Origin of the sequence: Ruoffia sp. FAM 20857 (assembly GCF_045528645.1) — a bacterium.
GTDB classification, from domain to species: domain Bacteria; phylum Bacillota; class Bacilli; order Lactobacillales; family Aerococcaceae; genus Ruoffia; species Ruoffia halotolerans.
Genome location: NZ_JBGQRB010000017.1, coordinates 1 through 42859, shown reverse-complemented (window position 1 = coordinate 42859; position 42859 = coordinate 1). Strand labels below are relative to the sequence as shown.

37 protein-coding genes and 3 pseudogenes are annotated in these 42859 nt (G+C 36.0%); 10 read left to right on the top strand and 30 right to left on the bottom strand.

The genetic code is table 11. From position 1 onward, the window contains the following. Window positions 1–159: 159 nt before the first annotated feature. The 4 genes from glgA to glgB form a co-directional block, all read right to left on the bottom strand. Entirely contained in the window at window positions 160–1596 is a 1437-nt protein-coding gene (gene glgA / locus ACEN4N_RS05580; RefSeq protein ID WP_407093840.1) for a glycogen synthase GlgA, read from the bottom strand. A gap of 10 nt (window positions 1597–1606) precedes the next feature. Further along, window positions 1607–2755, bottom strand: coding sequence for a glucose-1-phosphate adenylyltransferase subunit GlgD (gene glgD / locus ACEN4N_RS05575; RefSeq protein WP_407089876.1), 1149 nt, complete (start codon window positions 2753–2755; stop codon window positions 1607–1609). Beyond that, window positions 2739–3890, bottom strand: a complete 1152-nt coding sequence (locus tag ACEN4N_RS05570) for a glucose-1-phosphate adenylyltransferase (RefSeq protein ID WP_138403977.1) — start codon at window positions 3888–3890, stop codon at window positions 2739–2741. The genes glgD and ACEN4N_RS05570 overlap by 17 nt, the downstream gene beginning before the upstream one ends. Before the next feature lie 71 nt (window positions 3891–3961). Next, window positions 3962–5869, bottom strand: a complete 1908-nt coding sequence (gene glgB, locus ACEN4N_RS05565; RefSeq protein WP_407093839.1) for a 1,4-alpha-glucan branching protein GlgB — start codon at window positions 5867–5869, stop codon at window positions 3962–3964. 1040 nt (window positions 5870–6909) lie between these two features. Between glgB and ACEN4N_RS05560 the strand changes: the two genes are divergently transcribed. Continuing rightward, window positions 6910–8070: an ABC transporter substrate-binding protein gene (locus ACEN4N_RS05560; RefSeq protein WP_407089877.1), complete on the top strand. Its 1161-nt coding sequence runs from the start codon at window positions 6910–6912 to the stop codon at window positions 8068–8070. Window positions 8071–8137: 67 nt separating this feature from the next. Here the strand turns inward: ACEN4N_RS05560 and ACEN4N_RS05555 are convergent, their stop codons facing one another. The 3 genes from ACEN4N_RS05555 to ACEN4N_RS05545 all read right to left on the bottom strand — a co-directional run bounded on the left by ACEN4N_RS05555 (window position 8138) and on the right by ACEN4N_RS05545 (window position 9385). Next, the gene (locus tag ACEN4N_RS05555) at window positions 8138–8518 is read right to left on the bottom strand and encodes a VOC family protein (RefSeq protein WP_407089878.1); all 381 of its coding nucleotides are present in this window, start codon (window positions 8516–8518) and stop codon (window positions 8138–8140) included. A 67-nt stretch (window positions 8519–8585) separates the two neighbouring features. Continuing rightward, complete coding sequence (gene cdd, locus ACEN4N_RS05550; protein ID WP_407089879.1) at window positions 8586–8993, bottom strand: cytidine deaminase; 408 nt, start codon at window positions 8991–8993, stop codon at window positions 8586–8588. Window positions 8994–9118: 125 nt separating this feature from the next. Next, window positions 9119–9385 (bottom strand): glutaredoxin, encoded by a 267-nt coding sequence (locus ACEN4N_RS05545; protein WP_407089880.1) that lies wholly within the window; start codon window positions 9383–9385, stop codon window positions 9119–9121. A gap of 175 nt (window positions 9386–9560) precedes the next feature. Here ACEN4N_RS05545 and ACEN4N_RS05540 point away from each other — a divergent pair, with 175 nt between their 5' ends. Further along, a complete protein-coding gene (locus ACEN4N_RS05540) occupies window positions 9561–10406 on the top strand; it encodes a DUF368 domain-containing protein (protein ID WP_407089881.1) in 846 nt (281 codons plus the stop codon). 71 nt (window positions 10407–10477) lie between these two features. Here ACEN4N_RS05540 and ACEN4N_RS05535 read toward each other — a convergent pair whose 3' ends face one another. After that, a complete protein-coding gene (locus tag ACEN4N_RS05535) occupies window positions 10478–11476 on the bottom strand; it encodes a LacI family DNA-binding transcriptional regulator (RefSeq protein ID WP_407089883.1) in 999 nt (332 codons plus the stop codon). 245 nt (window positions 11477–11721) lie between these two features. Here ACEN4N_RS05535 and malQ point away from each other — a divergent pair, with 245 nt between their 5' ends. Both malQ and ACEN4N_RS05525 read left to right on the top strand, forming a co-directional pair. Continuing rightward, complete coding sequence (gene malQ / locus ACEN4N_RS05530) at window positions 11722–13365, top strand: 4-alpha-glucanotransferase (RefSeq protein WP_407093841.1); 1644 nt, start codon at window positions 11722–11724, stop codon at window positions 13363–13365. 87 nt (window positions 13366–13452) lie between these two features. Continuing rightward, complete coding sequence (locus ACEN4N_RS05525; protein ID WP_407093838.1) at window positions 13453–15738, top strand: glycogen/starch/alpha-glucan phosphorylase; 2286 nt, start codon at window positions 13453–13455, stop codon at window positions 15736–15738. Window positions 15739–15802: 64 nt separating this feature from the next. Here the strand turns inward: ACEN4N_RS05525 and ACEN4N_RS05520 are convergent, their stop codons facing one another. Together ACEN4N_RS05520 and ACEN4N_RS05515 are read right to left on the bottom strand one after the other, a co-directional pair. Then, window positions 15803–16267 (bottom strand): S-ribosylhomocysteine lyase, encoded by a 465-nt coding sequence (locus ACEN4N_RS05520; protein ID WP_407093837.1) that lies wholly within the window; start codon window positions 16265–16267, stop codon window positions 15803–15805. Window positions 16268–16435: 168 nt separating this feature from the next. Next, window positions 16436–17506 (bottom strand): annotated as a pseudogene (locus ACEN4N_RS05515) (glycoside hydrolase family 3 N-terminal domain-containing protein); the annotation flags it as partial. A gap of 7 nt (window positions 17507–17513) precedes the next feature. Here ACEN4N_RS05515 and ACEN4N_RS05510 point away from each other — a divergent pair. Next, window positions 17514–17699 (top strand): annotated as a pseudogene (locus ACEN4N_RS05510) (IS3 family transposase); the annotation flags it as partial. Between the two features lie 83 nt (window positions 17700–17782). Here the strand turns inward: ACEN4N_RS05510 and ACEN4N_RS05505 are convergent. The 17 genes from ACEN4N_RS05505 to dhaK form a co-directional block, all read right to left on the bottom strand. Next, window positions 17783–18487: a FadR/GntR family transcriptional regulator gene (locus tag ACEN4N_RS05505; protein ID WP_407093836.1), complete on the bottom strand. Its 705-nt coding sequence runs from the start codon at window positions 18485–18487 to the stop codon at window positions 17783–17785. Between the two features lie 95 nt (window positions 18488–18582). After that, complete coding sequence (locus ACEN4N_RS05500; RefSeq protein ID WP_407093835.1) at window positions 18583–19404, bottom strand: metallophosphoesterase; 822 nt, start codon at window positions 19402–19404, stop codon at window positions 18583–18585. 123 nt (window positions 19405–19527) lie between these two features. After that, window positions 19528–20028 carry a PTS glucose transporter subunit IIA gene (locus ACEN4N_RS05495; RefSeq protein WP_407093834.1) on the bottom strand — a complete coding sequence of 167 codons (501 nt, stop codon included), beginning with the start codon at window positions 20026–20028 and terminating at the stop codon, window positions 19528–19530. Window positions 20029–20098: 70 nt separating this feature from the next. Beyond that, window positions 20099–21016, bottom strand: a complete 918-nt coding sequence (locus ACEN4N_RS05490; RefSeq protein WP_407093833.1) for an aldo/keto reductase family oxidoreductase — start codon at window positions 21014–21016, stop codon at window positions 20099–20101. An 18-nt stretch (window positions 21017–21034) separates the two neighbouring features. Next, window positions 21035–22183 (bottom strand): N-acetylglucosamine-6-phosphate deacetylase, encoded by a 1149-nt coding sequence (nagA, locus tag ACEN4N_RS05485; RefSeq protein ID WP_138405113.1) that lies wholly within the window; start codon window positions 22181–22183, stop codon window positions 21035–21037. Between the two features lie 165 nt (window positions 22184–22348). Beyond that, window positions 22349–23455, bottom strand: a complete 1107-nt coding sequence (locus tag ACEN4N_RS05480; protein ID WP_138405112.1) for an ABC transporter ATP-binding protein — start codon at window positions 23453–23455, stop codon at window positions 22349–22351. Window positions 23456–23504: 49 nt separating this feature from the next. Beyond that, on the bottom strand, window positions 23505–24332 hold the full coding sequence (locus tag ACEN4N_RS05475; protein WP_407093832.1) for a hypothetical protein: 828 nt from the start codon (window positions 24330–24332) through the stop codon (window positions 23505–23507). Between the two features lie 16 nt (window positions 24333–24348). Beyond that, window positions 24349–25197: a sugar ABC transporter permease gene (locus ACEN4N_RS05470; protein WP_138405110.1), complete on the bottom strand. Its 849-nt coding sequence runs from the start codon at window positions 25195–25197 to the stop codon at window positions 24349–24351. A 2-nt stretch (window positions 25198–25199) separates the two neighbouring features. Next, window positions 25200–26507, bottom strand: coding sequence for a carbohydrate ABC transporter permease (locus tag ACEN4N_RS05465; RefSeq protein WP_407089912.1), 1308 nt, complete (start codon window positions 26505–26507; stop codon window positions 25200–25202). A gap of 88 nt (window positions 26508–26595) precedes the next feature. Next, window positions 26596–27843 carry an extracellular solute-binding protein gene (locus tag ACEN4N_RS05460; RefSeq protein ID WP_138405108.1) on the bottom strand — a complete coding sequence of 416 codons (1248 nt, stop codon included), beginning with the start codon at window positions 27841–27843 and terminating at the stop codon, window positions 26596–26598. A 116-nt stretch (window positions 27844–27959) separates the two neighbouring features. Further along, the gene (locus tag ACEN4N_RS05455; protein ID WP_407089893.1) at window positions 27960–29255 is read right to left on the bottom strand and encodes an alpha-amylase family glycosyl hydrolase; all 1296 of its coding nucleotides are present in this window, start codon (window positions 29253–29255) and stop codon (window positions 27960–27962) included. Between the two features lie 135 nt (window positions 29256–29390). After that, entirely contained in the window at window positions 29391–31226 is a 1836-nt protein-coding gene (gene glpO / locus ACEN4N_RS05450) for a type 1 glycerol-3-phosphate oxidase (RefSeq protein ID WP_138405106.1), read from the bottom strand. After that, the gene (gene glpK / locus ACEN4N_RS05445; protein WP_407089894.1) at window positions 31226–32743 is read right to left on the bottom strand and encodes a glycerol kinase GlpK; all 1518 of its coding nucleotides are present in this window, start codon (window positions 32741–32743) and stop codon (window positions 31226–31228) included. The genes glpO and glpK overlap by 1 nt, the downstream gene beginning before the upstream one ends. 41 nt (window positions 32744–32784) lie before the next feature. Next, window positions 32785–33498 (bottom strand): MIP/aquaporin family protein, encoded by a 714-nt coding sequence (locus ACEN4N_RS05440; RefSeq protein WP_138405104.1) that lies wholly within the window; start codon window positions 33496–33498, stop codon window positions 32785–32787. A gap of 17 nt (window positions 33499–33515) precedes the next feature. Continuing rightward, window positions 33516–33890 carry a dihydroxyacetone kinase phosphoryl donor subunit DhaM gene (dhaM, locus tag ACEN4N_RS05435; RefSeq protein WP_138405103.1) on the bottom strand — a complete coding sequence of 125 codons (375 nt, stop codon included), beginning with the start codon at window positions 33888–33890 and terminating at the stop codon, window positions 33516–33518. Then, a complete protein-coding gene (gene dhaL, locus ACEN4N_RS05430) occupies window positions 33890–34471 on the bottom strand; it encodes a dihydroxyacetone kinase subunit DhaL (protein WP_407093831.1) in 582 nt (193 codons plus the stop codon). The genes dhaM and dhaL overlap by 1 nt, the downstream gene beginning before the upstream one ends. Window positions 34472–34483: 12 nt before the next feature. After that, window positions 34484–35476: a dihydroxyacetone kinase subunit DhaK gene (dhaK, locus tag ACEN4N_RS05425; protein ID WP_138405101.1), complete on the bottom strand. Its 993-nt coding sequence runs from the start codon at window positions 35474–35476 to the stop codon at window positions 34484–34486. Between the two features lie 196 nt (window positions 35477–35672). Here dhaK and ACEN4N_RS05420 point away from each other — a divergent pair, with 196 nt between their 5' ends. Next, window positions 35673–36431, top strand: coding sequence for an NADPH-dependent oxidoreductase (locus tag ACEN4N_RS05420; protein WP_138405100.1), 759 nt, complete (start codon window positions 35673–35675; stop codon window positions 36429–36431). Window positions 36432–36592: 161 nt separating this feature from the next. Here ACEN4N_RS05420 and ACEN4N_RS05415 read toward each other — a convergent pair whose 3' ends face one another. After that, window positions 36593–37135: a GyrI-like domain-containing protein gene (locus ACEN4N_RS05415; protein ID WP_407093830.1), complete on the bottom strand. Its 543-nt coding sequence runs from the start codon at window positions 37133–37135 to the stop codon at window positions 36593–36595. 167 nt (window positions 37136–37302) lie between these two features. Continuing rightward, window positions 37303–37503 carry a cold-shock protein gene (locus ACEN4N_RS05410; RefSeq protein WP_138405099.1) on the bottom strand — a complete coding sequence of 67 codons (201 nt, stop codon included), beginning with the start codon at window positions 37501–37503 and terminating at the stop codon, window positions 37303–37305. Between the two features lie 343 nt (window positions 37504–37846). Between ACEN4N_RS05410 and ACEN4N_RS05405 the strand changes: the two genes are divergently transcribed. The 4 genes from ACEN4N_RS05405 (at window position 37847) to ACEN4N_RS05390 (ending at window position 42270) form a co-directional block, all read left to right on the top strand. Then, window positions 37847–39487, top strand: coding sequence for a phosphoenolpyruvate carboxykinase (ATP) (locus ACEN4N_RS05405; RefSeq protein WP_407089903.1), 1641 nt, complete (start codon window positions 37847–37849; stop codon window positions 39485–39487). 619 nt (window positions 39488–40106) lie between these two features. Then, window positions 40107–41534: a LysM peptidoglycan-binding domain-containing protein gene (locus ACEN4N_RS05400; protein WP_407093829.1), complete on the top strand. Its 1428-nt coding sequence runs from the start codon at window positions 40107–40109 to the stop codon at window positions 41532–41534. A 337-nt stretch (window positions 41535–41871) separates the two neighbouring features. Beyond that, complete coding sequence (locus ACEN4N_RS05395; protein ID WP_138405471.1) at window positions 41872–42060, top strand: hypothetical protein; 189 nt, start codon at window positions 41872–41874, stop codon at window positions 42058–42060. Between the two features lie 21 nt (window positions 42061–42081). Then, a complete protein-coding gene (locus ACEN4N_RS05390) occupies window positions 42082–42270 on the top strand; it encodes a nitroreductase family protein (RefSeq protein WP_138405470.1) in 189 nt (62 codons plus the stop codon). A gap of 84 nt (window positions 42271–42354) precedes the next feature. On the opposite strand, the pseudogene ACEN4N_RS05385 reads toward ACEN4N_RS05390, so the two are convergent. Continuing rightward, window positions 42355–42720: pseudogene (locus tag ACEN4N_RS05385) on the bottom strand (VOC family protein); the annotation flags it as partial. Window positions 42721–42859 lie beyond the last annotated feature (139 nt).

Here is a 42859-nt window from a genome sequence, read left to right as displayed (position 1 = left end):
TTAAAGATGAGAACACAACACAAACTATCGTTGCATAGAGAGACACTTAAACATAGGAATAAAAAAAGAGCCAAGGTGACTGCGTCACCTGGCTCCTCGGTCCACCAACATCAAAAATTCATGAACCCACATAAGCTATCCAGTAGTTTTATTAATTAATTATTCATTGAGTAACTCTTCGTATAAATTAATATAGTCTTGAGCTGGGCCTTTCCAACTAAAGTCACTCTTCATTGCTTGCTCTACTAGCTGGTTCCAAGTTTCTTGATCATTGCGGTAGATATGTAGGGCTAAATTAATTACATCCATCATCGTTTGAGCATTAAATGGCGAGAAGCTGAACCCAGTCCCTTCACCAGTGAATTGATTATATGCCTGAACAGTATCTACAAGGCCACCAGTTTCGTGAACGATTGGTAAAGTCCCATATCTCATGGCCATCATCTGTGATAAACCACAAGGTTCAAACGCACTTGGCATTAAGAACATATCCGAACTCGCATAAATCATTTGAGCTAGCTCGACATCAAACATAATGCAAGAACGCATCTTATCGCGGTAAACTTCTTCAAAATATCTAAACGAGTTTTCAAATTGCTCTTCACCCGTACCGAGTAAGACGACTTGAACATCTTGTTGAAGCAAGTCATTTAATTTTTCTTCAATTAACTGAAAGCCTTTTTGGTCTGTTAAACGACTTACCATTCCAATGATTGGCACATCCGGGTTCTCTGGTAAACCTAAGCGTCGTTGAAGTTCAAGTTTATTCTTAGCTTTCCCTGACAAGTCTTCAATTGAAAAATGATGTGGAATAAGTGGATCAGTTTCTGGATTATTTGAATCATAGTCGATACCATTAATAATCCCACGTAATTTCCAGCGATTATGACGAATGACATCGTCTAATCCTTCACCAAATTCAGGTGTCGTAATTTCATTCGCATAAGTTGGGCTAACTGTCGTTACACGGTCAGAGAAATTAATCCCACCTTTTAAGTAATTTACTAAATCATGGTATTTAACACCGTCATCCGTAAAAGTATTAAAACTTGTCCCAAAGACATTCGTTAGTATATTTGGTTCATAAATTCCTTGGAAGCGAATATTATGAATCGTCAGCACTTTACGAATTGACTTCAAGGTATCCTTCCAATGATATCTATCCACTAGCATGGCTGGTATCATAGCGGTTTGCCAATCATTACAGTGAATAATATCTGGAATGAAGTCTACTACTTCCATCATTTCTATAATAGCAGTTGAGAAGTAAGCAAAGCGCTCGCCATCATCCCACTCACCGTATAAATCGGGTCGATCAAAATAACTTAAATTATCTATAAAGTAGTACATGACATTATCATGTTTCAATGTTTTGATTCCACAGTATACGTTTTTGTTTCCTAATTGAAAACGGAAATGAGAATGCTCCTCTAATTGGCTTTTGTATTTTTCTGGCATCTTTGTGTAATTCGGTAATACAACTCGAATATCAACGCCTTGTTTAACTAATTCCTTAGGTAATGCCGAAGCAACATCCCCTAGTCCTCCAGACTTAAAGAATGGTGCTGATTCAGCTGAAGCAAATAAAACCTTCATTTTTACCCTCCTAGTCTGCTAATACGTGTGAATTTTTACCAATAACTTTTATATCATCGGGTGCTCCAATAATTTTAGCACCTGGTTCCACAACCGTATTCTTATCGATGATTGCATAGTCAATTTGAGCACCTTCACCGACTTTTGTTCCCTGTAAAAGGATACTATTAAGTACAGTAGCATCTTTTTCTACAACCACACGACGGTTTAAAACTGAACGTTTAACTGTTCCTGAAATAAATGTATCACTCCCAACAAATGACTCACTTACTTTTGATTCAGGAGCATAGTAAGTGGGTGATCCGTGTTTTGATTTTGTTAAAATTGGAATGCTCGTTTGGAATAATGAAGAAAAAGTTGGGAAACTTAATAAATCCATATTCGCTTTGTAGTATTTATCAATTGTATCAATATTTGAAGCATAACCAGTATATTCAAATCCGTTTAATGAACAAGCTGTCGCATAATGTTGTAATAATTCATTAAGTTCTAGATAAACTTCGTCTTCAGTGGCTTGATCTAAGATACTTAGCATCTTATCAACACTTAAGAAGTACATATTTAAACCAAGATTTACTTTCCCTGTTTGACTTGGTACAACATAGTTTGTGAATTTCTCAATCTCATCGCCATTAAAGACAATACCATGTGCTAACATTTCATCGTCTGAAACTTGGTTCTCATCGAAGTGTTTGTAAACAACAGTTACACCTTTATCGTTTTGGATATGTTGTTGTCTAACTGCAAGAATATCAACGTTAGCAATAATTTTACTTCCGGCAACAAAGACATAATCTGCATTTGATCTCTCTAAAAATAAGCGGTGGTTATAATAAAAATCTTCATGTTCATGAGATTTTGGATGGTTTTTCTTCCAATCTTGGTGTGAGAAAGTAAATATACCTCCACTGACTTCAGATTGTAAATCCCAAGCAGCTCCTGAACGAACGTGGTCATAAATAGAACGACCAGATTCACCAATGAATAATCCGACAGATTCAATCTTAGCATACGCTAAGTCTGAAAGCATAAAGTCAATAATACGGTAACGTCCTGCGAATGGTAATCCAGCGATAGGACGATTGTTTGTTAAGGGTTTTAGTTGAGTTGTATCTTCTGTTAAATTTATAATTGCACAAATATTATTTTTCGCCATCATTCTTTGGGCCTCCTACCTTATCATAAAATCCAACTACAGCAATTTCATCTCTTGTTCCGACAACTTTCGCTCCGTCTGCGATCACTGCACCTTCACCAATGATTGCGTAATCTATCTCACAGTTTTCTCCAATGACAGCGTCAGACATAATGACTGAATTTGATACTGTAGTACCATGAGAAACGGTTACGTCTTGTGAAATAATTGAATCTGACACTTTACCAGCTACATAACTTCCGTCTACAATTAAAACATTCGAAATTTCTGCATCTTCAGTTAAGAACTGAGCACCCGTTACTTTATTTGATGTGTAGACTCTCCAAGAATTTCGCGTTTCATTTAATGGATGATCAGGGTTTAAATATCCCATATTCGCTTCCCATAGACTTTCAATCGTTCCTACATCTTTCCAGTAACCTTCGAATGAATAAGCAAAACAGTTCTCAGCGTTATCTAAATATGTTGGGATAACATCATGACCAAAGTCTTCTAATACACGGTCTTTAGCTGAATCTTTCACTAAATATCTACGAAGTGTTGGCCAGTCAAAGATATAAATTCCCATTGAAGCTAAGTTGCTCTTTGGCTCTGCTGGTTTTTCTTCGAATTCAATAATGCGGTTACTGTGATCTGTATTCATAATTCCGAAACGTGATGCTTCGCTCATATCAACTGGGATAACCCCAACTGTTAAACTTGCATTATTCTCAACGTGGAAATTATACATTTCACTGTAATCCATCTTGTAAATATGGTCTCCTGATAAAATTAAGACGTTGTCAGGATTTAAAGAGTCTATATAACTTATGTTTTGATAAATAGCGTTCGCAGTTCCTTTAAACCACTTTTCGCCATCTGTACTTGAGTAAGGTTGTAGTATGGTTGCTCCACCATCACGACTATTTAAGCCCCAAGAAGCACCTTTTCCAATATGTTCATTTAACTCTAATGGTTGGTATTGCGTAACAACCCCAACGTTTTTAACTCCAGAGTTAGCACAATTACTTAAAGCAAAATCAATAATTCGATACTTTCCACCAAAAGGTACGGCTGGTTTAGCGATATTCTTCGTCAGGACTCCTAATCGAGTTCCTTGTCCACCAGCTAAAATCATTGCTATCATTTCATGTTTCATTTTACAGTTAGAATATTGTTGATCGTTGGCGAGACGGTTTAACTATGTTAACCAATATTCTATCTCCTTTCCTATTTCTTTACGCCTGAAATACGTTTGGGACGGATGTAAAGGACTGAAGTAGCAGGAATAATCGTCTTAATCGAAAACGGTTGGTCATTTGTGTCGATTGCTTCGGTTTTTAAATCTGCTATCGGGTCAACCCACGCACCACCGAATTCTTTCATTTCTGAATTTAATAAAACTTCATAAGTACCCTCGAATGGAACGCCAATGCAAACATCTTCTCTTTGTACAGGAACGAAGTTACAAATAATTATTAAAAAATCATTTGTTTTTTTACTATGTCTAATAAAGGTTAAAACACCTTCGTCATAATTATCTGCATCTAATACCGTCAACCCATCTACGGAATGATCCAATTCATGCAGTGATTTTTCTTTAAGACCTAAATGGTTTAAAGTACTCATGTAGTGTTGATATTCACTATTGTATTCTCTTTCCAAATCAATCCATTCTAATTCGTTATAGTATCGCCACTCTAAATATTGACCAATTTCATTCCCCATGAAATGCAGTACTTTACCAGGTTGAGCCATCATATAACCATGAATTAGTCTCAATGTTGCGAATTGATTGTAGCGGTCTCCTTGAATTTTACCTAACATAGAATTCTTACCATGTACGACTTCATCATGTGAGTATGGTAGGATATAGTTTTCATTTAACTGATACATGAAAACAAAGGTAATCAATGTTAAATTTTTTGGCCGATAGAGTGGATCCATCTCAAAGAATTTCAACGTATCATTCATCCAACCCATGTTCCATTTGAAGTCAAAACCAAGGCCACCTTCCTCGACACTCTTTGTGATGCCGTTCCAATTAGTACTTTCCTCAGCCATCATGATTGCTTGGGGCCATTCTTCATGAACAACGGTGTTTAATTTCTGTAAGAAATCAATACCTTCAAGCTTAATGTTCGTTCCTTCTTCATTTGGAGTCCACGGCCCTTCATCAAAATCTAAGTAAAGCATATTAGATACGGCATCCACTCGAATGCCATCTATGTGAAACTCTTTTAACCAGAATAATGCGTTGGACATTAAGAAGCTTTGAACTTGAGTTCTCCCTAAGTCAAAATTAAGTGTTCCCCAGCCAACATTATTCGCTTTATTCAAATCTTGGTATTCAAACGTTGGTGTACCATCAAAATATGCTAACCCATTTGAATTTCGTGAATAATGTCCTGGAACCCAATCTATAAGAACGCCGATGCCGTTTTGATGAGCGTAATCGACGAATTCTTTTAATTCATCAATCGTTCCATATCGTCCACACACTGCATAAAATCCAGTGATTTGATAACCCCAAGAGGCGTCTAAGGGGTGATCCATTAATGGCATAAACTCGATATGCGTGTAACCCATCTTCTTCACATAAGGTACTAATGTTTCAGCAAGTTCTTGGAAACTATAACTTCTTCCATCTGTATGTTGACGCCAAGAACTAAAATGCACCTCATAAATTTGTAAAGGTTCTTCTAGTATGTTCTTCTCACGCTGTTTTTTAATCCAACTTGAGTCATTCCACTCATAGTCGGGTAAATCCCAAACAATTGACGCATCTTTCGGTGCCGTCTCGTGTCGGTAGGCAAAGGGATCCATCTTATATTCAATATGTCCGACACCGTTATCAATACCATATTTATAATGTTGCCCCTTTAAATCTTCATTAAAGTATATTGACCAAATGCCGCCATCAATATATTCTAATTCCTTCAAATTCCAATTTGTAAAGTCACCTTGAATAAATACTTGTTTCGCGTATGGTGCCCAAACATTAAATCGGTAACCAATCTTATTGCCGTCTTCAACCCGCTGACTTCCTAAAAATTTATAGGCTTGTCTATGGGTTCCTTGATTGAAAAAATAAATATCCTTTTCAAAATTCGAAGCTTTGGCAAGTTCACTATTCATTTAATCCCCTCCTTATTAGCATCTAGTACTATAGTTTTATTATAACATGAAAGCGCTTTTTTCTGTATCATTCTGTTAACTCCCGTAACAATATTTTGTAATAAAATATATTTAACAATGTTCATATTTTCATTATAACCTATATCTCATTTTTATTTAATCAAAAAATGAAAATTTACATTTTCTTAACAATTAAATTCGTTTATGGCACAAAAAAACCACGAAGAATTAATTCTTCGTGGTTTTATTCGAACGGCGAAATTAATATAATTAATCGAAGTCTCTGTTCACAGCAGAGAGCTTGCTATACTCGTCTTCCCGACGTTGATGTTAGTCAGTAGTATATCACCTTGCAATCTACCTGATCGCTTTTCGACTCATCGCATAATACTATTATATAGCATTATCATTTTTTAGCAATTACTTTTTTAACGAATTTAATTAGATTATGATTAAATCAATTTCTTTTTTTTATTTGTACTCATTAATTTAATTTTATCTTGAGTTTTATTTAATTTATATAGTTAAAGTTTTCATAAAAGATTTTAATTCAGCGATGAAATCTGTTTCATAAATACTTTTTTAATTAATTAATTTTCCCTTTATGAAGATAGGAAACTATATCTACCATTCTTTGGCGGTGATGTGCCAGGTTTATTAGATTAAGATTAAAATAAGTGTTGATTTTTAATTTTAATTATTATACACTTACTTTATCAACAAAAAGGAGGCAAAGTATTATGCAAAAATCTAACCCAAATATTCAATCTAACATTCAGCGATGCTTTGCTATCCAAAATATAGCTTTATTATTAGACATGCCTTAGGATTTTAATCATTAATGATTAGAGTCCTATTCTTCGTGAATACGGGCTCATGTCACATGACGAGCCTGAATAACTCAGGCTCGTTTTTTTGTTGACTATTACTAAATAAATGAGGTGGTAAACGTGGATAGCTTATCAGACTTATCAGATTTATCGGACTTATATATGACTTTAAAATACACAATTTACCAAATTAAACTAGGAGGAACTTAAATGTTCAATTCAATTAGAAAAAAACTTACAAAAATTATTGCTACTGCTACCATTGCTACTAGTGCATTCACACCTACCTTTACAGCTTTTGCCCAGGACGAAGATCCAATTAATCTAGGTGTTATTTATGAATTATCCGGTGCCGTAGCAGCATACGGAATTACACAATCCAACGCGATTAAGATGGCGGTTGAAGAAATTAATGAAGATGGCGGAGTGATGGGTCGTCCTTTTAATATCGTTGAGTACGACACTAAATCAGATGATACAGAAGCTGCCATGATTGCGACTCGTTTAGCAACCCAAGATGATGTTGTTGCAATGATTGGTCCTGCGACAACAAGTCAAATGCAAGCAGCAATCCCAGCAGCAAATGAATATCAAATCCCATTAATTTCTCCATCAGTGACTAATAATGATATTACCTTTGATGACGATGGAAATGTTCAGCCCTTCGTATACCGTTCATCATGGCCAAATTCATTCCAGGGTTCTGGGATTGCTAAATTTGGATACGAAAATATGGAAGCAGAAAAGATGGTCGTTCTATATGATAACTCAAGTGATTATGGTTCTGGGCTATATGATAATTTTGTTGAAGGTTATGAAGGAGAGATTGTCCATACTGAAACTTTCACACCGGAGATGAATGACTTTAGTGCGATTATCTCAAACATTGCTGCTCAAGATTTTGATGCAATTACTATACTAGCCTTTTATCAAACTGCTGGTCCAATTGTTAAACAAGCTCGCGAGTTTGGTATCGATGCTCCAATATTAGGTTCTAATGGATTCGGTAATGATATTATTTATGAATTGGCTGGCGCTGAGAATATGAATAACGTCTACTACGCTTCACTTTACCCTATTCAAGATGAAGACGAATTTGTTGAAAAATACCGTGATCAATTTGACTCAGATCCAGATATGTTTGCTGCTCTAGCTTACGACACAATTTATATGCTTAAGAGTGCCATTGAACAAGCAGGTAGTGATGACCCAGTTGCAGTCAATGAAGCGCTTGAAAATCTTGAAGAATTCTCTGGAATTACCGGCGACTTTATCTTTGATGAAAACCATAACCCGACAAAAAATGTTGTAAATATGATTGAAATTCAAAATGCTGAAGAAACTGCAGTTCATGAAGTGGTCTTTGACTAAAAATAGAAGTACCCAAAAAACCGCTACAAGCTTGAATTCAAGCTTGTAGCGGTTTTTTGGTGTCTTGTTATTTGTTAGACATTACTTCTAAACGGTATCCATCTGGATCTGTAATAAAGAAGTATGTAGTTGAATTATCTGATAAAGATTTCATTTCGGTCATTTCATAGCCAGATGCTTTTGCTTTTTCGAAAGTTTCTTCTAAGTTATCAACACCTAAAGCTAAATGACTGAATCCATTACCGATTGTATAAGTTTCTGAATCGTAATTGTAAGTAAGCTCTAATTCAAAATCACTTCCAGGAACCGTTAAGTATGATAAAGTAAATTTATCTTCCGGAAAATCTTTCTCGCGACTCACTTCAAAATCAAATACACCCATATAGAATTCTTTTGATGCTTTTAAATCTTGTACACGAATACAAGCATGTAGTAATGTTTGTGCCATTCCCTCACTCCTCATTTATAATAAATTAAATATATCAGACAAACGAATGACAAACAAATTATTGGCCTTACATATCCATCGTTGAGAATGCAAATGGTACTAAACCTTCCACACTAGTTTCTAAGACTTTACCATCTTTACGCGTTAAGTATACTGGTGTCTCAGGTTCACAAAATTCGACCATCACTTGACGACAAATACTGCAAGGTGGTAGAAATTCATCTGTATCGCCTGAAACCGCAATCGCTTTAATTGTTTTAGGTTGATAGCCTTGACTGATTGCTGTGAAAATTGCGCTACGTTCTGCGCAATTAGTTGCACCAAAGGAAACGTTTTCAATATTTACCCCGGTAAATAATTCTCCATCATTCATTTCGATGGCTGCACCGACTCTAAAATTTGAATAAGGGGAGTACGAATTAGGCTTAATATTTATTGCTTCTTCGACTAATTTATCTATCTTTTCTTGCTTCATACTAACACCATCCTTTTATTTGTAACTATATTATAGCTTATAATCAGCTAAAATAATTATTTTTTTGTAAAAAAAAGTCTTTTAAGTGAGGATGTTACGCCTCACTTAAAAAACTTTATATATGACTAATTTTCAAATTTATTTCTTAATTGGTCCCCATCAAAAAGGTAATCTTTATCTTCTGTTACTAATACTGGGATACCTACTTGATTCGTTTCTTTTTTATCATTAAAGACAGCTTCATTATCCCGAACTGCCAAGAATTCTTTTAGGTTGGAAATCGATTCAGTGATATTCACACTTTTGAAACGAACCTCTAAACGGTTCAACTCATTTAGAAACGATTTGGTGTCTGGACATACATCACTATAATATAAAATATTGTTTTCCATTTTTTCACTCCTATTTGTTACCTAATTTATTTATACGTTACATTCCTCATAATTTCAACTATTTTGATTTGCTCATCATTCAACTTTTAAGTATAATTGGACAGTGAGTGATAAAATTCGATAGAAAAAACTTGAATTCTATTTAATATTTATTGTCATATTAATGGAGGTAACAATGGAAAAAAATGAAAAAAACGATAACCAAAGTTGGTTGCTTCGTTTCGTAAAAGGTATGTTTGTTGGATCAGGCTTTATTGTTCCTGGTGTCAGCGGGGGTGCACTCGCAGCAATCTTCGGTATCTATGAAAGAATCATTAATTTTTTAGCTAATATTACTAAAAACTTTAAAGAAAATGTTCGCTTCTTTTTACCGGTTGGTATTGGGGCGTTGGTAGGTATTGCCATTCTTTCTTGGGGAATCAGTTATTTACTTGGTTCTTTCGAAGTCATTATTACTTGGTTCTTTATTGGTGCTATTGTTGGAACCGCTCCGGCTCTTTGGGCTGAAGCTGGAAAAGAAGGGCGTGATAGAAAAGATTATATAATTATGATCATCGCTTTTGTTTTCGGTATTATTCTACTTGGTTTTGGGAATCAGCTATTCAATGGTGCGGTTCAACCAAGTTTTATTGCTTGGATGGTCTGTGGTGCTTTAATTGCTTTGGGAATCTTAATCCCCGGAATGAGCCCATCAAACTTTATTCTATATATGGGATTATATCAAGCAATGGCAGACGGATTTAAAACTTTTGATTTGGTTATCATTATTCCAATCGGAATTGGTGGTTTAATCACTATTTTATTACTTGCTAGAGTGATTGAGAAGATTTTCAGTACAAATTATAGTGAATTCTTCCACTTTATCGTTGGAATTGTGTTGGCATCAACTTTAATGATTGTACCTCTTGGTTCAAAATACGCTGTCTTTAGCTTTTTAGAATTCTTGATGTGTTTTGTATTATTCACTCTGGGTGCTCTTTTAGGCTGGTGGATGTCACAACTTGAAAATCGTTATAAGTAAACTAATATTTAATAAAGCTCCTCATTTAATCCTGATATTGGGTTAAATGAGGAGCTTTTTGGTACAGCTGATTATAAGACTAGTTCTGCTTCGACAATTTCTTGGATATATCTTTGTGTATTATTCTCTGCATGCTTAAATGTAATTATGTCTAAAAGCATCGACAGTGCGCTATTCCCTAATTTTTGAGCATTAATATCCACGAATAACTCGTACTTTTCACAAGATTTATAAGACTCATATGCTTTAAAAGTTGCCATTGGAATAGGCTCTTTTCCAGCTGTTTCCCAGCCAGAACGAATCCCCCGAGCAACCAGCTGGTCAGCTATAACCACCCCATCTAATTCGGGCAATTCTAATAATTTTTCAACTAACTGATATCCTACGTTTGATAGGAATTGAAACTCATTGAATACAAGCGACTGATCCACTTCTATTCCATGCTCTTCAAGCGCTTTACGATACCCTTCATATCTTAATTCGATAAAGTTTAACGACTTCTCTCCCCCAACAAAAGCAATCTTTTTCCTGCCTTGCTTAATAATTTGAGAAGTTATTTCATATGACATGCCTTCATTGTCATTATCCACTGAGTTCACCGCCTTAATTGTTGGCGTTCCAATAACAACAAATGGAAAATTAATTTCTTTTAAGAAGTGAATAATTTTATCATTTATTTTTGAATAAAGAAAAATCAATCCATCGACTTGTTTACCAAATACCATAGTCTTAATTCGATCAAGTCTCTCATCTTCCGTATTTCCTGAACTTAAAAGTAATGTATACTTTTCTTCATTCGCCACTTCATTCATACCACGTAATACAGTTGGAAAGAATGGATTTTGATAGAATGTATCTGTATTATCTGGCAATACTAAGCCAATAATACGTGAGGTACTATTAACAAGACTTCTTGCGTTCATATTTGGATAATACTTTAATTCATCCATAATTGTTCTAACTTTTGTCTTTGTCTTTTCACTGATTGATGGGCTATTTGATATAACCCTAGAAACAGTAGAGGGAGAAACTCCTGCTACTCTAGCAACATCTTTTATTGTTACTGACATTTTTACACCTCAATCTGATAATTCGTCCCTTTTACGCAAACGATTGCGTTTTTTTAATTATACTAAAACATTGTCCTTAAAGCAATCACAGTCTGTAATAAAATATTTTAATCGCTTTCATTACGAAAACGTTTGTTTTTTATTTGTTTCTCTCTTATAATGGAATTGTATTAATTATTACATCTCCTTTTCGTTATGTAAGAGTTTTCAGTTATCTTAGCGAAAGCTTTTGCATAACGGAAAGGATACAAGAAAATTATTTTAGTAGGAGGTTATACAATTTGACACGTACAAGTGGTGTATTAATGCACATATCATCATTGCCAGGCCCTTTTGGCATTGGAACATTTGGACAATCTGCTTATGATTTTGTTGATTTTCTAAAAGAGACGAAACAAACTCATTGGCAAATTCTTCCGTTAACAACAACCAGTTACGGTGACTCGCCTTATCAGTCCTTTTCAGCTTTTGCGGGTAATACGTATTTTATAGACTATACTCTTTTGGAAGAAGATGGTTTATTAGAGAAAAATGATTATGAATCGGTCAACTTTGGAGATGATCCCGAAAAAGTGGATTATAGTTTAATTTACAAAGTTAAACGCCCTATCTTAGAAAAAGCTGTGAAACGGTTTATTGAACTGGGTGACTTTGACGATTACTACCGCTTTGAAGAAGCAAATAAGGATTGGCTCATTGATTTTAGTGAATTTATGAGTATTAAAGAAAGTTTCAATGAAGAACCTTGGTATAACTGGGACGAAGCGAGTATTAATCGAGAACCTGAAACAATGAAGGAATATCGTGAGACACTCAGTGATCAAATTAATTATCATAAAGTGACTCAATATTTATTCTTTAAACAATATAATCAATTAAAGAAATATGCGAATGATAATCACATTCAAATTGTTGGGGACATCCCTATCTACGTATCTAGAGATAGTGTAGAAATGTGGGCAACACCTCAATACTTCAAGATGAAGAACAAAGTAGAACCAACGCATGTTGCTGGAACACCGCCAGATAGCTTTTCAGATGACGGGCAATTCTGGGGGAATCCAATTTATGATTGGGAATATATGAAGGAAAATGGCTATGACTGGTGGATTTGGAGATTAAAAGAAAGCTTTAATCTATACGATGTTGTTCGTATTGACCATTTCCGTGGGTTTGAATCTTTCTGGGAAGTTCCTTACGGATCAAAATCATCGGCAGCGGGTCAATGGACAAAAGGTCCTGGCTATGACTTATTCAAACATATTACTGATGCCCTTGGTGAACTAAATATTATTGCTGAAGACTTAGGTTTCATGACTCAAGAAGTTATTGATATGCGTGATAAGACTGGTTATCCTGGTATGAAGATTTTACAATTTGGTTTTAATGGTTTCGAGGATAGTATCGAACTACCTCATAACTACATTCCGAATACTGCAGCCTATGTGGGAACGCATGATAATATGACTGCTCGTGGATGGTATGAAGATACTACGAACCAAGCAATGAGAGACCAGTTAGATTCTTACTTAAACAGACGCTCTGGAGAAAAAATCTCTGAGGCATTAAACCGTGGAATCGCTTCTTCTGTGAGTGATTTCGCCATTTACACAATGCAAGACTTACTCGATTTAGATAATAGTGCCCGAATGAATGAACCATCAACCATTGGGCATAACTGGCAATGGCGTATGTTAGACGGTGCGATTGATGAACCTATTAAAGAGTCATTAACTAAACTCACTGTCGAGTACTTCCGTGCACCTCAACAATATAACCCTGAGCAAAATGAAGAAAATACGGATGAATACGTTGAGTTGGAAGCATCAGACACTAAAGGTGAGTATCACCCAGCACCAGAATTAGATGATGTGGAAACAGATATATAAGAGTTATTAGTGTCTATTTACTTTTATAATCAGTAATATATATGTAGTACGTTACTTAAAATAAATCAACCCATAAAGGAGTTCAAAATGAGTATTTTAGAAAATTATGTTTTAGATAACTTTGATAAGCCGATTCGTGAGTGTTCGGATCAAGAGATGTATAAGGTCTTACTAGATCTTGTTCGTGACAAATCACGTGAATTACCTACAAATGATGACAAAAAGAAGAAATTATACTACTTTAGTGCGGAGTTCTTAATTGGTAAATTATTATCAACTAACCTTTTAAACTTAGGTATTTACGATGAAGTAAACAATGAGTTAATCGCCAATGGTAAAAACATCATGGACATTGAGCAAGCAGAATTAGAACCTTCATTAGGTAATGGTGGATTAGGTCGTTTAGCAGCTTGTTTTGTCGATTCAATTACAACTTTAGGTATTAATGGTGATGGTGTTGGACTGAATTATCATTTTGGTTTATTTAAACAAGTCTTTAAAGATAACCAACAAACTCAACTCCCTGATCCATGGATTACGGAAGAATCATGGTTAATCAAAAACGAAAAATCATATGAAGTGCCATTTAATAACTTTACTCTAAAATCAACTTTATATGATATCGATGTCTTAGGTTATAATAGCGATACTCGAAATCGATTACGACTGTTCGACTTAGATTCAGTAACAAGTGATATTATCGAAGAAGGAACGATTCACTTTGATAAGACTAATATCGAAGAAAACTTAACATTATTCCTATACCCTGATGATTCAGACCGTGAAGGAGAATTATTAAGAATTTTCCAACAATACTATATGGTATCGAACGGTGCGCAGTTGATTCTTGATGAAGCTGTTGCTCGTGGAAGTAATTTACACGATTTAGCAGAATATGCAGTCATTCAAATTAACGATACTCACCCTGCTTTCGTTATTCCAGAAATGATTCGTCTATTAACACAACGTGGTATTGATTTTGATGAAGCCATCCAAATCACTCAATCATTGACAGCATTCACTAACCATACAATCTTAGCTGAAGCTTTAGAAAAATGGCCAATAGATGAATTAGAACAAGTTATGCCAGAAATTGCGAACATTATCCGTGAATTAGATAATCGTAAAAAAGATGAATTCCCTAATAATCACGCCGTATCAATTATTGATGAACACGACCGTGTACATATGGCACATATGGCTATTCATTATGGTTACAGTATCAATGGAGTGGCTGCATTACATACTGAAATCTTAAAAAATTCAGAATTAAAAGCATTCTTTGATATTTATCCGAATAAATTTATTAACAAAACAAACGGTATTACGTTCCGTCGTTGGATTATGGACGCAAATAAAGAACTTGCTGACTTCATTGATGACCTTATTTCAGATGAGTGGAGAACTTCAGCGAATCTAGAACCATTATTAGACTTTAAAGATGATGAAAATGTCCTTACTAAATTGCGTGCAATAAAGTTTAATAATAAACAACGTCTAAGTCATCGATTAGAAACTATGCAAAATGTTACGATTAACGAACATTCAATTATTGATGTTCATATCAAACGTATTCATGAATACAAACGTCAACAAATGTTATTACTTTATATCATTCATAAATACAATGACATTAAGAATGGTAATATTCCAAAAACACCAATTACAATTATCTTTGGTGGTAAAGCTGCAGCAGCTTATACAATCGCAAGAGATATTATCCATGCTATCTTAACTGTATCTGAAATTATCGCCAATGATGATGAGGTCAATGAGCATTTCCAAGTAGTTATGGTAGAAAACTATAACGTAACGCATGCACAGTACTTAATTCCGGCTACAGACATTTCAGAACAAATTTCGCTCGCATCTAAAGAAGCAAGTGGAACAGGTAACATGAAATTCATGCTGAATGGTGCCTTAACATTATGTACTTTAGATGGTGCTAACGTTGAGATTGCCGATTTAGTTGGTGAGGAAAATATCTATATCTTCGGTAAACGAAGTGAGGAAATCGTAGATTTATATGCTACAAATGGTTACAACGCTCGTTCATACTATGAACGCGAAACAATTAAACCGTTAGTTGATTTCTTAATGGATCCTAAGATGCTTGAATTAGGTGACGAAGGTCGCTTATCTCGCTTACATTATGACATGATTAACAAAGATTACTTCATGGCTTTAATTGATCTTGAAGAATTCATTGAAATCAAAGAGAAAGTTTATGAAGATTACGAAGACCACGATACATGGACTCGTAAAGCATTAATAAACATTGCTAAAGCAGGATTCTTCTCTTCAGATAGAACAATTAATGAATATAACCGTGATATCTGGCATTTAGAACAAGAAATTAAAAACGTAAATTAATATAATGTTTTGATACATGAGCAAAAGGGCAATTCCGTTTGGAATTGCCCTTTTTTTGTTCAAATTAAATAACTTTACGTTCAAATGGCTCGATACTAATTCCGTCATTCAATACTTGTTTTGCATATTCTTTTGCTGCAAATAACGAGTGGTCTTTATAATTTCCACATTCGATTGCTATTGTTGCTTCAATCACATCTGCTTCAATAATTATATTTAAGACTTTCTTTAATGCTTCTGCAATCTCTTCTGGACTGTGATCATTCCAAGCAACCATGTAGAAACCAGTAAGGCAACCCATTGGCGAGATATCGATAAGACCTTCGATTTCATCACGCATATGAATTGCTAAGAAGTGCTCTAATGTATGAACAGCACTGGTTGGTAAAGTATCTTTGTTAGGTTGCAGAAATCTTAAATCATACTTCTCAATTACTGCTCCCTTTTCATGCTCTTCTTTACCCGCTAATCTTACATAAGGTGCTTTTACTTTGTTATGATCTAACGAAAAACTTTCTACTTTAGCCATTATCATTGTCCTCCTTGTTTTATATAGACGTATTCTTGTTTTCTTTCATATCATATCTTAACATAACCTAGAATAAAGGTCATTTAAGAAATATTTCAGACAAAAAAACCCAGCAAGCACCGGGGGAGATGCTTGCTGGATTCGGAGATTTTGAATGTTTTAGTTATATTATTTTCTATCTCTCCAAAGTTTTGTATCCCATAAACCACAGAATGGATCTGCTGAGCTTACACCTTTGAATTCAGATTCGCCAGCTAATTTCTTAACTAGTTCTTCCATTGTTACTAACATACCATCGTAAGTATTAATGTATGTACCTACTTGTGGAACGTCAGCTAAATCGAATGGATTTTGAACTGAAACATAAATAGTTGGAATTTCGTGTACATAGAATGGGCTATCTGGAGTACCTTTAGACGCTGGCCAAATAGTACGTTGGATAGTACCACCACTGTTAACATCTCCAACATTAATGATTAAATCATAGTTATCAGTTAAGTTAGCAATTGGTTGTTTCTGAGCATAAACGTTCGCAATAGCTGCTCCACGTTCTTCTTCAGGTAACTTCATGATTTTCTCTTGAGTTGATTCCCAAATTAAAACTTCATGTCCGCGTTCTTCTAATAATGCTTTCAATATGTCAAGTGCTTTTGGTTTATTACCAGCGATCATAGCACCGAATCCACCTTTAATACCTGATACTGGTACTAATAAGATACGTTTGTAACGTTCTGGTCTTACTGGGAATAAATCTTTTTGTTTATCTTTAACTAAAGTGATTGCTTTATCTGCAACTTCACGAACAACTTCTGTGTTAGCTTCTGTTGCGATTTTTGATAGAGCTTCTTCTTTCGGTAACATAATTTCTTCACGTGGAGTATTATGTAAACCAATTTTAGCTTTAAGACCTAAAGTACGATGAATTGCATCGCGTAAACGTTCTTCAGTTAATAGACCGTTTTCTAGTCCTTCTTTCATCCATTGGAAGTCTTCATCTGGATCATTGAAGAATAAGAATAAGTCACATCCAGCTTCAATCGCTGTTGGTCTCATCTCACGACGAGGGAATGAAGCAGTCATCGCTACCATGTGTGAAGCATCTGTTAAGATATTACTGTTTAATCCAACTTTACCACGTAATAATTCGTCTAATAAAGTCTTATTTAATGACGCTGATAAGAAATTATCTTCGTCACGTTCTGGGTGTAATGCCTTTTCTTATTCTGGTAAGTGAATATGTTCAGGAGGGAACTGTCTAGATAATGCACCGGTGGAAAACTTTTTTGGTTTATTGAAGCAAGAAATGTACTGCGGTGAAACAATTGAAAGTATCGGGGAGTTAGAAGCACGAATCAGATCATATATTTACTGGTACAATCACGAATGTATTAATACAAAATTAAACGGCTTGTCACCTATTCAATATAGGTGACAAGCCACTTAGAAAAATATTCGATTAAAGTCCATTTTTAAGGGTCACTACATTCAGTGGTGTTTTTCAAGTTTGTCTACTTTTTATTCTTTTTTCAAGTTGTTTTTCTTATTTTGTGATAAACTTCTGCGGTTCGTTACAATATGAATTCGCATCACATCTTCCGCTAAAATCGGATCCCTACTTTTAATTGCATCCATAATCTCTCTATGCGATACAATCGTTTCCTCTTTGATTCGGTTACTTGTGTAGTAATCATAATAACGAGAAATCGATTGATTAATTATCGAAACTAAGTTTGACATAGCTACGTTGCCACTCATTTCAGAAACTAACTTGTGAAATTCAATATCCTTCTCAATATGCTCATCACTAAATGCGCCAATTTTTTCTTCGATTTCCAAACGTATTTTGTCTAATTCTTCAATTTGCTCGTCTGTTGCATTTGTCGCTGCCAGACCAGCAACACGTGGTTCTAGAAGATACCTAATCTCAAATAAGTCTTCTGTTAGTTTAAGTGTATCTTTTACAAAGCTAAATCCCAGTGGATCATCAACGATTCCTGTATTCTCACTAACATAAGTTCCTGAGCCTTGTCTGACTTCAAGAATATTACGTGATACAAGCGTACGAACAGCTTCTCTTAATGTACTTCGCCCGACATTCACTTCTTCTGCTAACTTATATTCGTTCGGAAGTTTATCTCCTGTGGATAAGTTATTCGTAATAATGTAGTTTAAGATAGACTCACTTGTTTGTTCAATTAAAGACTTAGCAGTCCCTTCCATATTCTTTCCTCCATATCATCTGATGTCTTCTATCATATATTACACTTTTTTTACGTTTTTGCAAATGCTTTCAGTGTTTTTTTATCGGCTTCACATCATTTTATATCATATATGTATAGAGTATTTTGGATTTCTTTACGCATATCCTTTGAGCGCCATTCTTTTACATAACCCAGTGAATTCGTTATGTAAAGCGTTCCTTCCCTCTCAACTTCTCCTCTAAAATGAACATGACCCATAATACTTTTCTCGATGGGGTAATTTTCATATAAGGATAGTAAATCATCTGTAGCAATATAAGCATTAAAAAAATCGAAGACTCTATGAGGTAATGGCATCGTAAATTCTGGAATAGTAATCATATGAGTGACTAAAATGTAGCTTTCAGCTTGTAGTTTTTGGATATCTTTTTCGATGATTTCTGCAAAGTATTTCGACATTTCTGGATCTTCTTTTGGCCATTGGATATATTTCTTATCCTGCCAAGTTACACCTTTATAGCGCCCTTTTTTAATTTTGTCTAAGCTAAATTTTTCTTTATTGTATTTCACATAATTGTACCAAGCTGTATGACCAACTAGACCAACATTATTATTCAACATGATTGGTGATTCGATGAGACATTGAGGATGTTCTTTGTATTGTTTATAGATGTTCATCGTATTTATATCTGCTTTATCTGATGCTCGGTCCCATAAATCATGATTGCCAGGAATAAAATACACTTGAATATTAGTTTGACTTTGTAGTTTTTCAACAACATCCGTTGTTGTCTTGTAACTATTCGTAATATCTCCACCGATAACTAGCGTCTCTATGGTATTCTTCTTAATTATTTCTGACATGGTGTCTAAATAATCTTGTACTTCATAAGTAAAATTATCAACATGTAAATCGGATATAAAACCTATGCGCATGCTTCATTCGCCTCCCTCTCAACAATTTGATAGAATCAAAAAAACGGTTCTTTTTGATATATACATGCTCTATTAAAGCACAGTATATAACAAATTTAGAACCGTTTCCTAATTATTTCTTTGTTATTTTAATTTGATTGTGGCAACTAAATCACCTTTAGATACCGTTCCACTTGCTTTTACATCGATATTTTCAATCACTTCTGCGCCGTTTGTAAACACAATAATCATGTCTTTATCTTTATCATTTGCTTCGAGTTCAGATAAATTAACGTCTGCTATATCGTCACCTTTTGAAACTTGAGTATTCTCATTTACATGAATGGTAAATGGCTTACCTTCTAGAGAAACTGTGTCGATTCCCATATGTAGTAATATTTCTAATTCACCGACTGTGAAACTCACCGCATGTTTTGTTGGGAAAATGTTGTCTACTTGTCCATCTACGGGTGAACTGATTGTACCATTATTCGGTCTAATCGCAAAGCCGTCTCCCATCATCTTTTGAGCAAAAACTTCATCTTGTACATCTTCAATATTGACAAATTCCCCGTCACACATTGCATAGACATTAACTTCTTTTACTACTTCTTTTTTATCTTTCTTCTTAAAAAAATTAAACATAGATCTTTAGCTCCTATTGTTATTCACTTTAATTATACGATTAAAGCGCTCTATTACAAAATAATATCACTTAGGGTAATTTTCTCCCGCCACTTTTATAAACGTCATACCATTCTTGCTTAGTCAAATTAATTGAAAAAGCCTCACTCATATCTTTAATACGTTTAGGTGACATCGACCCAGCAATCGTCTGCATTTTAGCTGGATGACGATTAATCCAGGCAATCACAATCGCTTCTAGTGACACGTTATAGTGTTCAGCTAAATTTTTCATCACCTTAGTCATTTCTTGATAATCAGGATGATTAATAAATAATCCTTCACTCAATGAAACTTGAAACGGCGACCACGGTTGAATCGTAATATCATTTAAGCGGCAATACTCAAGAATGCTTCCATCATGATTAACTGACAAGTCATTCGTCATATTCACATTAAATCCTGCATCAATCATGGGTGTATGAGCGGGTCCAAATTGTAATTGATTGGCAAGAAGTGGACGCTTCAAGTGTTTTTGTAATAACTTGATTTGCCCAGGGTTTTGGTTTGAAACACCAAAATATCTCACTTTACCACTCATATATAATACATCAAATGCTTCTGCCACTTCTTCTGGCTCCATTAAGGTATCGGGTCTATGAAGTAATAGCATATCTAAGTATTCTGTATCCAATCTTTCTAAGATACCGTCTGTCGCCTTCAAAATATGATCTTTTGAGAAATCAAAGTAGCCATCACGAATACCTACTTTAGATTGTAGTATAATATCTTCTCGTCTAACTTCTGAATCTTTAAGTGCTTGGGCGAACAGTATTTCCGATTGACCTTTTCCATAAATATCTGCGTGATCAAAGAGTGTAATTCCTTGTTCAAAGGCCGTATTAATGACTTCAACAGCTTTCTCTTTGGATTCATCTGCCATTCTCATACAACCTAAGCCTAATTGACTGGCTGACAGTTGTGAAGATCCTATCTTAATCTTTTCCATTACAATCCACCTTTATATTTATTGCTTATATTTTAGTTCTCCATTTAAAAATGTTGCTTTTAATTCTAGGTCTTCTCCTACAATTATAAAGTCAGCATCTAAACCTGCTTTAATTTGGCCGCATACATCATCGATATCGACTGACTTAGCTGGGGAGTAAGATGCCATTCTTAAAGCATCTGCTTGAGACACAATGCCCCATTCAAACATATTCCGTACACTTTCATTTAAGCGAAGAATCGATCCAGCTAGATTCCCACCATCTTTCAGGCGAGCTTGTCCGTCTTTTACTACGACTTCAAGTTCCCCTAACATTGATTCACCGTCACCTAAGCCTCCTGCACGCATACAATCTGTTACAAGGACCGTTTCTTTAGGTCCGCGAGCTTTAACTACGACTTGAGCTGCTCCTGGGTGAACATGATGCCCATCACTAATTAATTCTGCGAAGACATTATCTAAGCCTAGTGCTGCCCCAACCATTCCAGGATTACGATGATGAAGTCCACTCATGGCATTGTAAGTATGAACAAATATATTTGCTCCAGCGTCCACGGCTTCTTTCGCTTCTTCATAACTAGCATCACTGTGAGCTAAAGCTGTTTTTACGCCAATTGTGTTTGCGAACTTGATAAATTCTTTTACTCCATCACGTTCCGGTGCAATCGCAATCTTCTTAACTAAGTCTTTCGATAAGTCATTCCAATGTTTTAACTTTTCAATCGATGGATCACTCATATAAGCTAAGTTTTGAGCGCCTTTATACTTTTCAGTAAAGAATGGTCCTTCTAGAAAAATACCGCGTATCTTTGCGCCTGCCACATCTTCATAGTTGTCTCCGATTGTTTGGCATACGTCGTTTAACTGCTCTGTTGGCGCTGTTAACGTCGTAGGTAGCCATGATGTCACACCACACGCTAGCAGTGCTTCTGATATCTCTTTAATCCCTTTGAAATCATTATCCATCACATCATGTCCCACATACCCATGGATATGTGTATCCACAAGCCCGGGTGCAATCGTATCTTCAGAATAATCTAAGATGTCGCCATCCGTTGGTTTCTCTAATGTTATCCCATTGAACTTGCCATCTTCTATAGCTAAGTAGCCATCTTCAATGACTTCGTCGGTTAAAATTATTTTTTTAGCGTGTACATATTGTGTCATGTATTTCAACTCTTCCCTTTTCAATTTACTTATATGATTATCATACCATTTTTTCGATTGAAAATGCCTTTATTTTACATCTATTTATAATAAAACACTCGTTAAAGAATGTATCGGTGACAACTTGTAATTGTGTCAATCATTCATTCAACGAGTGTAAATCTTTTATTTTTTAATTACTTCTTCTGTGTCTACATCAAAGAAATGACCTTTATTCATATTGAAAGCGAGTTCTACCGTTTCGCCAGGTCCATGAGTATCACGTGCGTCTACACGGGCAACAAACGTTGTATCTCCTACTTTCGAGTGAAGCATTGTCTCAGACCCCATTAACTCAGACACTACAACTTCAGCGTTAACACGTGCTTCAGAGTGTAAGTCTAGTGCCACTTGCTCTGCATTAATGTCTTCTGGACGAATACCGAATACGACATCTTTTCCTTCGTAGCCTTTCTCTTCTAATAGACGACGAGCAGGTTCGTATACTTCAACATCAATTTCTTTACCATCTGTGATACGTCCATTTGAATAAGTTACATTAAAGAAGTTCATTGCAGGTGATCCCATAAAACCTGCTACGAACATGTTCACTGGACGATCATATACTTCTCTTGGTGAACCAATTTGTTGAATAATCCCACGGTCCATGATGACAATGCGTGTTGCTAAAGTCATCGCTTCCGTTTGGTCATGGGTAACGTATATCGTAGTTGTGTTTAATGTGTTATGTAGTCTAGCGATTTCAGTACGCATTTGAACACGTAATTTCGCATCTAAGTTTGATAATGGCTCATCCATCAAGAACACTTTTGCGTCACGAACAATCGCACGCCCTAGTGCCACACGTTGTCTTTGTCCACCAGACAAAGCTGCTGGTTTACGCTCTAAGAACTCTGTTAAACCTAAAGTTTCAGCTGCTGAATCGACACGCTTTTTGATTTCGTCTTTTGAGTATTTACGTAATTTTAAACCATAAGCCATATTATCAAATACAGTCATATGTGGATAAAGAGCGTAGTTTTGGAACACCATTGCGATGTTTCTATCTTTTGGCTCAACATCATTCATCACTTCTTCATCGATAACTAGCTCGCCTTTTGTAATGTCTTCAAGGCCAGCAATCATTCTAAGTGTTGTTGATTTCCCACATCCTGATGGTCCGACAAAGACGATAAACTCTTTATCATCGATTTCTAAATTAAAATCAGAAACAGAATAAGTATCATTTCCTGGGTATTGTTTATAAATATTATTTAAATTTATTTTAACCATTATAGTATAGCTCCTTTATTTTTTAGTAGTAGCAATCCATTATTATCCTTTATTTGTTTTGTACATAATGTTCATTAAAGTGTGTTTTCCAATAAACCCACATTAACATGAGAACAAACAATAATCCTTGAACCGTCAACATGGTTGTTGGATTTCCACTGACTAAACCAATCACCATAGCCATGACAGTTGGTAACCCTAAACAATTTAAGACGATCGTTAAAGCTTCAGAAAACGAATTAATATCGTACATATCATTTTTTCGCATAAAGGATAAGAAGAAACTTGATCCTAATACTAAGAATAGCAGACTCACTATTATTAGAACACTTAATTGAATATAATTTGTTAAGATAATCGATGTTCGATTACTCCAAAACCATTGTTGTGACATCAATTCTTTTAAATTCTCTACGTCTTCAACTTCATTCATCGGCTTGTCACCTGTATAAGGTTGATAAAACAGAGATGAGATGTCTTCACCAAAGATAGTCTGATCAGAAGTATAAATAATACCTCCTCGATCACTCAATAATGTTTCAGCTGCTTCGATTGAAGGTGTTAAGCCAATAATGAATTCATCATTTTCTTTAATGATCTTATCTTCAGTAATCATAAGATTTGTTCCGCTATTACCAAGAGTATTTAACTCTTGAACGACTGATTCGTCGATATAATCCATCACTTCAGGCACATAGTTTGTTAAGTATGCGCTAGTTGTTCTACCCAACTGTAATGATAAAGGTATCATCATTAACGAAGCGAGCAGAATCATGACAACTAACTTTTGCCAGTGTATTAAATACTGTCTATGTGTAAAACTTTTTACTGCAGAGAATGCAGTTAAAAAATAATTGATTGGAAATACATGCGCCATATAAATCATTCCTTATCTAACCTTTAGTACCGCCACTCGTTAATCCAGATACAAAATTCTTTTGTAACATAAAGAATAGAATGGAGATTGGAACCGCAATTAAGATTGCACCAGCGGCAAATAGTGCGACACGTTGATTTCGTGTGTCATTAATAAAAGTTTGTAAACCAACAGCGACCGTATATGATTCTTGACTTCTTAATAAGAATCTAGCTAACATGAAATCCCCGAAAGGTCCCATGAATGCCCATAAAGCTTGAACGGCGATCATAGGTCTAACCAGTGGTGTTACAATCTCCCAGAACGTTCTAATATGTCCGGCACCGTCAATTTTTGCGGATTCATCTAAGTCATAAGGTACTGTATCAAAGTATCCTTTCATTAAGTAAGTATTCATTGGAATACCTCCACCAATATAAAGGAATGAAAGGAACCAAAATTCATTAATCGCATCTAATAAGAAAGCCATGACGAAGAAGGCTGTTAAAGCTGCGGTTGTTGGAACCATTTGGATAATTAAAAACATCATTAAACTATTTTTTCGTCCCATAAAACGGTAACGACTGTATGCGTAACCTGCTAAAGTAACAATGGTTACTTGAACAATCATTGTACTGAAGGCTACGATTAATGTGTTGACATACCATCTACCATACATCGTCTCATCGAATAATCGTCTAAAGTTATCTAACGTCCATGTTGCATTTAAATCTAATGAGAAGGACGTGATATTACCTGCCTGAAAGGCTGAACTCGCTGTTACTAAAAGCGGGTACATGATAATAATCGATAAGACAATCATAAATAAATACGTTAAGATCTGTCCGATGAGTCTTTTTGCTTTCGCTGAACCTTTCTTCTTCATAATTATTCATCCTCCATGTTAAATGCATTTGTCCGTTTAAATACAATCAACGTCACACCAATAACGATAAATGATACGATGATTGTTAAAGCAGCTGCAAGTGAATATTGAGGGGAGTTATTCGTCGTCAGCTTGAATATCCAAGAAATTAAGATATCCGTCTGTCCGGCCCCGCCACCCGCACTTCCGGGTCCACCATCATTAAATAGATAGATCATAGTGAAGTTATTAAAATTCCCAGTATATTGAGTGACGAATACTGGAGCTGCTACAGCAAAGACTGTTGGCATTGTGATGTCACGGAAACGTCTAATAGCTCCAGCGCCATCAATTTTGGCTGCTTCATATAAATCTTCAGGAATCGCTTGTAAAATACTTGTCGTCATAACGTAAATATAAGGGAAACCTAACCAACCTTGAATCATAATAATTGCAACTTTGGTCCAATAAGGATCTGTCTTCCAAGCAATTCGTCCGATATCCATGAATGGGATAAAGTTATTTAGAAACGGAATAACTTGGGTGTTAATGGCTCCAACTGAATCGTTAAACATATTCGAGAATGACATAATTGTAATGAACGCAGGCACAGCCCACGGTAATAAGAAAATAACCCCAAAAATACGTTTACCTTTAATGAACGGTTGGTTAGCAATGACTGCTGTGAACACTCCTAAAACAATTTGTAATGTAGTCGCACATAGCGTCCAAATAATTGTCCAAGAGAATACCGATGTGAATGCATCACGGAAAGTACTTAAAGTGAATATATTAAGAAAGTTTTCTAAACCTACCCAACTTAATAATTTTGCCGGTGGCATATTCATAATACTGTAGTCCATGAATGCCATAAATATCGTTACGAGAACTGGGAATATAATTGCAAAGATCATTGCTAAGTATGCCGGTACAATTAATAAATATGGAAATCCATTTTTATATACATTATTAAAAAGTTCACGGAAAGTTTTATTTACGTGAATACCAGAGTTCCAGTGTGACGCCACTTTCTTCGCATCATAAATATTGAATACGTAGAAAAATAAAAATATGATAGTAACTAATACTTGTAGTGTTCCTCGAATCATCATAAATAATGAATGATCTTCCATCGGAGTTGTTCCAAGCGTTACTAAATCATATATGGCTTGAATTCCAAAAACATTTAATTCATAAACGAATAAAATTGCTACAGCTAAAAATAAGATACCTTTGATAATTTGCTTATTATAAAGTTGCCCAAGACCTGGGATAATTGACAAGGCAGCTGCCAATTTCTCATTTTTAATTGACTTTTTTTCTACTTCCATCATAAAGCCTCCTCTAATACTTCCCAAACTAATGATTAAAAAATCTGGCTGGCGTAGGCCAACCAGACATTGTTAGTTAATTTCAGTATTAATAATTTTGTTGAATTGTTTGCGTAATTAACTCAACTGCATCGTTTGCCGATTCTTCTGCAGTTTTAGTTCCGGAAGCTGCATCAAACATTAAACTTTCAGCTCCTACCCATACCTCGGCCATTTGAGGGATATTTGGCATTGGTACTGCGTTTTCATATACTTCAATTACAGCTGCTGTTAACTCGCTGTCTGATTGAGCTGCTTGCTCACGAGCTACTTGGTTCGCAGGAATTTCGCCTAAGCGTTCGTACATAATTGTTTGTTGCTCTTCACTAGTTACCCAGTTTAAGAACTCTTGTGCTAATTCAGTTTTTTCAGTAAAGGCTGAGACTGCCCATGCTTTCCCTCCACCAAATGGTTTGTATTCTTCACCATTAGGTAATGTTGGGATTGTTGTAGTAGCATAAGGAATTCCAGAGTTATTGAAATCATTTGCCATCCAAGGTCCAGTAATTACTGCAGCAGTATTACCTTCCATGAATGATTGGTTAATGAAGTCTGTAGCACTAGTTACGTCTAACATACCTTGTGGCCAAGTGTTTTGGTACCAGTTTGTTGCGTATTCAATAGCTTCGATAGCGCCTTCATTATTTAATCCAATGTCTTCAGTATTTGTTCCATCTTCACCAAATACATATCCACCGTAACCAGCCAATAGACCATAAGTCATATAGAAGTCAACCCAGTTAGTTAAGAAGCCAACGTTACGTCCTTCTTCATCTTCAAATGCGAAACGCTCATCTTGAGAAATCGCTTCTAATTCTTCAAATGTTTCAGGGGCAGCATCTAATAATTCTGTATTGTAGAACATTACTAATGTTTCAATAACAGTTGGCGCTCCATAAATTTGACCGTCCATAGTTACTTGTTGCTGATCTGTCTCATTGTAGCCAGCATCCTCATTCAGAGTCACAGGTTGGATTAAACCTTGCATACCTAATGAACCAATACGGTCATAAGGTGCGATAACTACGTCCGCTCCTGTTCCAGCAGGTCCATCTAATGCTAAACCATCTAATACTTCGAACATATCTGTGTCCCAAACTTCAACACTTACACCATGCTCTTCTTCAAAAGCTTCGATATTTTCAATAACATAGTCATAATGACCAGCGGCAGAGATAATGAGTGTTTCCTCTTGTGCTAATACTTCCTGTGCAGGTAGTAATACACTTGCAGCGACAGATGCTCCTAGAATTGCAGTTGTAGCACCAGTAACAATTTTTTTCCAATCAAATTTCATTGATTTTCCTCCTATTTTTGCGTTTGTGTAAACGCTTTAATTACTACAATTATAATACCGCAATCGTTTGCATTAATCAAGCGTTTTCAACTAAAAAATTCACATTTATTTCATAATTAGTAATTATTCACAAGTAAAGCCAGCGGCGTATTGGCTATATCTAGCTTTCCGTCTGTAATTGTTACTTTTTCATCTGATATTAAATTCGTATATTCGCCATCTGCGACTGGGAAATCGATGGATCCTTCTGAGTCTTTTAAGTTAAATACTCCATAGAAAGTTTGTTGAGCATTTTTATAATTTAAAGTCACTGTATTTGTCTCATTATCTGCTTCAAGTGAATATAAACCATCTAAGGGAACAAATTCTTTCTGAATTTGGGCTAACTTAGCTAAAAACTCGCTAATGTCATGTCCGCTATCCCAAGCAATTGGATCACGGTCAAATAAACTTGGTGTCATCTCGGCTAATACTTCTTGTCCGTTATAAATCAGTGACGATCCTTTTTGCATAAAGGTGAAGGCTGTCCACTGCATTAATTCACTGTCTTTTGGGATACGATGTCTAATTCGTAAGTGGTCATGGTTTTCTAAGTTTCTCATCTTCACATAATTCCAAGGATACGTGTAATCTTGTACTTTAAGACGTTCGATATACGCTTCGATATCAATCTTGCCTTCTAAATATAGTTCAAAATGATCATGAACATCATAGTCATAAGTCATATCAAAGGCTTGATAAATTTCACTGTCACTTAGTGCAATCATATCTTTTGATCTTAATTCTCGAATAAAACCAGGATGGACTGATTCGGATAACCAAATCACTTCTGAATTTATTTCCTCTACGGCTTCACGTGCTTGTAACCAAAACTCAATCGGCACTAAAGGTGCAACATCACATCTAAAGCCATCTACACCACGTTTAACCCATTGTTCTAGTGTTTCAATTTGGTAATTCCATAGGTCAGGATGCTTATAGTCTAAATCGACAATATCACTCCAATCACCGACTCGGTTTCCAAAATGACCTTCGGCTGTTTTATAAAACCAATCAGGGTGTTCATTAGCAAGGATAGAATCAGGCGACGTATGATTATAGACAATATCTATCATAACTTTCATTCCACGATTGTGGATTTCTTCAATTAATTCTTCAAAGTCCTCCATAGTACCGTAATTTGGGTCGACACTGCGGTAATCTTTAATCGCATATGGTGAGCCATCTTCCCCTTTGCGGCTCTCCTCACCTATAGGATACATCGGGAGAAACCAGACGATATCTGTGCCTAAATCTTTGATTCGATCTAACTCAGAAACGACTGCTTTGAATGTACCTTCTTCAGTGAAATTTCTAACAAAGATACTGTAAATTACAGACTTTCTTAAGTTAATACTTGTTTGTTTTGCCATTCAATCTTCCTTTCTTCATTTAGTAAAACGTTTGCATAAAATATACAAAAACAATCCCCTTTTGTAAAGTGAAATGTTAATTAAAATATAATTAACTTGAGTTATAATCTTTACAAAGGGGATGTATGAGTTTGACTATTTTAAATCTTCGAGTGCATGTTCTCTCATTGATTCTTCTAATTCTTTGGCTTGTCTTTCACTTTCTTCTGAACTTAATTCTAACTCTTCAGTAATGATTGCTTGGACTGGGTCAACTAAGGGATGCATCTCATCCGTTCTAAAGAGCATGTAGTTTGTCCGTCTTAAGAAGAAGTCTTCACTTGTTAGGTTAGCTTCTTCATGAATTGCATAGAGTAAACTCATCGCATCTTTAACTGGCAATGATAATTTATCTGCATATTCTTTGGCTTGATCTAAATATTCTAATACACGTTTCGCATTCGATCCGTATAAATTCGCTAAGTAATCAGCCTCTTCTGAATTCAGACCAGCTTCTTCATATAATTTAGCAAAGTCTGCGATTGATTTATCCACGCGCATTTTATCAAAATGTCCACCAGACACTTGATACGCTTTGGAATCAATTAAAGTAAATTCTCTATCGGTCTTTTTGTTTAAAGTATCGATAATGACTTTCATCGCGCCTTCGGCCATTTTACGGTAGTCAGTAATCTTACCGCCAGCAAGTGTCAGAAGTCCAGACTCACTAACAGATAAATCACTTCCACGAGAAATTGCGGATGGGTCGTTTCCAGACTCTGCATTATTACGATTCGCGTCACGAATTCCCTTCTCAACTTCGGCTCTTGGTACTCTTCCTTCATTATATTCAGTAAATAATAAAGCTAATTCGTCAAAACTTTCATCTGATAAAGCTCCATTATGCCCACCATTATAATCCAATCCACTGTTTCCTGAAATGAGTGGTCTTAGACCTGCCCAACTCGCTTCAATATCATCAATTGTAATCTTCGCATCTGGAAAACGTCGATTCACAATCTCAAGTAAATACTCAACGTCATGTAAGCTGACTTGAGGGTGTTTTAAATCACCATCATAATCTGTATCGGTTGTTCCAAAATACGTTTTAGTTTCTCTTGGTAGTACGAATACCATTCGTTTGTCACCTTCACCACTATCAAAGTATACGGGTGAATTAACAGGTAGCTTCTTAGCATCGACCACCAAATGAATCCCTTTAGTTGGGCGCATTTGAGGTGTTGTGTCAACTTCCGTATCAAGTGCTCGAATTGTATCACTCCATGGTCCGGTTGCATTAATAACTAACTGACTTTTCACTTTAAATGATTCTTGACTCAACATATCTTTAACAACGACAGACTGAATTCTTTGTTGATTATTATATTCAAAGCCTGTCACTTTTGCCCGACTTAAGACCGCTGCACCATCTTCATGGGCTTGCTTAATGTTTTCAATAACTAAGCGTGCATCATTATTACGATAGTCTAAGTAAAATCCACCGCCAATTAAATTTTCTTTAGCCAAGTTTGGTTGTCTTTCGATAACCTCTTCTCTTGTTAAGAGTTTATTCGCAAAGTCCGTCTCTTCGACACCAGCTAAACGGTCATATAAATCCATCGCCACTTCTAACTCTAATTGAGAAAAAGATGCGCCTGGTTCGTCATATAATGGTAGTAACATTGGATCTGGTTTCGGTATGTGCGGTGCAATGCCTTGAACAACTGCACGTTCCTGAACTGTTTCAGATACAACTTCTACATCAAATTGCTTCAAGTAACGTAAGCCACCATGTACTAATTTCGTTGAACGGCTACTTGTTCCTTCAGAAAAATCTTGCATTTCGAGCAAGGCCGTCTTCATTCCACTCGCCGCTGCTTGTACCGCCAGTCCAGCCCCAGTAATACCGCCACCAATGATTACTAAATCAAATGTATCTGCTTGTAACTGTTCAATTACTTCAGATCTTGAGCGATATGATAGAACTGCCACTACTCATCTCCTCCTTGAGATTTCTTAGCATAATATATTGTTGCGTCTACTGCATTTTCCCATCCTTCATATAAAGCTTCACGATTGTCTTCTGCCATATCGGGTTCGAATGTTTCCCCGACTTCAATTAATTGTTTCAATTCTTCTTGGTCTTTCCAATAACCTACAGCTAAACCAGCTAAGTAAGCTGAACCTAGAGCAGTCGTTTCTAATAATTTTGCACGTACAACTTTTACGTTCGCAATATCAGATTGGAATTGCATTAAGTATTGGTTCATTGCTGCCCCACCATCAACACGTAATTCCTCAATCTCTAAACCAGTATCTTTCTTCATTGTTTCTAATACGTCACGTGATTGATAAGCAATTGACTGTAATGTTGCTTTAACTAAATCTTCTTTAGTAGTACCGCGCGTTAAGCCATAAACTGAACCACGAGCTGCTGAGTTCCAATGCGGCGCACCTAAACCAGTAAATGCCGGCACTAGATATACTTCATCTTCACTTTTTGATTTATATGCCATCTCTTCAGTTTCTGGTGATTCTTTGAATAACTCAAGACCATCACGTAACCATTGAATCGCTGCTCCAGTAACGAAGATCGATCCTTCTAATGCATAGTGCACTTTACCATCAATGGCGTAACCAATTGTAGTAATTAAGTTGTTCTCAGAAGCTTTAGCTTCTTCACCCGTATTCATAATCATAAATGAACCTGTTCCGTAAGTATTTTTAACCATACCTGGTTCAAAAGCCATTTGTCCAAATAAGGCTGCTTGTTGGTCCCCTGCCATCCCTGCGATTGGCACTTCTTTTCCATAGAAATGATATGTCTTAGTGTATCCATAAACTTCAGAGTTTGATTTAACTTCTGGAAGCATTGAGGTTGGAATATTTAATAACTCTAGGATTTCCTCATCCCATTTTAGATCATGAATATTAAATAACATCGTACGAGCTGCGTTTGAATAGTCCGTGACGTGAACGTCTCCACCAGTTAATTTATAAACTAACCATGAATCAATTGTTCCGAATAATAATTCGCCGTTTTCAGCGCGTTCTTGTGCGCCATCAACTTTATCAAGAATCCAACGAACTTTAGTTGCTGAGAAGTACGCATCGATGACTAATCCAGTTTTGCCTTGAATCATATCTGTGTGTCCATCTTTAATTAATTGATTAGCGATTGAAGCCGTTTGACGAGATTGCCACACAATAGCATTGTAGATTGGTTTTCCAGTTTCTTTATCCCAGATGACAGTCGTTTCACGTTGATTTGTGATACCGATGGCTTCAATGTCTTTTGGTTGTAATTCACTTTCAATAATTGCTTTTGAAATTACCGCTTGTACATTGTTCCAAATCTTATTCGCATCATGCTCTACCCAACCACTTTGTGGGTAAATTTGTTCGAATTCTTCCTGGCCACTTCCAACGATTTCACCTTTTTTATTAACAATAATTGCACGTGAACTTGTTGTCCCTTGGTCGATTGACATAATATATTTTTCAGCCATTCATATTCTCTCCTTTTTTAATCTCAATGCGTCTCAAAAAATTAAATTCCTGCTAAAACTAGATTATAAATTAGACCTCCAACGATACCACCAACGATTGGTCCTAATACTGGAATCCAAGCATAGCCCCAGTCAGCGTTTCCTTTGTTTTTCATTGGTAAGAATTGATAAACGATACGTGGCCCTAAGTCACGAGCTGGGTTAATCGCATAACCGGTTGTTCCACCAAGTGAAAGTCCGATGGAAGCTACAATTGCACCAACGACGAATGGTCCAAAACCTGATGATAAGTTATTTGGTCCCATTGCCATTACACCAATCACTAGGACTGCTGTACCAACAACTTCACCAATGAAGTTTGACGTTGTATCACGAACAGCGGGTGCTGTTGAGAATGCGGCTAATTTAGTTTCTGGATCTGGTGTCATATCCCAATGTGGTAAATATTGTAACCAAACAACGACTTGCGCTAACATTGCCCCAATCATTTGAGCAATAATATACATAAATGCTGTACCCCAAGATACTTGTCCTAAGACTGCGAAAGCAATCGAAACTGCTGGGTTTAAGTGAGCTGGACTATAGAAACCTGACACAAGTACCCCTAAAGTTACCGCAAGACCCCAACCAAGTGTAATCATAATCCAACCTGTGTTTTCGCCCTTAGTTCCTTTTAACACATTACCTGCAACAACACCATTACCTAATAATACCAATATAAACGTCCCTAATAATTCTCCTACAAAATCCATCATTGCCTACCTCCATTTTATTATTTGTTTATTTTTAACTCATCAAGCTGTGCTTCAATTACTTCTATGTCTGCCTCTGCTTGTAATAGTGCACCGGCTGTATATGCTCCTTCAACTACTGGAACTTCATATACTTTCACTTCTTTATCTGACATTTCAACTGCCATTTCTAAATTCATCTTTGCACTTCCAAGATCAAAAAACGCGAGCAGTTTATCTTTTGGATTCTTTTCAATCATCTCTGAAGCGGCGTCAAACGTTGTTCCAATCTCGCCATCTTCGTCTCCGCCAGCATGGGTAATACTGACATCTTTCGCTACTTCATCTAATAAATTATGAATTCCTTGAGCTATATCTTTCGAATGTGACATAATGACAATTCCATATTCCGACATTATTCTATGCCTCCTGCTTCTATAAATGCTTCAAATAATAATCCTGAGGAGTATGCACCAGGATCAATATGTCCAATTGAACGCTCGCCAACGTAGGAAGCTCTTCCTTTCGTTGCTTTCATATCTTTTGTATTCTCAACGGCATCTTGGATCACTTTAGAAGTTAAAGTTCCTTCTTTGAGTGCTTTCACAACGGGTGACCATGTATCAATCATTGTCTTTTCGCCTTCAGTGGATTTACCACGTTTTTTTATTGACTCCAATCCATCATTCATTGACTCTGCCAAATCTGCTTCATTTTGCACACCTTTAGCTAGAGCTAAAATTGCAGAACCATATAAAGGTCCCGCAGACCCTCCGACTTTACTCAAGAGATTTTTTGCTACCACTTTTAAAGCGTCTGCTGCTGTTTCTGGTTGATTGGTTTCCAAGCCTTCCATAACAGCTTTCATTCCACGGGACATATTATTCCCATGGTCTGCATCTCCAATAGGTGTGTCTAGTTCTGTTAATTTAACTTTTTCTGCTTGAACTTTTTCATTGAAAAGTTCCATCCATTTTAATACTACTTCTAATTCCATAAACCATCTCTCCTATTTCCAAGCAATTGTTTTCGCTGGTGCATTTAATGCTTCTAACCATTTCTCGTCTTTGAACTTAATCAATGTTAATGAAAGTCCCTGCATCTCTAGAGACGTCATGTTGTCGCCGACTTTTTTGAAGCGAACATCAATATTTTTATCTTCAAGTAATGCACGAACATCATTCATGAATACATATTGCTCCATTAATGGCGTTCCACCCATTCCGTTAACAAAGACACCAATCGTCTCATTCTCTTTAATTTCGAATGATTCTAATAATTTAGTGACTAATTCTTCAGCTAAGTCTTTTGAAGGTTTTAACTTTTCAGAACGATATCCTGGCTCACCATGAATACCAACACCATATTCAATTTCATCGTCTGCTAAATTGAAGCTTGGCTTACCACCTTCAGGTGTTGTTGCTCCTGTTAAAGCTAGACCAATTGTATGAATATTTGGTACAAGTGCATCCGCGATTTCTTTGATTTCTGCTAATGATTTTCCTTGATCAGCAAAATATCCAACCACTTTATGTACTAAGACCGTTCCCGCTACCCCACGTTTACCTTGTGTATATAGCGAGTCTTCTACACCGATGTCATCGTCAACAATAATTGTTTCAACGTCGATATCTTCCATCTCTGCTAACTCTTGTGCCATTTCGAAGTTCATAACGTCTCCTGAGTAATTTTTGATTACTAAGAAAACTCCTGCGCCTTCATCTGCTGCTTTAATTGCTTCTAGAATTTGATCTGGTGCTGGGGAAGTGAATACTGGACCACTCACTGCTGCTGATAACATACCTTCACCAACAAAACCTGCATGCGATGGCTCATGACCTGCGCCACCACCTGATACAACCGCCACTCGATTCTTTTTCTCAGAAGTCCGAGTGATAACATCAAACCCAGATAATCTTTCTACAATGTCATTGTGCGCATATGCTAAACCATCTAACATTTCATCAACAATTTGACTCGGATCATTCATAATTTTCTTCATGAAACGGCACTCTCCTTATTCTTTTGATGCCTTAATCTTACTAGATGAAAACGCTTATATCAATTATTTCAACCATTCTCACTTATTAAACTTATTTATGTGAACCTTAAGGCAGACTTCTAAGCTTCGCAAACGTCTTATGAAAATATTTATGCTACAATTATCCCAATATTTAGAAGAAAGAGGTCATTAGTAAATGCAAAATTATACAACGAAGCATCAATTAGAACACAGAACAATCCGCTTCTTTAAAAATAAGCCAGTTGATTCCGACTTAAGAAATAAGCTATTCACGATTATGAACCGGACAGCGACAAGTTCTGGAATGCAAACATATTCTGTGATTCGCGTCACGGACCAAGCGAAAAAGGACCAAATCGCTGAAGTCTGTAAACAAGCTTATGTAGCTGAAGCACCTGAATTATTAATCTTTGTGGTGGATACTTTCCGTATGAAGCAAATTGCTCAGGAGAAAGGCTATAATGGTGAGAGTTACCGAACGATGGATATCTTTTTCCAAGGAGTTGCGGATGCATACTTAGCTGCACAAAATTTGACGACCGCAATTGAATCATACGATCTCGGCGCAGTTTACTTAGGAAGTATTCTAAATGACCCGCAAGAAATTATCGATATCTTAGAGCTACCTGAATTAACGTTTCCCATGGTTGGCATGTTGTTTGGTTATCCTGATGATAATCCTCAATTAAAACCGAGAATGGACCTTAAATATAAAGTAGGAGAAAATTCATATCCTTATGTGGCTGATATAATTACTCAACTGAAAGATTATGATGATGAGATGTCGTATTATCATGATACTCGTGATAAAAATTGTCGGTCTGATACACATACAGATCATGTAGTTCGTAAATTAAGCAAACCGAATCCATTGCGTCAAAAATTGCTGCAAGATGTAGAGAAGCAGTGCTTTGATTTAATGGTTGATGAATAATTGGTACAAAAATAGCCCCAGTCTTACTAATTGATTGAAAGACTGGGACTATTTTTGTGTGAATTTGATGGTTCTATTTTTTTAAACTGCAAACCAAGTTTCGCTATAAACATTATCTTGGGAACGATCAAATTGTGTAAACGTAATTTCAGGCGCTTCGACTAACTCAAATTTCGATGATGGTAACCATTCAGAATATATCTCCGCCCATGTATCTTGCAATGTTTTAGGAAAGATCCTTTATTTGGAAATATTACCCACGTATGTTTTTCGACATTTACTTGTTCTAAATCCCCAAAGGTATTGTCCTCTGTAGTTAAAAAGTCAATCATATGAGTGCGTTCCCCTTTTTCATCAAATCCTTTGCCATCAAACTTATATGATGCGTTGACGACTTGATTTGGATACAATCCTGTTAGTTGGTGAATTTCTGCTTTTTGTTGTTTTGTAATGAACTTAGCTAAATTGGCAATATGGTTATTTTCACCTTCAAATTGAATGGGTACTGTCGCCTTAACACCAACGATATTAAACGCTTCTTTATGATCGTTTTTAAATTCTATTGTTTCACCTCCTCGAATATCTATATAGAATGTGAGTTTAAAATACGACTTCTTGAATGTTATTCTTAATGACTTCGGAAGGAAGATAATCACTCCACTCCCGAAAGGCTCTAGAAAAACCCTCCACGGATTGATAACCAAATCTTAATACAACATCTGTAACATTGTATTCTTCCTCACCTCTATATAATAACGAGTATCTTTGGATTCCACTTGATATTTCTAATACACAGAGTGTTGCATCTAGGAAATTATTACAAAATAAAAAAGCAGCCTATTGCTAGGCTGCCCTGAATTTTTAATGTGAATTATAGTTTAACGATGTTAGTCGCTTGCTCTCCACGTTGTCCTTCTTCGATATCAAAAGAAACTTGTTGTCCTTCTTCTAAAGTTTTGAACCCATCACCTTGGATAGCTGAGAAATGTGCAAAAACATCTCCACCATTTTCGCGTTCGATAAATCCGAAACCTTTGTCTGCGTTAAACCATTTAACTGTACCTGTATTCATAAAAAATTTCCTCCATGTGTGCTCTATGCACGTTGTATTTGCAATATATCGTTTTAAAATTGTTGGATTTAATCTAAAATGAATAAAAAGCCAATTAATTTGTTAACTAATAATACTACAATTAATACTATAACATTGGATCTAGAAAATGTAAAGCTTTTTAACAAAATAGTTTTAACTTTTTATAATTCTGTTTATAAGCTGTGTTTCTGACTGAAATAAGTGAAAACGCTTAACAAAAGACTTGAACAGGGATATAATATATTTATATAGGAATGTTCTAATGCTTACGTTTCTTTATGTCAGCAATATTATTTAAATAAAATTTGAAAGGTTGGTAATTATGGGAACTATTAGGAATCACTCGACTGAAACTATTCGCAAAAGTAAACCGCACTTCTCTTCTTTAAAGACAACTGTTGAAACTGCCTTTTATTCAAATAATACACGAGAAATTACTTCTGTCAAAGAAGCGTATGAATTGGCTAAAAATGCACCGCAAACAATTGTATTAGATGCTAACGTTAAACATGCTGAGGAATTAGAATTGCCGCAAGACGCAAATATTTTACTTGTAAATGATGGTGCAACAGTAGGTAGAACTGCACAGGCCCGACGAATCGTCGGATTAGATTCAAAGGAAGATAAAGAACTCTTCCCTATTGTTCGTGAGGCGATTTACGATGCGAGCTTTAGACCCTTTATCAAATCAACCGGTATCGTTGGTTTAGATGAAGACTTTATGGTGCGCGCTCACATTACAATGCCTGAAAAAGAAAGTAATAATATGTATTCTTGGTTAATGAACTTCCAGATCTTAAATGATACGTATGCAAATCGTTACCAAAACTCTAAGGAATATGACGAGAATGATATTTATATTTTCTTTGATCCTGATTGGACCCATCCTGATTATCCTCTGGGCTTATCATATATTGATGCAGATCAAAATGCTGCCTGTATCTTAGGTATGAACTACTTTGGTGAAATTAAAAAAGGAACGTTAACACTAGCTTGGGCATCTGCTCATCGTAATAAATACGTGGCTTGTCATGGTGGTTTAAAGAAATTTAAGTCAAAAGACAACGAAAATCATGTTGCTTCTTTCTTTGGACTGTCTGGTTCAGGAAAATCTACTTTAACTCATGCCAAACACGACGACAAATACGAAATCGAAGTCCTTCATGACGATTCATTTATTATTAGTACTGAAGACGGTTCATCTGTCGCTTTAGAGCCATCATACTTTGATAAGACAAGTGACTACCCTGCTGGACATGTGGAACAAGATTATTTTGTCACTGTTCAAAACGTTGGAGTTACATTAAATGAAAATAATGAACGCGTGCTTGTCACTGAAGATATTCGAAATGGGAATGGCCGTACTGTTAAGTCTAGATATTCGACACCTAACCGGGTTGATAAGATTGAAGATCCAATTAATGCTATCTACTGGATTATGAAAGATGACGCATTACCACCTTTAGTTAAAATAACAGATCCACTACTTGCATCAACCTTTGGTTGTACTTTAGCTACAAAACGAACAAGTGCTGAGAATACAACAGATAGTTTAGACCAATTAGTTATTGAACCTTACGCAAATCCATTTCGGGCATATCCATTAGTAGAAGATTTTGACAAATTTAAGTCATTATTCGAAGACGGCGTAGATGCCTACATCATTAACACAGGTGAATTCCTTGGTGAAAAAGTAACTCCTGAAGATTCCCTCGGTGTTATTGAAGCAATTGTTGAAGGCAAAGGTGAATTTGAAAACTTTGGACCAATCAAAAGTTTCGAGTACCTTCCATTAGATAAGTTCCCTGTTCCATTCGATGATCCTGAATATACAAAATTATTAAAAGCCAGAATGCAAGTTCGATTAGACTACATTCAAAATTACAACAAAGAAAATCCTGAAGATAGCTTACCTGAAGAAATTACTCAAGCGCTAAAAGAGTTAGTTGATTCATTAAGCTAGGTTTGGATTTGGTTATTCCCCCATTGCCTGTGAATGGCAATGGGGTTTTTTGGTTAATGGGACAGGTCATGTGATGACTGGGGGAATTAGACGGTTAACGGGACAGGTCATTCTGTGACAGGGGAAATTAGACGGTTAACGGGACAGGTCATTCTGTGACAGGGGAAATTAGACGGTTAACAGGACGGGTCATGGAGTGACACGGGAAATTAGACGGTTAACGGGACTGGTCATCTAGTGACAAGGGAAATTAGACGGTTAACGGGACTGGTCATCTAGTGACAAGGGAAATTAGACGGTTAACGGGACTGGTCATGGAGTGACATGGGAGATTAGACGGTTAACAGGACTGGTCATGGAGTGACACGGGAAATTAGACAGCTACCGGGACGCGTCATTCTGTGACAGGGGAAATTGGAATCCCGCCCCCTCTTTCCCCATTCAAATTCATCTAAAATCCTATGATCGGTTAATATTTATGAATTATTTAAGAAGTTTAAGAAAAATGTAAGAGTTTTCAAGGTTATCCATTGACATTATCCTGTATTATAGTTAACATGAATGTAACGGTTGCGTAATATTTATGTAAAAATACAATTTAAGAAAAGGAGCAATAGAAATGGAATTACAAAGAAAAATTTTAACATCGTCAATGAGTGCATTGGCGGTAGTAGCAGTATTAGGCGTTGCCCCACTGAATGTTCAGGCTCAACAAACAACTCATACAGTTGAAGCTGGGGAGTATTTATATAATATTGCACCTCAATACGATGTGACAGTAGATGAATTGATTGAATGGAATAATTTATCATCAAATGATTTACAAATCGGAGATCAATTAATTGTTCAATCTCCTAATGAGGAAACTCCAGAAGAAGAAACTTCTTCTGAAATCACTGACGAAACGACTAATGAAGAGATTGATACTACGGTAGACGAAACACAAACCGTTCAACCTACTTCGGAAAATGGTCATTATTATGTAGTTAAACCAGGAGATTACTTATATAAAATTGCAAATCGCTTTGGAATCACAACTGAAGATTTAATAGAAGCTAATAACCTTGTAAGTAATAACCTTCAAATCGGTGATGTCTTATTCATACCTTCTGATTCTGCTGAAGAAGATGACGACGATAGTAACGAAGAAACGCCGTCTGAGACTTACTACACAGTTCAAGCAGGAGATTACTTATACAAAATCGCACAACAATTCGGAACGACTGTCGAAGCGATTAAAGATGCGAACGATTTAACTAACAATAACCTACAAATTGGGGACGTATTACTTATCCCGGACGGTTCTGAGGAAGATGACGAAGAAGAAACGCCGTCTGAAACTTATTACACAGTTCAAGCAGGAGATTACCTTTACAAAATCGCGCAACAATTCGGAACGACTGTCGAAGCGATTAAAGATGCGAACGATTTAACTAACAACAACCTACAAATTGGGGACGTATTACTTATCCCCGACGGTTCTGAAGATGACGACGATGAAGAAACGCCGTCTGAAACTTACTACACTGTTCAAGCAGGAGATTACCTTTACAAAATCGCGCAACAATTCGGAACGACTGTCGAAGCGATTAAAGATGCGAACGAATTAATTAACAACAACCTACAAATTGGCGATGTATTACTTATCCCTGACGGTTCTGAAGAAAATGACGACGAAGAAGAAACGCCGTCTGAAACTTACTACACTGTTCAAGCGGGAGATTATTTATACAAAATCGCACAACATTTTGGGACAACTATAGAAGCGATTAAAGATGCGAACAGTCTAACAAACAACAACCTACAAATCGGGGACGTATTACTCATCCCAGATGGTTCTGATGAAGATCCAGAAACGCCTGAATTTGTTGCACCCAAACCTGGTGACCTTGCTTATATGCCTGGCATGACTTTAGTGAAAAAATATTTTCCAACAGTTAACAGTGCAGTAACTTATGCTGAAGAGAATTTTGATTATAATGAACACATAAATTATTTTGTGAATTACTTTAAAGGAAGTTTTGTTCTATACTTCCAACCTAAATAGTTTATAGCAATGAAATACTCCCGAGAGGGAGTATTTTTTTATTTAATTATAATATTATCCTTTCATTATAATACTAAAAAATGAATTCAAAAAAATTATACGTAAGTTTTTGAAATTTAGAAACGTATGAAATAAAGTTAACAAAATAGCTATCATAACCTAATATTAGATTTTATGTTGAATTCGAGTTTAATATTTTCAATTAATATTCTAATATCGATATCTTTGATTCAAACAGATTTAACAAAAGAGGAAATTATTAGTCGCTTTCACGAAGTAGCAAGAGAAACTCCTTCTGCAAGTAACAGTCAAACAACTCGTTTAGTTGTATTATTTGGTGAAGAAAACGATAAAATTCTGGGACCATATCTTAGAAGTTCAAAAAGATGTTATGCAAAGTGCGATGTGGGATATATTCTCAGGTGTTATGGAAGGTGCTAAAGGCGCAGTAGTTACAATCTTCTTCTTCGAAGACCGTAATGCAGTTAAAGCTGGTCTAGGTGAAGGTGTTCGTGCAGATACCTAAAAAATTCATAACGATGCAAATATGCAATTCTCAATGTGGGTTACTTTAGCTGAATTAAACTTAGGAGCTAGCTTACAACATATGAATATTGGTTTTGAACAAGGCTTTGATAAATCAGTTAAAGAAATGTTCAACTTGCCTGCTTCATACGAACTGGTTGCACAAATGCCATTTGGTTCAATCGAAGGTACTCCAGGCGAAAAAGAATAAATTGATGATGAAGTACGTGTGAGTGTTATCGGTGAATTATCTACCAAGCAAAGGTAATTTCTCAAATTGGAGAAACACTTTTTCTTAACTCAACTCATACATTGTATATTCTAATGCTTCGATATCGAGTTTTTTCATATTTAACATCGTTTGTGTGACCCGCCAATGCTCTGCTTCTGAACCATTTTTCATCAGTTCATAAAACCTCACAGGCATTATTTGCCACTGGACACCGAATTGGTCTTTCAACCAACCACATTGCTCGAAGTCTGAATCATGGGATAGTTTATCCCAGTAATAATCGACTTTCGCTTGTGAACCGCACAGAATCATCAATGAATAAGCTTCATTGAAATTAAAGCCGCTGCCCATTCCATGATCCATCAGAGTTAACTTTTGACCATTAATATACAATTCACTATAATTTACTTTTTCGTGGATATCTTCGGCTTCGTCTTCATTACGCCGATTGTAAAATTAAGCTAGACAACTAAAACAGCCATTTGTGGTACACTCAACTTGTAATTCCGACCAAAGAATACAAAGGAGTGACCACAAATGACCTACACCCATCTTACCACGGATGAAC

Excerpts from the sequence above, each read along its gene's own strand:
- glgA (WP_407093840.1), bottom strand. The coding sequence starts at position 1,596 with ATGAAGGTTTTATTTGCTTCAGCTGAATCAGCACCATTCTTTAAGTCT.
- glgD (WP_407089876.1), bottom strand. The coding sequence starts at position 2,755 with ATGATGGCGAAAAATAATATTTGTGCAATTATAAATTTAACAGAAGAT.
- ACEN4N_RS05570 (WP_138403977.1), bottom strand. The coding sequence starts at position 3,890 with ATGAAACATGAAATGATAGCAATGATTTTAGCTGGTGGACAAGGAACT.
- glgB (WP_407093839.1), bottom strand. The coding sequence starts at position 5,869 with ATGAATAGTGAACTTGCCAAAGCTTCGAATTTTGAAAAGGATATTTAT.
- ACEN4N_RS05560 (WP_407089877.1), top strand. The coding sequence starts at position 6,910 with ATGTTCAATTCAATTAGAAAAAAACTTACAAAAATTATTGCTACTGCT.
- ACEN4N_RS05555 (WP_407089878.1), bottom strand. The coding sequence starts at position 8,518 with ATGGCACAAACATTACTACATGCTTGTATTCGTGTACAAGATTTAAAA.
- cdd (WP_407089879.1), bottom strand. The coding sequence starts at position 8,993 with ATGAAGCAAGAAAAGATAGATAAATTAGTCGAAGAAGCAATAAATATT.
- ACEN4N_RS05545 (WP_407089880.1), bottom strand. The coding sequence starts at position 9,385 with ATGGAAAACAATATTTTATATTATAGTGATGTATGTCCAGACACCAAA.
- ACEN4N_RS05540 (WP_407089881.1), top strand. The coding sequence starts at position 9,561 with ATGGAAAAAAATGAAAAAAACGATAACCAAAGTTGGTTGCTTCGTTTC.
- ACEN4N_RS05535 (WP_407089883.1), bottom strand. The coding sequence starts at position 11,476 with ATGTCAGTAACAATAAAAGATGTTGCTAGAGTAGCAGGAGTTTCTCCC.
- ACEN4N_RS05525 (WP_407093838.1), top strand. The coding sequence starts at position 13,453 with ATGAGTATTTTAGAAAATTATGTTTTAGATAACTTTGATAAGCCGATT.
- ACEN4N_RS05520 (WP_407093837.1), bottom strand. The coding sequence starts at position 16,267 with ATGGCTAAAGTAGAAAGTTTTTCGTTAGATCATAACAAAGTAAAAGCA.
- ACEN4N_RS05505 (WP_407093836.1), bottom strand. The coding sequence starts at position 18,487 with ATGGAAGGGACTGCTAAGTCTTTAATTGAACAAACAAGTGAGTCTATC.
- ACEN4N_RS05500 (WP_407093835.1), bottom strand. The coding sequence starts at position 19,404 with ATGCGCATAGGTTTTATATCCGATTTACATGTTGATAATTTTACTTAT.
- ACEN4N_RS05495 (WP_407093834.1), bottom strand. The coding sequence starts at position 20,028 with ATGTTTAATTTTTTTAAGAAGAAAGATAAAAAAGAAGTAGTAAAAGAA.
- ACEN4N_RS05490 (WP_407093833.1), bottom strand. The coding sequence starts at position 21,016 with ATGGAAAAGATTAAGATAGGATCTTCACAACTGTCAGCCAGTCAATTA.
- nagA (WP_138405113.1), bottom strand. The coding sequence starts at position 22,183 with ATGACACAATATGTACACGCTAAAAAAATAATTTTAACCGACGAAGTC.
- ACEN4N_RS05480 (WP_138405112.1), bottom strand. The coding sequence starts at position 23,455 with ATGGTTAAAATAAATTTAAATAATATTTATAAACAATACCCAGGAAAT.
- ACEN4N_RS05475 (WP_407093832.1), bottom strand. The coding sequence starts at position 24,332 with ATGGCGCATGTATTTCCAATCAATTATTTTTTAACTGCATTCTCTGCA.
- ACEN4N_RS05470 (WP_138405110.1), bottom strand. The coding sequence starts at position 25,197 with ATGAAGAAGAAAGGTTCAGCGAAAGCAAAAAGACTCATCGGACAGATC.
- ACEN4N_RS05465 (WP_407089912.1), bottom strand. The coding sequence starts at position 26,507 with ATGGAAGTAGAAAAAAAGTCAATTAAAAATGAGAAATTGGCAGCTGCC.
- ACEN4N_RS05460 (WP_138405108.1), bottom strand. The coding sequence starts at position 27,843 with ATGAAATTTGATTGGAAAAAAATTGTTACTGGTGCTACAACTGCAATT.
- ACEN4N_RS05455 (WP_407089893.1), bottom strand. The coding sequence starts at position 29,255 with ATGGCAAAACAAACAAGTATTAACTTAAGAAAGTCTGTAATTTACAGT.
- glpK (WP_407089894.1), bottom strand. The coding sequence starts at position 32,743 with ATGGCTGAAAAATATATTATGTCAATCGACCAAGGGACAACAAGTTCA.
- ACEN4N_RS05440 (WP_138405104.1), bottom strand. The coding sequence starts at position 33,498 with ATGATGGATTTTGTAGGAGAATTATTAGGGACGTTTATATTGGTATTA.
- dhaM (WP_138405103.1), bottom strand. The coding sequence starts at position 33,890 with ATGTCGGAATATGGAATTGTCATTATGTCACATTCGAAAGATATAGCT.
- dhaL (WP_407093831.1), bottom strand. The coding sequence starts at position 34,471 with ATGGAATTAGAAGTAGTATTAAAATGGATGGAACTTTTCAATGAAAAA.
- dhaK (WP_138405101.1), bottom strand. The coding sequence starts at position 35,476 with ATGAAGAAAATTATGAATGATCCGAGTCAAATTGTTGATGAAATGTTA.
- ACEN4N_RS05420 (WP_138405100.1), top strand. The coding sequence starts at position 35,673 with ATGCAAAATTATACAACGAAGCATCAATTAGAACACAGAACAATCCGC.
- ACEN4N_RS05410 (WP_138405099.1), bottom strand. The coding sequence starts at position 37,503 with ATGAATACAGGTACAGTTAAATGGTTTAACGCAGACAAAGGTTTCGGA.
- ACEN4N_RS05405 (WP_407089903.1), top strand. The coding sequence starts at position 37,847 with ATGGGAACTATTAGGAATCACTCGACTGAAACTATTCGCAAAAGTAAA.
- ACEN4N_RS05400 (WP_407093829.1), top strand. The coding sequence starts at position 40,107 with ATGGAATTACAAAGAAAAATTTTAACATCGTCAATGAGTGCATTGGCG.
- ACEN4N_RS05390 (WP_138405470.1), top strand. The coding sequence starts at position 42,082 with ATGCAATTCTCAATGTGGGTTACTTTAGCTGAATTAAACTTAGGAGCT.